At 63.2% G+C, this 46,434-nt stretch carries 39 protein-coding genes, 2 tRNA genes and 1 pseudogene; 31 read left to right on the top strand and 11 right to left on the bottom strand.

Annotated features, from left to right (window positions below):
• Nucleotides 1-29: 29 nt before the first annotated feature.
• Both Q1J79_RS16405 and Q1J79_RS16400 read right to left on the bottom strand, forming a co-directional pair.
• Nucleotides 30-911 (bottom strand): sulfurtransferase, encoded by an 882-nt coding sequence (locus Q1J79_RS16405; RefSeq protein WP_300302483.1) that lies wholly within the window; start codon nt 909-911, stop codon nt 30-32.
• A gap of 176 nt (nt 912-1,087) precedes the next feature.
• Entirely contained in the window at nt 1,088-1,453 is a 366-nt protein-coding gene (locus Q1J79_RS16400; RefSeq protein ID WP_300302481.1) for a DUF2147 domain-containing protein, read from the bottom strand.
• A gap of 182 nt (nt 1,454-1,635) precedes the next feature.
• Between Q1J79_RS16400 and Q1J79_RS16395 the strand changes: the two genes are divergently transcribed.
• On the top strand, nt 1,636-2,730 hold the full coding sequence (locus Q1J79_RS16395; RefSeq protein ID WP_300302479.1) for an FIST C-terminal domain-containing protein: 1,095 nt from the start codon (nt 1,636-1,638) through the stop codon (nt 2,728-2,730).
• A gap of 3 nt (nt 2,731-2,733) precedes the next feature.
• On the opposite strand, the gene Q1J79_RS16390 is transcribed toward Q1J79_RS16395, so the two are convergent.
• Complete coding sequence (locus Q1J79_RS16390) at nt 2,734-3,795, bottom strand: alcohol dehydrogenase (protein WP_300302477.1); 1,062 nt, start codon at nt 3,793-3,795, stop codon at nt 2,734-2,736.
• A gap of 95 nt (nt 3,796-3,890) precedes the next feature.
• Here Q1J79_RS16390 and Q1J79_RS16385 point away from each other — a divergent pair, with 95 nt between their 5' ends.
• Genes Q1J79_RS16385 through Q1J79_RS16370 form a run of 4 tightly spaced genes read left to right on the top strand, consistent with a single transcriptional unit; the run spans nt 3,891 to nt 8,936 of the window.
• Nucleotides 3,891-4,655 carry an SDR family oxidoreductase gene (locus Q1J79_RS16385; protein WP_300302476.1) on the top strand — a complete coding sequence of 255 codons (765 nt, stop codon included), beginning with the start codon at nt 3,891-3,893 and terminating at the stop codon, nt 4,653-4,655.
• Between the two features lie 9 nt (nt 4,656-4,664).
• A complete protein-coding gene (locus Q1J79_RS16380) occupies nt 4,665-6,050 on the top strand; it encodes a cytochrome P450 (protein ID WP_300302474.1) in 1,386 nt (461 codons plus the stop codon).
• Nucleotides 6,051-6,066: 16 nt separating this feature from the next.
• Entirely contained in the window at nt 6,067-7,467 is a 1,401-nt protein-coding gene (locus tag Q1J79_RS16375) for an amidase (RefSeq protein WP_300302472.1), read from the top strand.
• Nucleotides 7,467-8,936 (top strand): NAD(P)H-hydrate dehydratase, encoded by a 1,470-nt coding sequence (locus Q1J79_RS16370; protein WP_300302470.1) that lies wholly within the window; start codon nt 7,467-7,469, stop codon nt 8,934-8,936. Before Q1J79_RS16375 ends, Q1J79_RS16370 begins: the two co-directional genes overlap by 1 nt.
• Here the strand turns inward: Q1J79_RS16370 and Q1J79_RS16365 are convergent.
• Both Q1J79_RS16365 and Q1J79_RS16360 read right to left on the bottom strand, forming a co-directional pair.
• The gene (locus Q1J79_RS16365; RefSeq protein ID WP_300302468.1) at nt 8,896-10,632 is read right to left on the bottom strand and encodes a SulP family inorganic anion transporter; all 1,737 of its coding nucleotides are present in this window, start codon (nt 10,630-10,632) and stop codon (nt 8,896-8,898) included. The genes Q1J79_RS16370 and Q1J79_RS16365 overlap by 41 nt on opposite strands.
• Before the next feature lie 36 nt (nt 10,633-10,668).
• Complete coding sequence (locus Q1J79_RS16360; RefSeq protein ID WP_300302466.1) at nt 10,669-10,923, bottom strand: helix-turn-helix transcriptional regulator; 255 nt, start codon at nt 10,921-10,923, stop codon at nt 10,669-10,671.
• 200 nt (nt 10,924-11,123) lie between these two features.
• On the opposite strand from Q1J79_RS16360, the gene Q1J79_RS16355 reads away from it, so the two are divergent.
• From Q1J79_RS16355 to tig, 3 genes are all read left to right on the top strand, one after another.
• The gene (locus Q1J79_RS16355; protein ID WP_300302464.1) at nt 11,124-11,828 is read left to right on the top strand and encodes a glycosyltransferase; all 705 of its coding nucleotides are present in this window, start codon (nt 11,124-11,126) and stop codon (nt 11,826-11,828) included.
• 100 nt (nt 11,829-11,928) lie between these two features.
• A tRNA-Leu gene (locus tag Q1J79_RS16350) sits at nt 11,929-12,013 on the top strand.
• Nucleotides 12,014-12,114: 101 nt separating this feature from the next.
• Nucleotides 12,115-13,437 carry a trigger factor gene (tig, locus tag Q1J79_RS16345; protein WP_300302462.1) on the top strand — a complete coding sequence of 441 codons (1,323 nt, stop codon included), beginning with the start codon at nt 12,115-12,117 and terminating at the stop codon, nt 13,435-13,437.
• A 62-nt stretch (nt 13,438-13,499) separates the two neighbouring features.
• Here tig and Q1J79_RS16340 read toward each other — a convergent pair whose 3' ends face one another.
• A complete protein-coding gene (locus tag Q1J79_RS16340) occupies nt 13,500-14,051 on the bottom strand; it encodes a putative glycolipid-binding domain-containing protein (protein WP_300302460.1) in 552 nt (183 codons plus the stop codon).
• Nucleotides 14,052-14,181: 130 nt separating this feature from the next.
• Between Q1J79_RS16340 and clpP the strand changes: the two genes are divergently transcribed.
• Nucleotides 14,182-14,817, top strand: coding sequence for an ATP-dependent Clp endopeptidase proteolytic subunit ClpP (clpP, locus tag Q1J79_RS16335; RefSeq protein WP_300302458.1), 636 nt, complete (start codon nt 14,182-14,184; stop codon nt 14,815-14,817).
• A 253-nt stretch (nt 14,818-15,070) separates the two neighbouring features.
• Nucleotides 15,071-16,333, top strand: a complete 1,263-nt coding sequence (gene clpX, locus Q1J79_RS16330) for an ATP-dependent Clp protease ATP-binding subunit ClpX (protein ID WP_300302456.1) — start codon at nt 15,071-15,073, stop codon at nt 16,331-16,333.
• 44 nt (nt 16,334-16,377) lie between these two features.
• Here clpX and Q1J79_RS16325 read toward each other — a convergent pair whose 3' ends face one another.
• On the bottom strand, nt 16,378-16,695 hold the full coding sequence (locus tag Q1J79_RS16325; protein WP_300302454.1) for an antibiotic biosynthesis monooxygenase: 318 nt from the start codon (nt 16,693-16,695) through the stop codon (nt 16,378-16,380).
• A 129-nt stretch (nt 16,696-16,824) separates the two neighbouring features.
• Here Q1J79_RS16325 and lon point away from each other — a divergent pair, with 129 nt between their 5' ends.
• The 6 genes from lon to Q1J79_RS16295 all read left to right on the top strand — a co-directional run bounded on the left by lon (nt 16,825) and on the right by Q1J79_RS16295 (nt 24,185).
• Nucleotides 16,825-19,239, top strand: a complete 2,415-nt coding sequence (gene lon / locus Q1J79_RS16320) for an endopeptidase La (RefSeq protein ID WP_300302452.1) — start codon at nt 16,825-16,827, stop codon at nt 19,237-19,239.
• 25 nt (nt 19,240-19,264) lie between these two features.
• Nucleotides 19,265-19,537, top strand: coding sequence for an HU family DNA-binding protein (locus Q1J79_RS16315; RefSeq protein ID WP_300302560.1), 273 nt, complete (start codon nt 19,265-19,267; stop codon nt 19,535-19,537).
• Between the two features lie 102 nt (nt 19,538-19,639).
• Nucleotides 19,640-19,714 (top strand) — tRNA-Val (locus Q1J79_RS16310).
• Between the two features lie 634 nt (nt 19,715-20,348).
• A complete protein-coding gene (locus Q1J79_RS16305) occupies nt 20,349-20,576 on the top strand; it encodes a hypothetical protein (protein ID WP_300302450.1) in 228 nt (75 codons plus the stop codon).
• A 35-nt stretch (nt 20,577-20,611) separates the two neighbouring features.
• Nucleotides 20,612-22,771, top strand: coding sequence for a type I secretion system permease/ATPase (locus tag Q1J79_RS16300; RefSeq protein WP_300302448.1), 2,160 nt, complete (start codon nt 20,612-20,614; stop codon nt 22,769-22,771).
• Complete coding sequence (locus tag Q1J79_RS16295) at nt 22,761-24,185, top strand: HlyD family type I secretion periplasmic adaptor subunit (protein WP_300302447.1); 1,425 nt, start codon at nt 22,761-22,763, stop codon at nt 24,183-24,185. Before Q1J79_RS16300 ends, Q1J79_RS16295 begins: the two co-directional genes overlap by 11 nt.
• A 259-nt stretch (nt 24,186-24,444) precedes the next feature.
• Here the strand turns inward: Q1J79_RS16295 and hydA are convergent, their stop codons facing one another.
• Together hydA and Q1J79_RS16285 are read right to left on the bottom strand one after the other, a co-directional pair.
• Nucleotides 24,445-25,896: a dihydropyrimidinase gene (gene hydA, locus Q1J79_RS16290; protein ID WP_300302558.1), complete on the bottom strand. Its 1,452-nt coding sequence runs from the start codon at nt 25,894-25,896 to the stop codon at nt 24,445-24,447.
• Between the two features lie 138 nt (nt 25,897-26,034).
• On the bottom strand, nt 26,035-26,730 hold the full coding sequence (locus tag Q1J79_RS16285) for a TetR/AcrR family transcriptional regulator (protein ID WP_300302445.1): 696 nt from the start codon (nt 26,728-26,730) through the stop codon (nt 26,035-26,037).
• A gap of 283 nt (nt 26,731-27,013) precedes the next feature.
• Here Q1J79_RS16285 and Q1J79_RS16280 point away from each other — a divergent pair, with 283 nt between their 5' ends.
• Genes Q1J79_RS16280 through Q1J79_RS16250 form a run of 7 tightly spaced genes read left to right on the top strand, consistent with a single transcriptional unit; the run spans nt 27,014 to nt 34,926 of the window.
• Nucleotides 27,014-28,417: an NAD(P)-dependent oxidoreductase gene (locus Q1J79_RS16280; RefSeq protein WP_300302443.1), complete on the top strand. Its 1,404-nt coding sequence runs from the start codon at nt 27,014-27,016 to the stop codon at nt 28,415-28,417.
• Between the two features lie 14 nt (nt 28,418-28,431).
• Nucleotides 28,432-29,712 (top strand): NAD-dependent dihydropyrimidine dehydrogenase subunit PreA, encoded by a 1,281-nt coding sequence (gene preA / locus Q1J79_RS16275; RefSeq protein WP_300302441.1) that lies wholly within the window; start codon nt 28,432-28,434, stop codon nt 29,710-29,712.
• 32 nt (nt 29,713-29,744) lie between these two features.
• A complete protein-coding gene (locus Q1J79_RS16270; protein ID WP_300302439.1) occupies nt 29,745-30,980 on the top strand; it encodes a Zn-dependent hydrolase in 1,236 nt (411 codons plus the stop codon).
• Nucleotides 30,981-30,998: 18 nt separating this feature from the next.
• Complete coding sequence (locus Q1J79_RS16265; RefSeq protein WP_300302437.1) at nt 30,999-31,856, top strand: ABC transporter ATP-binding protein; 858 nt, start codon at nt 30,999-31,001, stop codon at nt 31,854-31,856.
• Nucleotides 31,837-32,760, top strand: a complete 924-nt coding sequence (locus Q1J79_RS16260; protein ID WP_367182995.1) for an ABC transporter permease — start codon at nt 31,837-31,839, stop codon at nt 32,758-32,760. The genes Q1J79_RS16265 and Q1J79_RS16260 overlap by 20 nt, the downstream gene beginning before the upstream one ends.
• Complete coding sequence (locus tag Q1J79_RS16255) at nt 32,757-33,872, top strand: ABC transporter permease (protein ID WP_300302435.1); 1,116 nt, start codon at nt 32,757-32,759, stop codon at nt 33,870-33,872. The genes Q1J79_RS16260 and Q1J79_RS16255 overlap by 4 nt, the downstream gene beginning before the upstream one ends.
• A gap of 40 nt (nt 33,873-33,912) precedes the next feature.
• Nucleotides 33,913-34,926, top strand: a complete 1,014-nt coding sequence (locus Q1J79_RS16250; RefSeq protein WP_300302434.1) for an ABC transporter substrate-binding protein — start codon at nt 33,913-33,915, stop codon at nt 34,924-34,926.
• 121 nt (nt 34,927-35,047) lie between these two features.
• Here the strand turns inward: Q1J79_RS16250 and Q1J79_RS16245 are convergent, their stop codons facing one another.
• Both Q1J79_RS16245 and Q1J79_RS16240 read right to left on the bottom strand, forming a co-directional pair.
• Nucleotides 35,048-36,211, bottom strand: a complete 1,164-nt coding sequence (locus Q1J79_RS16245) for an acyl-CoA dehydrogenase family protein (protein WP_300302433.1) — start codon at nt 36,209-36,211, stop codon at nt 35,048-35,050.
• A gap of 74 nt (nt 36,212-36,285) precedes the next feature.
• On the bottom strand, nt 36,286-37,083 hold the full coding sequence (locus Q1J79_RS16240; protein ID WP_300302432.1) for an IclR family transcriptional regulator: 798 nt from the start codon (nt 37,081-37,083) through the stop codon (nt 36,286-36,288).
• A gap of 240 nt (nt 37,084-37,323) precedes the next feature.
• Between Q1J79_RS16240 and Q1J79_RS16235 the strand changes: the two genes are divergently transcribed.
• From Q1J79_RS16235 to Q1J79_RS16200, 8 genes and pseudogenes are all read left to right on the top strand, one after another.
• The gene (locus Q1J79_RS16235) at nt 37,324-37,710 is read left to right on the top strand and encodes an OB-fold domain-containing protein (protein ID WP_300302430.1); all 387 of its coding nucleotides are present in this window, start codon (nt 37,324-37,326) and stop codon (nt 37,708-37,710) included.
• A complete protein-coding gene (locus Q1J79_RS16230) occupies nt 37,707-38,861 on the top strand; it encodes an acetyl-CoA acetyltransferase (RefSeq protein WP_300302428.1) in 1,155 nt (384 codons plus the stop codon). The genes Q1J79_RS16235 and Q1J79_RS16230 overlap by 4 nt, the downstream gene beginning before the upstream one ends.
• A complete protein-coding gene (locus Q1J79_RS16225) occupies nt 38,858-40,960 on the top strand; it encodes an acetate--CoA ligase family protein (RefSeq protein ID WP_300302426.1) in 2,103 nt (700 codons plus the stop codon). Before Q1J79_RS16230 ends, Q1J79_RS16225 begins: the two co-directional genes overlap by 4 nt.
• A complete protein-coding gene (locus Q1J79_RS16220; RefSeq protein ID WP_300302424.1) occupies nt 40,950-41,798 on the top strand; it encodes a MaoC/PaaZ C-terminal domain-containing protein in 849 nt (282 codons plus the stop codon). The genes Q1J79_RS16225 and Q1J79_RS16220 overlap by 11 nt, the downstream gene beginning before the upstream one ends.
• A 23-nt stretch (nt 41,799-41,821) precedes the next feature.
• Nucleotides 41,822-42,742, top strand: coding sequence for an SDR family NAD(P)-dependent oxidoreductase (locus Q1J79_RS16215; protein ID WP_300302422.1), 921 nt, complete (start codon nt 41,822-41,824; stop codon nt 42,740-42,742).
• Nucleotides 42,743-42,820: 78 nt separating this feature from the next.
• Nucleotides 42,821-43,981, top strand: a complete 1,161-nt coding sequence (locus Q1J79_RS16210; protein WP_300302420.1) for a TAXI family TRAP transporter solute-binding subunit — start codon at nt 42,821-42,823, stop codon at nt 43,979-43,981.
• A 79-nt stretch (nt 43,982-44,060) separates the two neighbouring features.
• The gene (locus tag Q1J79_RS16205; protein WP_300302417.1) at nt 44,061-46,010 is read left to right on the top strand and encodes a TRAP transporter fused permease subunit; all 1,950 of its coding nucleotides are present in this window, start codon (nt 44,061-44,063) and stop codon (nt 46,008-46,010) included.
• Nucleotides 46,007-46,434 (top strand): annotated as a pseudogene (locus Q1J79_RS16200) (DNA alkylation response protein); the annotation flags it as partial. The gene Q1J79_RS16205 and the pseudogene Q1J79_RS16200, both read left to right, overlap by 4 nt.

The following is a 46,434-nucleotide window of genomic DNA, read 5'->3' as shown; positions in this document are numbered from 1 at the left end:
CGGTTGAACCGGCCGATGCCGCAACGAATTTACTCAGCGGCCACAGCCATGGCGACGGGGCCGGGGAAACCCGTCTCGATAGGCAAGGCAGGGTCGCGCGACCATTCGTTCCATGAACCGAAATACAGCCGCACATTGTCGATGCCGGCGGCCTTCAGCGCCACCAGGGTGTTCGAGGCGCGCGCGCCCTTGAAGCAGTAGAGCACCACCGGAGTCTTGGCCGAGATGCCCACCGTGGCGCATTCGGCGAGGATTTCCTCCTTGCTCTTGAACATCGGGCCGGCGGCGGTCGGCTTCATCATGCGGTACCACTCGATCCACACCGCGCGCGGGATGCGGCCCTTGCGCGGGCAGAAATCCTTGCCATAGGGCGACGAGCTTTCGCCGATCCATTCATCCACGTCGCGGGTATCCAGGATCGCCACGTTCGGGTCGGCCAAGGCAGCCTTCATGCCCTCAAGATCAAGCAGGATGCCGGCGCCGGCCGCACTCAGCGGGAAGGTCTTCGGGGCCGGCAAGGCCGGATCGGTCGTCACCGGCAGGTCGGCAGCGACCCAGCCGGCATAACCGCCATGCAGGATCTTCACCTTCGGATAGCCCAGGTAGCTGAGCAGCACATAGCCGCGGCAGGACTGGCCGAAACCGCTGTTCATCGACTGCTCGTAGACCACGGCGGTCTCAGTGCCCGACAGGCCGGCGCTGCCGAACACGGTGGCGAATTTCTCGCGCATCGCCGCCACGCCCTCGGGAGTCGAGGTGGCGAGGTAGGTGAAGATGTCGTGGATGTTCACCGCGCCGGGCAGGTGGCCGGCGGCGTAGGCTTCGGGGCTGCGGGTATCGATCAGCACCACGCCGCCCAGGCTGGTGAGGGCAGAAAGCTCGTTAGGGGAAATCAGCACGCTACCGCTCATGGCACGCTCCTCTGGTGGATTGCCGCATAGACGGAACGGTCTATCCAATTCAAGGAGCGTGCCAGCGGGAATCCGACAATGATTCCAAGGCCGGCGCTTGTCGTCGGCTTCAGGCTTGCTCAGGATTCGGTCAGGATCGGCGGAAAGCCGGGCGAAAATAGCGCCAGTGCTGCGCGTTATTCGCGCAGCCAGACCTGCGTGCGGCCCAGCAGCGGCGTGCCGATATAGCCGCGTACCCGCAGCTTGCGACCATCCTCGGCGAGGCTGAGCTTGGCGTTATAGATCTTGCCATTCTTGGGATCGAGGATGGCGCCGCCGGCCCAGTTGCCACCATCGGGCTTCAGGCCCCACAGGAAGGTCATGCCAACCACCGGCTGGTTCTTGCGGTCGCCTTCGCAGGCCTCGCAGACCGGATCCGGTTTTTCATCGGGCCGGTAGAAGATCTGCAGCACGCGACCCTGCAATTCGCCACCGACCTCGCGGATTTCAACAATGCTGCGTTCGGCATTGGTCTCGTCGTCGATGGTTTTCCAGCGTCCCACGGGACCACCCGCCGGTTCGGCTGCCCAGGCGGATGCCACAGACAGCGATGCAGCCAGCAACATGGTGGTCAATATGGCCTTTTGCATTGCGTCCTCCCATCACAGATCATTTTTTCGCCTTTGACGCATTCCCGCCACGGCCCTGACTATTATAGTGTGAAGTCTGGGCAGAGGAGAAGCGCATGAGCGAGCAGACCACGGGTGCGCGATTCCGTCTCGGTGTCGGCGCAGCAGAGGACTGGCGCATGGCGGTCGATGGCTGCCTGCTGCAGCTCATGCCGCTCAGCGAATCCGCCAATGTCGGCTTCGTCTATGTCAGCGACCGCATGGCCGAGCGCCTGCCGCAGATTCTGAAACGCCTGAGCGAAGCGACCGGTATCGCCGACATGGTTGGCGCCTGCGGCTACAGCATTGCCGCCGGCGACACCGAATACTGCGACGAACCGGTGGTGGCCTGCCTGGTCGGCACCGTGCCGGACGGCAGCGCGAAACTGTTCCGCCGCCCCACCGAACGGCCGCAGGGCTGGCTCGGCGTGGTGCATGCAGACCCGCAGGTGCCGGCCCTGCCGGAACTGATCGAGGATTTCGCCGAAGCCTGCGGTGCCTATCTGGTCGGCGGGCTGATCGCCGCGCGTGGCCCGCGCCCGCAATGGGCCGGCAGCCTCACCGAGGGCGGCGTCTCCGGCATCGTTTTCTCGCAGGCCCAGCCGGTGCTGACGGCGCTGACCCAGGGCTGCGCCCAGCTTGGCGACGTGCATATGGTGACGGCTGCCGATGGCAACGTGGTCCTCGAACTCGACGGCCAGCCGGCCTACAACGTGTTGCGCGACAGTTTTGCCGTGCAGTCGCTGCAGGACCTGCGCCAGCTTTCCAATGGCCTGATGGTGGGGTTGCCGATCACTGGTGCCGACCGGCCGGATTATCTGGTGCGCAACATCATCGGTATCGATCCGCAGGCCGGCGGCATCGCCATCGGCGCGATGATCGAAGACGGCGACCAGTTGTTCTTCTGTCGCCGCGATGTCGAAAGCGCCGGACACGACATGGACCGCATGCTGGCCGACCTCAAACGCCGCTGCGGCGATCGCATGCCGCGCGGCGCTTTGTGGTTCTCCTGCATGGCGCGCTGCCAAGACCAGTTCGTGCAGGAGCCGGGTGAGCTGGCCCGCATCCAGGCGGTATTCCCCGATCTGCCGCTGATCGGCATGTATTGCGGCGGCGAGATCGCCCAGTCGCGGCTCTACGGCTATACCGGCGTGCTGGCGCTGTTCCTCTGAAGCTCAGGCTTCCAGCACGATGCGGCCGATCACCAGGCCGGCTTTCAGTTTTTCCAGCGATGCCGTGGCCTGATCCAGCGGAGCTGCCGTGATCGGCAGGGCGGGCAGGGCGGTCTGCTGCGCCAGCCGCAGCAATTCCTGCAATTCGATCAGGCTGCCCACGTAAGAGCCGCTCAGGCGCAGGCCCTTCATCACGTGCAGGCCGATGGAAATGGTGGCCTGGCCGCCCAGCAGGCCGACGGTGACCAGATGCCCACCCTTGCGCAAAGCGGCATAGGCGAAGGCGAAGCTGGCATCCGAGCCAGCGAAATCCACCGCCGCCATCACGCCGCCGGTGGTCTTGAACAGGGTCTTGCCCGCATCGGCCTCGCGCGGATCGATGGCGGCCTTGGCGCCAAGCTGCATGGCGGCGGTACGCTTCGCGGGATCGAGATCGGCCACGATGGGCGCCACGCCGGTCATGATCTTTGCCAAAGCCACGGCATTCAGACCGACGCCGCCGGCGCCGACGATCAGCAGGTCGTGGTCGGGCCGCAGCCGGCCGATTTTCTTCAGCGCGGAATAGGCGGTCAGGCCTGAGCAGGCATAGGTGGCGGCCAGCGCCGGATCAAGATTGCCGATATCGAGCAGATACTTTTCATCCGGCACCAGCACATGACTGGCATAGCCGCCATCGGCGAAGATGCCGATCGCCTGCTGGGCGCCAGCGCAGAGATGCTCGTTGCCGTCACGGCAGGGCGGGCAGCTGCCGCAGCCGATCCAGGGGAAGACCAGCCGGCGCTGGCCGGCCTTGGCCGATATCGCATCCGGGCCGGCGGCGGCGACGGTGCCGACGATCTCATGGCCGGGGGTAAGCGGCAGCAGCGCGCCATTGTTGGCGGCCACCACCTTCTTGCCGCCGCCCAGGTCGAAATAGCCGTCCCAGATATGCAGGTCGCTGTGACAGACCCCGCAGCGTTCCACCTTCACCAGCACCTGACGGCCGGTCGGCTCGGGCAGCGGCTTTTCCGCAACGGCAAGCGGTTTGCCGAATTCGGCGACCTGATAGCAGCGCAGCATGGCCATGGGATTCCTCCTGTTGCTGTCATGGTAGGGAGGCTTGCGGGCTGGAGTCCAGCGGCCAAACCGCTAAACTCAGGCCAACGACAAGGGAGCGGAACATGCTGCAGCGTCTGTTCGACCTCACCGGCCAGGTGGCACTGATCACCGGCGCCTCGCGCGGCTTCGGGCTGGAATTCGCCAAGCTGTTTGCCGAGGCCGGCGCGCTGATGGTGATCAACGGCCGACATCCCGAAACCCTGTCCACCGCCGCCGATGTGGTACGCAAACACGGGCTGGTGGAGACGGCGGTCTTCGATGTTTCGGATTCTGCGGCCGTCGAGGCAACCATTGCCGCCATCGAGAAAACCCATGGCAAGCTCGATATCCTGGTCAACAATGCGGGCATCAATATCCGCAAGCCGCTGGAAGACGTGACGCTGGATGACTGGCGCGCGGTGCTGGAGGTCGATCTCACCGCCGCTTTCGCCCTGTCGCGCGCGGCGGCTCTGGGCATGGCGAAACGCGGCTATGGCCGCATCATCAATATCGGCTCGGTGCTCTCGATCAAGGGGCGCGCCAGCATTCCGGCCTATACCGCGGCCAAGCATGGCCTGCTCGGCCTGACCAAATCGTTCGCGGCTGAACTTGGTCATGCTGGCGTCACCTGCAACGCCATCGCGCCCGGTTATTTCGAGACCGAGATCAACCGCGAGCTGCTCGACCGGCCTGAATTCGTGCAGTTCATCAACGAGCGCACGCCTTTGCGGCGCTGGGGCAAGCCGGAGGAGCTGGCCGGCGCGGCGCTGTTCCTGGCCTCGCCGGCGGCCTCCTATGTGAATGGTCATCTGCTTGTCGTCGATGGCGGCATGACAACGACGATCTGAGGGCACGATATGTCTGCGGCCAGCGACATCGCGGGATTCATTCCGGCCTATCCGACGCGGCACGAAGCGCGGCTGCCGCTGCTGCAGCTGGTCCGCACCCTGCGCGAGAACGCCATCGGTACCTATACAAAAGACACTTTCGAGCGCGACATCATCGTCTATCGGCTGCTGTTCAAGCCGATGATCATGGCCAATCATCCCGAGTTGATCCGCCATGTCATGCTCGACAATGCGGCGAATTACGAGCGCGATCCGGTCGGCAAGCGTATGCTGGAGCCCGGCCTGGGCAACGGCCTGCTGACCAGCGAGGGCGCGGACTGGAAACGCCAGCGCCGCATGATGGCGCCGATCTTCCAGCCGCGCCGGCTGGCCGGCTTTGCCGAGATCATGACCGAATATTCCGCTGCCCTGGCCGACAAGCTCGTCAGGCTGCCGGCCGGCCAGACCGTCGACATGGCCGAGCAGATGATGCTGCTGACGCTGGATATCATCGCGCGCACCATGTTCGGCGCCGATGCCAGTACCGATGTTTCGGCGGTGGGCACGGCGATGGACCGTTACCAGGTGACCGTGCGGCCCAATATTCCCGACCTGCTGGGCCTGCCGCGCTGGGTGCCGCGGCCCGACGCGGCCGAGGGCCAGCGCGCCCTGGCCGAGATGGACGCCATCATCAACACGCTGATCCAGCGGCGGCGCGACCGCGCCGCACAGGGCGGGGAATTGGGCAGCGACCTGCTCGGCCTGCTGCTGGCGGCGCGCGATGACGAAAGCGGCAGCACGCTGGATGACCGCGAAGTGCGCGACCAGATGGCGACCTTCTTCCTCGCCGGCCACGAGACCACGGCCACCGCGCTGGCCTGGACCTGGTATCTGCTGAGCCACGCGCCGGCTGTCGAAGCAAAGCTGCATGCCGAACTCGATGCCGTGCTGGGCGGCCGACCTGCGCAATACGCCGATTACGACAAGCTGGTCTATACCCGCATGGTGATCGAGGAGGCGCTGCGGCTCTATCCGCCGGCCCATACCACGGCACGTCAGGCGATCGCCGACGACAGATTCGAGCGCATCGATATTCCGGCCGGTACCATGATGATCATCTCGCCCTGGATCATGCATCGCCACCGCCTGTACTGGCAAAATCCCGATGCCTTCGATCCAGAGAATTTCGCACCCGGGAAAGCGGCGAGCCGCCGCCGCTATACCTATCTGCCGTTCGGCGCCGGGCCACGCATCTGCATCGGCCAGGGCTTTGCCATGATCGAGGCCGTCATTATCCTTGCCACGCTGGCGCAGAAATTGCGTGCCCGCCTAGTGCCGGGCGCGAAGGTGGCGCCGGTTGCCAAGATCACCCTGCGGCCATCGCCCGATCTGCCGATGACCATGCTGCCGCGTTGAACAAGGGGTTTCCGTAATGCGTGACGATCTGTGCTTTCTGCCGGCTGCCGACATGGCGGATGGCTACCGGTCCGGCCGGCTGTCGCCGGTGGAGGTGACGCAGGCTTTGCTGGCGCGCATCGAGACGATCAATCCCAAGGTCAATGCCTATAATCTGGTCGATCCCGACAGTGCGCTGCGTGATGCGAAGGCGTCGGAGGCGCGCTGGAAGGCGGGCAAGCCGCTCGGCCCCATCGACGGCGTGCCCGCCTCGATCAAGGACATCATCCTCACCAGAGGCTGGCCGACGCTGCGCGGTTCGAAGACGGTTGATCCGAACCAGGACTGGGCCGAAGACGCGCCTGTCACGGCGCGGTTGCGTGGTGCCGGCTGCGTGATTCTGGGCAAGACCACCTCGCCGGAATTCGGCTGGAAGGGTGTGACGGATTCGCCGCTCACCGGCATCACGCGCAATCCATGGAACCTCGACACCACGCCAGGCGGCTCGTCCGGCGGCGCCTCGGCGCAGGTTGCGGCTGGCCTTGGCCCGCTGGCGGTTGGCACCGATGGCGGCGGCTCAATCCGCATTCCGGCCGGCTTCACCGGCATCGTTGGCCTGAAGCCCAGTTTCGGCCGCGTGCCGGCGGCGCCGCTCAGCCCCTTCGGCACGGTGGCGCATCTCGGTCCGATGACCCGCACGGTGCGCGATGCGGCGCTGATGCTGAACGAAATGGCCAGGCCCGATGCACGCGACTGGTTCGTGCTGCCATACGACCACCTGGATTATGCCGCCGCCCTGACGGGCGGCGTGAAGGGCCTGAAGATCGCCTACAGCCCGACGCTGGGGTATGCCAGGGTCGATCCGGAAATCGCCGCCGCCGTGGGTGCGGCGGCGAAACAGATGGCGGCTCTGGGCGCCATCGTCGAACAGGTCGACCCGGGTTTTGCCGACCCGGTCGAGATCTTCCATACCCACTGGTTCGCCGGCGCTTATAACGCGATGCTGACCCTGCCGCCGGAGAAATTCGGTCTGCTCGATCCGGGCCTGAAAAAAACCTATGAGGCCGGCGCGGCGATCACCATGAAGCAGTATCTCGAGGCCGGTACGGCGCGCGCCAAACTTGGTGTGCAGATGAAGCTGTTCCATGAAAAATACGACCTGCTGCTGACGCCCAGCCTCGCCGTGCTGGCATTCACGGCCGGACGGCTGGCGCCGGAGAGCATGGGCGATGCCTATTGGACGGCCTGGACGCCGTTCAGCTATCCCTTCAACCTGACCCAGCAGCCGGCGATCTCGGTGCCTTGCGGCTTCTCGCAATCCGGCCTGCCGATCGGCCTGCAGCTGGTTGGCCCGATGCATCGCGACGATCTGGTGTTGCGTGCCGCTGCCGCTTATGAGGCGGCCACCGACTGGCACAGGAAGAGGCCCGCACTCTGATGAGCGACAATGCCGTCCTGCTGACCGTCGCCGAAATGGCCGAGGCCGACCACCGCGCCATCACCGGCGGTGTGGCCGGGCAGCAACTGATGGAAGCGGCGGGTGCTGCCGTGGCGCGCATGGTGCAGCGGCACCATCCGCATGGCAGCGTGCTGGTGCTCTGTGGCCCGGGCAACAATGGCGGCGACGGTTTCGTGGCGGCGCGTCTGCTGGCCGCCGCAGGCCGCAACGTGGCGGTGATGCTGCTGGGCGAGGTATCGGTTTTGCGTGGCGATGCCGCAGTGATGGCAAAGCAGTGGACCGGCCTTGTCGCCATGCCAGCCCCGGCGCTGGTTGCCGGTCATGACGTGATTGTCGACGCACTGTTCGGCGCGGGCCTCGGCAAACCCCTGAGCGGTGCGGCGCTGGCGCTGGTCGAGGCGGTGAATGCATCGGGGAAGCCCATCGTAGCCGTCGATCTGCCCAGCGGCCTGCATGGCGACGATGGGCAGCCACGCGGTGTCGCCATCCGCGCCACCCGCACGGTCACCTTCTTCCGGCCCAAGCCCGGCCATCTGCTGTTGCCCGGCCGCCAGCTCTGCGGCCATCTGCATGTCGCCGATATCGGCATCCCGGCCGATGTGCTGAACGCGATCAAGCCACGCCAGTGGCAGAACGATCCTGCCTTGTGGCGCGCGGCGCTGCCGGCATTGCGCGTCGACGGGCACAAATATGCCCGCGGCCATGTGCTAGTGCGCGGCGGCGCGCTGGCCGGCGCGGCACGGCTGGCAGGCCATGCCGCCCTGCGTATCGGCGCGGGGCTGGTGACGCTGGCGCAGCCGCGCGAGGCTTTGTTGCAGGGCGGCGGACCGGATGCGTTGATGCGTCAGGCCTGCGAGGGCATTCCCGATTGGCGCCATGCGATTGCCGATGCCCGGCGCAATGTGCTGCTGCTCGGGCCGGGTAACGGCGCCGGCGCGGCGACGGCTCAGGCCGTGCGCGATGCGCTGGCCAGAAAACGCGCCGTTGTACTGGATGCCGATGCGCTCACCTGTTTTGCCGATGATCCGAAAGCGCTGTTCAGGGCGATTGCCGGTTCCTGCATCCTGACGCCGCATGATGGCGAATTCGCCCGTCTGTTCCCCGATCTGGCGCCGCTGCCCAAGCTCGAGCGGGCGCGGCAGGCGGCAAAGCGCAGCAAGGCGGTAATCGTGCTGAAGGGTGCCGATACCGTGATCGCATCGCCTGATGGCCGGTTGGCGATCAATGCCAATGCGCCACCCGACCTGGCGACAGCCGGCGCCGGCGATGTGCTGGCCGGCTTCTGCGCCGGATTGCTTGCGCAGGCCATGCCGGTATTTGAAGCGGCTTGCGCCGCCGTCTGGTTGCATGGCGCGGCAGCAACGACTGCCGGCCCAGGCCTGATTGCCGATGATCTGCCGCTGGCGGTCAGGCTTCCGCTGGCACGGCTGCGCCATCGGGGTGCTTGAGGTCGGCCAGCGCGGCATCGATCGAGCGCTTGTACCGGACCAGCGGCGGATGCACACCATGGGTCCACAGTACATGGCGCACATGCTTGGGTACGCCGGTGAGGATCAGGGTCACGCCGCTGCGCTGCGCCTTGCGCGCCACGCCCTCGATGGTGTTGGCCGCGGTTGAGTCGAGGAACGGCACTGCCGAGAAATCGAGGATGAAGGTCTTCGGCCGGTCGGCGATGCGATCCAGCACCGCGCCAACGGTAGAGGCCGCACCGAAGAAGAAGGCGCCCGAGATGCGATAGATCAGCAGATCGGGATCGGTGGCCAGCGTGGGATCGTAGCGCCGCCGGCCGCCATTGTAGTGGTCGGCCTTGTCTTCGGGCACATAGGGCACGTGATTGTCGACCGTGGTGGCCTGCGCCATGCGGTTGAGGAACAGCAGGGTGCCCAGGCCGAAGCCGACCAGGATGCCCTCGGTGAGGTCGCGGAAGATGGTGAGCAGGAAGGTGGCCAGCAGCACCGCCGCATCGCCCCAGGACGAACGCAACAGCGTGGTGAAGGCATGTTTCTCCGCCATGTTCCAGGCCACCACGGCGAGTACGCCGGCCAAAGCCGCCAGCGGGATGTAACTGGCCAGCGGTGCGGCGATCAGCATGAACAGCAGCACGAACAGGGCATGCAGCATGCCGGCCACCGGACCGCGCGCGCCGGCACGCACATTGGTCGCCGTGCGCGCGATGGTGCCGGTGACGCAGATGCCGCCGAACAGGGCCGAGCCGATATTCGCCGCCCCCTGGGCCACCAGTTCGCAGTTCGAACGATGCCGCCGGCCGGTCATGCCGTCGGCCACGATGGCCGAGAGCAGGGATTCGATGGCTCCCAGCAATGCGAAAGCAATGGCATCGGGCAGTACGGCGCGGGCGAGATCGAGCGAGAAGACGGGCAGGGATGGCAGCGGCAAACTGCGCGGGATGCCGCCGAATTTGGTGCCGATGGTTTCCACCGGCAGATTGAAGATGCCGGTGATCGCCGCCGCCAGGCTGACGGCGATCAGCATGCCGGGCCAGTGTGGCTGCCAGCGCTTTAGTCCGGCGATTACGCCGATGGTGAGCAGCGCCAGCGCCACGGCCGGTGGCGTGAAGCTGGGCAGGGCATCGCCGATGGCAGCCAGCTTGGGCAGCAATTCGCCCGGCTCCTTGCCGGCGAAGGTGAGGCCGAGCAGGTCGCGAATCTGGCTGGCGAAGATGATGACCGCGATGCCGGCGGTGAAACCCACCGTCACCGGATAGGGAATGAATTTCACATAGGTGCCGAGCCGCAGGAAGCCGCCAACCAGAAGGAAGACGCCCGACATCATGGTGGCCAGCACCAGGCCGTCGACGCCATGCCGCTCTACGGTGGCCGCCACCAGCACGATGAAAGCGCCGGCGGGGCCGCCAATCTGGAAACGGCTGCCGCCCAGCGCCGAGATCAGGAAACCGCCGATGATCGCCGTGTAGAGGCCGCGGTCGGGCGTAACGCCGGAGGCGATGGCGATTGCCATGGAGAGCGGAATGGCGACGATCGCCACGGTCAGACCGGCCATCGCGTCGGCGCGCAGATCGCCCAGTCGATAACCCTCGCGCAGGATGGTCACCAGCTTTGGCGTGAACAGCTCGGCGAAGCTGGGGGTAGACTGAATAGAAGGCGTTCGAGAGGAGGAGGTCATGCTGGGCGTACTTTCTGTTAATGGCCCGGTTGCAGCTTACCCCAAAGTGACGCGGAGGCGGACGCCGCGTCCGCCGCCGCTGCTGGGGGTGTTGTCGCTGATCAGTTCGATGCCGGCGGATTCAAGGGCCGTGACCAGTTTCATCAGGGAATCGACATTGCCGCGCACGACGCCGTCGCTGGCTTCCATGCGCTGGATCGTGGGCAGCGACAGGCCACACAGTTCGGCCAGCTTGCGCTGGTCGATGCCGATCAGGGCGCGGGCGGCCCGCATCTGTGCGCCTGTGATCATGTTTCAGATGTCCTTTTAGATGTTTAGTATAATGGTAAAGCTATAATGGATAGTCAATATAATGTAAATTATATCAATATTTATATATAATAAATCATAGTCTGAATATGGCCCGCCTTTGCGCCGGATCAACGCGGAGCCCTTAACGCTCCGGTAGGGGAGATGCTGTAGTGCATATCCAGGCAATCGAGAGAATCCAGATGATCCGTGTCTTCATCGGTTACAGCCGCGCCGCCCCGGTGGTTTCCAGCGTCGCAGCCCTCAGCATCAACCGCCGCGCCTCCAAGCCGGTCGCCATCACCCATCTGGCGCTGAACCAGCTGGAAGGCATCTACACCCGGCCGCGCCACGAGCTGCAGTCGACCGACTTTTCCTTCTCGCGCTTCCTGACGCCTTACCTGGCCGGCTTCCAGGACTGGGCGATCTTCATGGACGACGACATGCTGGTGCTGGACGACATCGCCAAGCTGTGGGCGCTGCGCGACGACCGCTACGCCGTGCAGGTGGTCAAGCACCACCACGTGCCCAAGGAAGACGTGAAGTTCCTCGGCAAGGCGCAAACCAAATACGAGAAGAAGAACTGGTCCAGCGTGATGCTGTTCAACTGCGCCAAATGCACGGCGCTGACCCCCGATTACGTCAATTCCGCCACCGGGCTGGAACTGCACCAGTTCAAATGGCTGGGTAACGACAACCTGATCGGCGAGATCCCGCATCGCTGGAACCACCTGGCCGATTACGACCCCTTCGAAAAGGACGTCTCCATCGTGCATTACACGATCGGTGGGCCCTACTATGACGATTTCCGCGATTGCTCCTATGCCAAGGAATGGCTGGACGAGCGCCATCTGATGAACCACTGCGATCAGGCGGGGGCGAAAAAGCCAGCCAAAGCAGCAGGTTAATCGTCAGGGTGCGGGGTGCGGGAAAACCCCGCAAAAGCCTCGCATCCCCGGTTTTCACATGCTATAGACTGCGCCTTCGCGCCGGCCCCCGGTGCGGGAAGCGGGCGTGGTGGAACTGGTAGACACGCAGGATTTAGGTTCCTGTGCCGCAAGGCGTGTGGGTTCAAGTCCCTCCGCCCGCACCAGATCCCCCGGCGCCCCGCCGCCGGCCAGACCCGCGAGATGCCAAGTCCGCGAGACGGGCGGGCGGCGCAACGGAATTTAGCGAGAGACAGGTATTTCGGTCATGCAGATCACGGAAATCAGCGCCTCGGGCCTGAAGCGCGAATACAAGGTGGTGATCAACGCCGCCGCGCTGGAAGGCACCGTCAACGCCAAGCTTGAAACCCTGCGCGGGCAGGTCAACATGCCGGGCTTCCGCCCGGGCAAGGCGCCGGCGGCGCTGATCAAGAAGCAGTATGGCCGTGCCCTGCTGGGCGAGGCGATGGAAGAAAGCGTCAATTCTGCCCTGCAGAAGACGCTGGAAGACAACAAGCTGCGCCCCGCCATGCAGCCCAAGGTCGATATCCAGAATTTCGAAGAGGGCAAGGATTTCGAATGCACCATCGCCATCGAGGTGCTGCCTGATATCGAGACCGGCGATTTTAAGGCGATCAAGCTGGAACGTCTGGTGGTCGAACCGGCCGATGCCGAGGTTGACGAATTCCTGACCCGCCTCTCGGAACAGCAGAAGACCTACGAGAAGGTCGAGCGCGCCGCCGAGAAGGGTGACCAGATCGTGATCGACTTCGTCGGCAGCGTGAATGGCGAGAAGTTTGAAGGCGGCGCCGCCAATGATTATCCGCTGGTGCTGGGCTCCAACACCTTCATCCCGGGTTTCGAGGACCAGTTGGCTGGCCTGAAGGCCGGCGACCAGAAGACTGTGACGGTCACCTTCCCCGAGGCCTATGGCAATGCCGAACTGGCCGGCAAGCCGGCGGAATTCGCCTGCACGGTGAAGGAAGTGCGCGGCGGCCAGGCCGTGACGCTGGATGACGAATTCGCCAAGCGGTTTGGCCTCGCTTCGTTGCAGGAGCTGAAGGACAACATCAAGCGCGATCTGGGCCAGGAATACAAAAGCCTGTCGCGCATGAAGCTGAAGCGCGGCCTGCTCGACCAGCTGGCCGAACAGCACGGCTTCGCCGTGCCGGAAGGCATGGTTGATCTGGAGTTCAACCAGATCTGGGGCGAAGTGACGGCCGACAAGGCCCGCTTCGATGCCGAGCTGGCGGAAGAGAAGAAGACCGAGGACGAACTGAAGACCGAATACCGCAAGATCGCCGAGCGTCGCATCCGCCTCGGCCTGCTGCTGTCGGAAGTTGGCCGGGTCAACAATATCGAGGTCAAGCCGGACGAAATCACCCGTGCGATGATCGAGCAGGCCCGCCGCTTCCCTGGCCAGGAGCGCCAGGTGATGGAATACTTCCAGAAGAACCCGGAAGCCGCCCAGAGCCTGCGCGCCCCGATCTTCGAGGACAAGGTTGTGGATTTCATCATCGAGATGGCCACCGTGACCGACAAGCCGGTCTCGAAGGAAGAGCTGCAGAAGGAAGCCGAGCAGGTCGCCTGATCTGCCGATCGCCGCGCTGATCATGGAAACGCCGGGCCAGTCCTGGCGTTTTCTTTTTCAGCTTAAGGCGCCATCCGCCACAAATGCGGATAGGTTCTCACGAAGCCGTTCGGCGCGATTTCCAGAATCGCCTCATAGGAAGCCGCTGGTGACTCGTAGTGATAGGTCGCAGCGTCCCGGCAGGTGTAGCGTTGCGGCAGCTCGATCAGGCTTGTCATGCCCAGGTCGAACCATGCGGCTGGCAGATCGAGCGTATGGCCGGGCTGGAGCGCCGCGCGGCGCAATTGCTGCATGTTGGTGGCGGGGGTGAAGCCGTAATCGAGATCGACGAGATGATCCAGCCCCTCGACCCGCCGGCCATCGAGATGCCAGCCGCCAGGCTGACGCTCGATGACATGGTCGACGGGGCGGTCTGCCAGATACCCTCGCACGGTACCGCGTATCGTCCGCCATGCCCCATCCAGTTCGACGGTGTAATTGACACGGGCGGGTCCGGCCTCGTGACGGAACACGGCGGTGCCATGCAGAAGCCAGCCCTCCACGCCCTGGCGGATCAGGCAGGCGGCATCGTGCCCCGGTGTGTACAGGCATTCCCAGAATGCCAAATCTGCCATGGCAACCTCCCAGTCAGGTGCCACACCAACTGGCCGCTACCGGTGCAGGTTCCGTCCTGCCGGCCATTGAAGGAAGCACAGGTCTGCGCCACATTATGGCAGCAACATTCCTCGTATTTCAGGGCGCGTCATGGAAAAGATGGTCGATACTTACATGAACATGCTGGTTCCGATGGTGGTCGAACAGACCAATCGGGGTGAGCGCGCCTATGACATCTACTCCCGGCTGCTCAAGGAACGCATCATCTTCCTGGTCGGCCCGGTCAACGACCAGGTTGCGGCGCTGGTGACGGCCCAGCTGCTGTTCCTGGAAGCCGAGAACCCGAACAAGGAAATCTCGTTCTACATCAACAGCCCGGGCGGTCTGGTGACGGCCGGCATGGCGATCTACGACACCATGCAGTATGTCCGCCCCAAGATCGGCACCCTGTGCATCGGCCAGGCCGCCTCGATGGGCTCGCTGCTGCTGGCCGCCGGCGAAAAGGGCATGCGGTATTCCCTGCCCAACGCCCGGGTGATGATCCACCAGCCCTCCGGCGGGTTCCAGGGCCAGGCCGCCGATATCGAGATCCATGCCAGGGAAATCCTTGATATGCGGGCCCGCCTGAACGGCATCTATGCCCGCCATACCGGCCAGGATATCGCCGTGATCGAGGAGGCGATGGAACGCGACCGCTTCATGACCCCGTCCGAGGCCAAGGAATTCGGTCTGGTGGACGAGGTGGTCGATCGCCGGCCTGAAGCCGCGGCCGGCAAGAAGGCCTGATCCCCGGACTGAAGTCCCTGGCCAGGCGGGCGCTGCCCCGGGGCCCCCGTCGGACCGGCGGTCCGGGAGCCTCCGCCCTGGTTGTCTGACAGGCTAACTGCGTTAAATCATGGTAATGTGACGGTTCGCCGCCCGCCGGATGGCCCCTGTTTCCCCCTATGTCCGTTGTGCAGGGGACGCCGGTTCCTTATGATGACGATTCGATGGAATAGGGCCTGCGTCGCCCGGCGCCGGCCCGCTCAGTGGAGCAGGTATGACTAAATTGAGCGGCGGTGACTCCAAAAACACTCTGTACTGCTCGTTCTGTGGCAAGAGCCAGCACGAGGTGCGCAAGCTGATCGCCGGTCCGACGGTGTTCATCTGCGACGAGTGCGTGGAGCTCTGCATGGATATCATCCGTGAAGAGCACAAGTCGGCTCTGGTGAAGACCCGGGACGGAGTGCCGTCCCCGCAGGAAATCTGCCGGGTGCTGGACGATTACGTGATCGGCCAGAACCACGCCAAGAAGGTGCTCGCGGTCGCGGTCCACAACCACTACAAGCGCATCGGCCACAGCGGCAAGAACAACGACGTCGAACTGGCCAAGTCAAACATCCTGCTGGTTGGTCCGACCGGCTGCGGCAAGACCCTGCTGGCCCAGACGCTGGCCCGCATCCTGGAAGTGCCCTTCACCATGGCCGACGCCACCACGCTGACCGAGGCCGGTTACGTGGGCGAGGATGTCGAGAACATCATCCTCAAACTGCTGCAATCGGCCGACTACAATGTTGAGCGGGCGCAGCGCGGTATTGTCTATATCGACGAGGTCGACAAGATCAGCCGCAAGTCGGACAATCCCTCGATCACCCGTGACGTGTCGGGCGAGGGCGTGCAGCAGGCCCTGCTGAAGATCATGGAAGGCACCGTTGCCTCGGTGCCCCCGCAGGGCGGCCGCAAGCATCCGCAGCAGGAATTCCTGCAGGTCGACACCACCAATATCCTGTTCATCTGCGGCGGCGCCTTCGCCGGCCTGGAAAAGATCATCGCCGGCCGCGGCAAAGGCACCTCGATCGGCTTCGGCGCCGATGTGCGTGGCCCGGATGAACGCCGTTCGGGCGAGATCCTGGCCGAAGTCGAGCCGGACGATCTGCTCAAATTCGGCCTGATCCCGGAATTCATCGGCCGCCTGCCCGTGATCGCCACCTTGCACGATCTGGACGAGGCCGCGCTGGTCGACATCCTGAGCAAGCCGAAGAATGCCCTGATCAAGCAGTATCAGCGTCTGTTCGAGATGGAAGACGTCAAGCTGACCTTCTCGGACGAGGCGGTGGCCGCCGTCGCCCGCAAGGCGATTGCCCGCAAGACCGGCGCCCGTGGCCTGCGCTCGATCCTGGAGGCCATCCTGCTCGACCCGATGTTCGACCTGCCGAACATGAACGGCGTCGAGGAGGTGGTGATCTCCCCCGATGTGGTCGAGGGCCGCGCCAAGCCGCTGCTGATCTACGCCGACCGTAAGCAGGAAGACGTCAGCGCCTGAACGGCCTGGCGCCTGTTAACCCTCATCACAGCGGGCCGCTACCGTCAAAGGGGCGGCCCGAAATGTTCCACGGTCGGAAAAGGCTCGTAGAATCCGTGCAGTAGCGCCCGCCAGCGTTGGTAATCGGTACTGCGGCGAAACCCCTGTTCGTGGTCGGCCAATGTGGCCCAGTACACCAGCAGCAGGTAGCGCCGGGGGTTTTCCAGGCAGGGCCGGACTTCCGCCCGCTGGCAGCCGGGTTGGCGCCGGATCAGTGGCAGGGCCTGCTGCAGGGCGGATTCGAAAGCGGTTTCCTGGCCGTGGCGCACGTCGAGCAGGGCTGTTTCCAGGATGCCGGCGGCATTCGACTCGGGTTGTGTCATCTTCGTGTTCCTGTGTGGTGCCACCGTGCCTTGACGGACCTTGCGGGAGTTCCCATCTTAACCTCTGTCAGGCGGCAAAGGGATGCCCACAGCCGGGCTTCCGGCGCCGTCCTTCAGGATGAAAGCCGCATGTTTACATCGCCTCGCGCCCAAGTATTTCCAGTCCTGCCGCTGCGGGACATCGTCGTATTCCCACACATGATCGTGCCGCTCTTTGTCGGTCGCGAGAAGTCGGTGCGGGCGCTCGAGGATGTCATGAAGGACGATAAGCAGATCCTGCTCGTCGCCCAGAAGAATGCTGGCCAGGATAACCCCAACGCGGAAGACATCCACACCGTCGGCACCGTTGCCTCGGTGCTGCAGCTGCTGCGCCTGCCCGACGGCACCGTGAAGGTGCTGGTCGAGGGCAGCCAGCGCGCCCGGATCGTCAAGTTCAACGACAACCCCGATTTCTTCCAGGTGGAAGCCGAGTTCGTCACTGACGATTCCGGCGAGGGCCGCGAGACCGAAGCGCTGTCGCGTTCGGTGATCAACCAGTTCGAGCAGTATGTGAAGCTGAACCGGAAGATTCCGCCCGAGGTGCTGGTGTCGCTGAACCAGATCGACGATGCCTCCAAACTGGCGGATACCGTCGCCTCGCACCTGACCATCAAGATCAGCGACAAGCAGGAACTGCTGGAAATCGCCAACGTGGTGGAGCGCCTTGAGCGCGTCTACGCCATGATGGAAGGCGAGATCGGCGTGCTGCAGGTCGAGAAGAAGATCCGCTCACGCGTCAAGCGGCAGATGGAGAAGACCCAGCGCGAGTATTACCTGAACGAACAGCTCAAGGCGATCCAGAAGGAGCTGGGCGAGGGCGAGGAAGGCCGCGACGAGGTGGCCGAGATCGAACTGCGCATCAAGAAGACCAAGCTGTCCAAGGAGGCGCGCGAAAAGGCGCAAGCCGAGGTCAAGAAGCTGCGCTCGATGAGCCCGATGTCAGCCGAGGCGACCGTTATCCGCAACTATCTCGACTGGATGCTGTCGATCCCGTGGGGCAAGCGCAGCAAGATCAAGAAGGACATCAAGAACGCCGAAAAGGTGCTGAACGACGACCATTATGGCCTGGAGAAGGTCAAGGAGCGTATCCTTGAGTATCTCGCCGTGCAGCAGCGCTCCGGCAAGCTGAAGGGGCCGATCCTGTGCCTAGTCGGTCCGCCTGGCGTAGGCAAGACATCGCTCGGCAAGTCGATTGCGCGCTCCACCGGCCGCAATTTTGTGCGCGTGTCGCTTGGCGGCGTGCGCGACGAGGCCGAAATCCGTGGCCATCGCCGCACCTATATCGGCTCGATGCCCGGCAAGGTCGTGCAGTCGATGAAGAAGGCAAAGACCAACAACCCGCTCTTCCTGTTCGACGAAATCGACAAGATGGGGCAGGACTTCCGCGGCGATCCGTCCTCGGCGCTGCTGGAAGTGCTCGATCCCGAGCAGAACAGCACCTTCAGCGATCATTATCTTGAGGTCGACTACGACCTGTCTGACGTGATGTTCATCTGCACGGCCAACAGCCTGCGCATGCCGCAGCCGCTGCTGGATCGCATGGAGATCATTCGCATCCCCGGTTATACCGAGGACGAGAAGATCGAGATCTGCAAGCGCCACCTGCTGGACAAGCAGATCAAGGCGGCTGGCCTGAAGAAGGGCGAGTGGTCGATCACTGACGATGCCATGCGCGACCTGGTCCGGTACTACACCCGCGAGGCCGGCGTGCGTTCGCTAGAACGCGAACTGGCCAATCTGACCCGCAAGGCGGTGAAGGAAATCCTGTCGAAGGGCGTGAAGTCGATCAAGGTCACGTCAAAGAACCTCGACAAGTATGCCGGCGTGCGCCGCTTCCACTATGGCGAGGCGGAGCTGGAAGACCTGGTCGGCACCACCACCGGTCTGGCCTGGACCGAGGTGGGTGGCGAGTTGCTGTCCATCGAAGCCGTCATGCTGCCCGGCAAGGGGCGCATGACCATCACCGGCAAGCTGGGCGAGGTGATGCAGGAATCGGTACAGGCGGCCCGCTCCTATGTGCGGTCGCGTGCGGTTGCCTTCGGCGTCAAGCCGCCGATCTTCGACCGGCGTGACATCCATATCCATGTGCCCGAGGGCGCCACGCCCAAGGACGGTCCCTCGGCCGGCGTGGCGATGGTCACCTCGATCGTTTCGGTGCTGACCGGCATTCCGGTGCGCAAGGACGTGGCGATGACCGGCGAGGTCACGCTGCGCGGCCGCGTGCTGCCGATCGGCGGCCTGAAGGAAAAGCTGCTGGCCGCGCATCGCGGCGGCATCAAGATGGTGCTGATCCCGAAGGAGAATGAGAAGGATCTGGTCGAGATCCCTGACAATGTCAAAAAGGGCCTCGAGATCATACCGGTTTCGACCTGCGAGGAGGTGCTGAAACACGCCCTTGTCGCCGAATTGAAACCAATTGAGTGGAACGACGTTGACGATCTGAACAAGCCTGCCGTGGTCGAACCCGAAGCAGAGGGTGATCGCGAAGGCATGGTCAAGCACTGACCGCATTGTCCCGGAGGGCGGCAGCGTGAACAAACAGGATCTGATGGCCCAGGTGCGCGACACCGCTGGCCTCAGCAAGGAACAGGCCGAACGCGCCGTCGAGGCGGTGTTCGAACTCATCACCGAGGCCATGCGCCGCGGCGAGGAGGTGCGGATCGTCGGCTTTGGCAGCTTCTTCGTCGGCACACGCGCCGCCAGTCCGGGGCGCAACCCGCGCACCGGCGAGCGGATCGATCTGCCGCCGACCCGGCAGCCGAAATTCCGTGCCGGTAAAACCCTGAAAGAGGCGGTCGGCTGAACAGCCGGCTCCGCGTCGATTTGCATCGGGCCCGGTAGCGATACCAGGCCCGATCTGCTATAGAGCCCGGGTTTCGGCGCTGGATTCCAGCGGCGGCCCTGCGGGCGGTTAGCTCAGTGGTAGAGCGCCTCGTTTACACCGAGGATGTCGGGAGTTCGACCCTCTCACCGCCCACCATTTTTCAGGACTCCCCCACCGATTTGGCGACAAATGGATACTGTGTAGGCCTTTTCTGGCCTTGGCGGCCGATAACGGATTCGATTGCTCCCAAGGCGGGTCCGCCTCCGCAAAGAGGCATACCGCTGAAGCGAGAAATCCACGATCGGCTCATTCGGCAAATTCTTCAGCGTCTTCATGTTCTCCGCACCGATCGTGCACAAGACATCCTGCTATGGCTGTCAGCCTTTTCCTTCAGACACTTGAACACTGATTGGCCGTGATCGGTGGAATACACAATGCCGCCGGTGGTCGGCAGGATTCAGTGCGCGGTGGATCAGCCCGTGGCTCGGAGGCAAAGCTGGTTTATCTCCTCAGCAGGTTTTTCAGGATAGGCTTCGGCCGGCGTGGCGCCCGCAATCGGAGGCATGTCACACGCGACAGGCAATGCTTCAACCAGGCGCGTCCAAATTTCCGACCGCCCGGATTCGCCCTCGTTGCTGCAATGCGACAGGCGGAGAAATACCCGCGAAGAGGTATGAATTTAATGTTTCCACCACTATGGGAAGTTGACTCTCGGCAAAAGGTTGCAGAAAGGTTGGGGAATGCATCCTGAGCGATTCGTGCGAGTCGCAGCCATTGAGGGGGGACTGCCGTGGCGACGATTACCGGCGATGCAACCGATAATGCTCTCAGTGGCACCGCGGATGCGGATGAGTTACGCGGCCTGGCGGGCAATGACGCGCTGAATGGCGATGCGGGCAACGTGCTGGCGCCGGTGGATGCGATGGCTGCCTATGCCGCGCTGGCGGCCGGCCAGTTCGTGCTGGATCCGCAGGTTGCCAATGATCTGGCGCCGATCTTTACGACGACCTGGACATGACGGCCCCGCACGGGCAGGGCGCCGACGAATATTCGGTGGCGGCACCGGGCTCTATGCCGCTGGGGCCTGACAGCGGATTGTCGTGTCTCGCCCTGGTGATGCGGGTGCTCGGTCAGGCTGTCGACCTTGGCCAACTGGCTCATCGTTATGGCCATGCCGATCGCCTGATTGCTCCGGACGAACTCGTTCGCGCCGGTCGCCAGCTTGGCGTGAAAATCCGCCGCGTCAGCAGCCGGTGGGACAAGCTGCGGCACACGCCGTTACCAGCCATCGCATGCCGGAAAGATGGCAGCTTTGTCGTGCTGGCGGCTTTCCGCAACCAGGGAGGGCGGGACGAGGTCCTGCTCGCCGAAGGGCATGATGGCCGCCCGGTGTCGCGCGGGCGGGAAGACTTCGAGCGGGACTGGACCGGCGAACTGATCCTGATTACCACTCGCGCAGACTTGGCCGGTTCGCAGCGGCGCTTCGATATCTCCTGGTTCATTCCGGCGGTGGTGAAATACCGCAGGATGTTCGGCGAAGTCCTGCTGGCCTCCTTCATCATCCAGATCCTGGCTCTGGTCTCGCCGCTGATGTTCCAGGTGGTGATCGACAAGGTGATGGTGCATCGCTCCCTCTCCACCCTGGACGTGCTGGTTTTCGCCCTGCTGATGCTGGCCGTGTTCGAGACCGTGTTCGGCGTACTGAGAACGTATTTGTTCTCGCATACGACGAACCGTATCGACCTTGAGCTGGGCGCCCGGCTTTTTGGTCATCTGATGGCTCTGCCGCTGTCGTATTTCGAGGCGCGTCGGGTAGGCGACAGCGTGGCGCGGGTGCGTGAACTGGAAAATATCAGAACTTTTCTGACCGGTTCGACCCTGACGGCGGCGCTCGACCTGTTTTTCACCTTCGTCTTCGTCGCCGTCATGTTCCTGTACAGCCCGCTGCTGACATGGATATGCCTGGCCGCAGTGCCGTTCTATATTGTTATTTCAGTTCTGGTGACGCCGGTATTGAAGCGGCGCCTCGATGAGAAATTCGCACGCGGTTCGGAAAACCAGTCCTTCCTGGTAGAGCGCATCGGCGGCATCGAGACGGTAAAAGCCATGGCAATCGAGCCGCTGGTGCAGCGCCGCTGGGAGGAATTGCTGGCCGCCTATGTGCGGGCGGCGTTCCGCGTCGGCAACCTGGCCAACATAGCCAGCCAAACGGCGCAGATGATCAGCCGGATCGTCGTTGCTGCCACATTATGGGCCGGCGCGAAGCTCGTGATCGATGGTGATCTCACGGTTGGAGAACTGGTTGCGTTCAACATGCTGTCGGCCCGGGTCAGCGGGCCGATCCTGCGCATCGCCCAGCTCTGGCAGGATTTCCAGCAGGCCCGGCTTTCGATCGAGCGCTTGGGAGACATTCTCAACACCAGAACCGAAGGCGGATTGAGCGCAGGCCGGCAGTCCCTGCCAGGTCTGAAAGGCTGGATCGTGTTCGACCGCGTCATTTTCCGCTACCGCCCCGATGGGCCGGAGGTTCTTCGCAATCTGTCGCTGCAGATTCCCGCCGGGCAGGTGGTCGGTATCGTCGGTCCGTCGGGATCGGGCAAAAGCACGCTTGCCAAGCTGGTGCAGCGCCTGTACATGCCCGAGGCAGGCCGCATCGCCATGGACGGCCTGGATCTCGCGCAGGTAGATCCGAGCGCGTTGCGGCGGATGATCGGCGTCGTGCTTCAGGAAAGCACGCTGTTCACAGGCACCGTTCGCGACAATATCGCCCTGGCCGACCCCGGGCTGCCGCTTGATCGGGTGATCGCGGCCGCGCAATTGGCCGGCGCGCATGATTTCATCATGAGCCTGCCGCAGGGTTACGATACCGTGGTGGGCGAACGCGGCTCGACCCTTTCAGGTGGACAGCGTCAGCGCGTGGCCATTTCGCGCGCGTTGATCACCAATCCTCGCGTACTGATCTTCGATGAAGCGACCAGTGCCCTGGATGTAGAGTCTGAGGCGGCTATCCAGGCCAACATGGAGCGGATTTGCCAGGGCCGTACGGTCCTGATCATCGCCCATCGCCTGTCCGCCGTGCGGCAGGCCCATCGGATCATCACGGTCGAAAACGGGCAAGTGATAGAGGATGGCCCGCCCGAGCAACTGCTGCGCCAGGGCGGGCGATTTGCCGCCATGATGCGTCAGCAGGCTGGTGGGCTCCATGCTATATAGCCCGCGCCTCGCATCGATCTGGGCCGGCGTCAGGCATGCTGCCGTTGTTGCGAAAACGGCCTGGCAGCTTGAGCGGCAGAGACCGCCGCTGCCGCGGCGCCGGCGCGACGAAATCGACTTTTTGCCCGCCGCGCTTGAGGTTCTGGAGACGCCAGCCTCGCCAACGGCGCGAATCACGCTGCTGGCGCTGACTGCATTGCTTGTGATTGGTCTGGCCTGGTCGTTCATCGGCAGGCTCGATGTCGTTGCAATCGCTGATGGTCGGACGATCCCGGCGGGTAAAACCAAAGTGATACAGCCGCTGGAAACCGGCGTCGTACGGGCGATCCATGTGCGGGACGGACAGTCAGTGAAGACGGGCGATGTGCTGGTGGAACTCGATCCGACATCCGCCGGTGCCGACATGCGGCGCCTGATCGCCGACCTGGTCGCGGCGCGTGCGGATGCGGCGCGATTGGACGCGGCGCTTCATCCCGACGAGCCAATGCGGCATTTCAAGGCGCCGCCAGGCACGCCACGCGAGCTGGTTGAGTTGCAGCGGGCCTGGCTAGCCAATCAGGCAGACGAGCATATGGCGCGGCTGGCCGGACTGGATGCGGAGCGTGAACGCCGCGAGGCCGAATACAAATCGGTGGAAGTGGCAATTCACAGGCTGGAACAGGCCATACCTCTGCTGCGGCAACGCACGAATGCCCGGACCGAGCTGGCGGACAAGGGCTTTGGCTCCCGCCTGACAGCGCTGGAGCTGCAGCAGCAGCTCGTTGAAATGGAGCATGAACAGCGCGGATTACGGTTTAAGCGGGAAGAAGCCCAGGCGGCGCTGCAGGCCATACGCCGGCAGAGGCAGCAGGTCCAGTCCGAATATCTGCGGGATGTCCGCAGCCAGCGTAACGAGACGATGCGGAAGGTCTCGTCGCTTGAAGAAGAAGTTCTGAAAGCCGAACAGCGGCACGACCTGCAAACCCTTGCTGCCCCCCTGGATGGCGTAGTGCAGCAATTGGCGATCCACACCATCGGCGGCGTCGTCACGCCAGCCCAGCCCCTGCTCGCGATCGTGCCAGATGGCGATGGGCTGGAAGCAGAAATTATGCTGCAGAACCGCGATATCGGCTTTATCCAGCCCGGCCAGGGAGTCGAGATCAAGCTGGAAACATTCCTGTTCACGAAATACGGAACCATACCGGGGAGGGTGGCGTCGGTTTCACGCGACGCCGTACCGGATGAAAAACGCGGCCTGATCTATCCCGCGCGGATCTCCCTGGATCGGGCATGGATCGACGTCGATGGCCAGCGCTTCGTCCTTGGCGCCGGCATGGCTCTGACGGCTGAAATCAAAACGGACCAGCGCCGATTTATTGATTATTTGCTGTCGCCAATTATGCGGTACCGTGACGAGAGCATGCGGGAGCGTTGACGCAGCGTCAGTTGAGATGCTGACAAGCAGAAGACATTGTGCGCCTATATGAACGGCCGTTTGTCGGTGATGCGACGGGCCAATTTCGGCCATGATTGACCGAACCTGGCAGCCATGTGGCCGATATGCGTATTCTCAGGACAATATTCTCGATTTATTTACATTGAAAATGTCGGGGGCTCGATCCGCTCACCGCCCACCATTTCTCATTCCCTTGCGGTCGGTCTTTCCATTTCAGTCGCCAGCCAGTGCGGCAGGGCTATTCCGCGGCGCTGCGTAATACCGGTTTTGGCTGCTCCAGTTCAGCCTTGCGGTTCAGCGCGGCATAATAGGGCGCGAAGGCCGGCCGGTTGATATAACGGCCGGCGCCTTTCACGCTGCGCACATCGCCATCCTTGTAGACGACCTTGCCCTGTGAAATCGTCACGGTGTTGATGCCCTCGACCTCCATGCCCTCGAAAATGTTGAAATCGATCTTCTGATGATGCGTCTTGGCTGAAATGCGGCGGGTTTTCTTCGGGTCCCAGACCACCAGATCGGCATCGGCGCCGGCCTGGATCACGCCCTTGCGCGGATAGAGGTTGAAGATCTTGGCGGCATTGGCCGAGGTGATGGCGACGAACTCGTTCGGCGTCAGGCGGCCCTTGTTGACGCCATGATGCCACAGCACATGCATGCGGTCTTCGACGCCGCCGGTGCCATTCGGAATCTTGGTGAAATCGTCGCGGCCTGCCGCCTTCTGGTCCGCGCAGAAGCAACAATGATCGGTCGCCGTAGTCTGCAGATGGCCTGCCTGCAATGCGCGCCACAGAACATCCTGATGCTCCTTCGGCCGGAAGGGCGGGCTCATCACATAGGCCGCGGCGGTGGCGAAATCGGGATTACGGTAAACGCTGTCATCGACCAGCAGATGGCCGGCCAGGGCCTCGCCGAAAACACGCTGGCCCTCGTTGCGGGCGCGGATGATCGCCTCGACCGATTCCCTGCAGGAATTATGCACGATATAGAGCGGCACATTGAGCACCTGGGCGATGCGGATGGCGCGGTTCGCGGCTTCGCCCTCGACTTCGGGCGGACGCGACAGCGGATGCCCCTCCGGGCCGGTGATGCCCATTTTCAGAATCTCTTTCTGCAGATGAAACACCAGTTCGCCGTTTTCCGCGTGCACGGTGCACAGCGCACCGAGCTCACGGGCGCGCAGGAAGCTGTTCACCAGCACCTCGTCCTCGCACATGATGGCGTTCTTGTAGGCCATGAAATGCTTGAAACTGTTAACGCCGTGTTCCTGTACCAGCGTGCCCATGTCGCGATGCACGCTCTCGTCCCACCAGGTGACGGCGACGTGAAAGCTGTAATCCGAAGCCGCCTTTTCCGACCAGCCTCGCCATTTGCGGAAGGCCGACAGCAGGTTTTCCTGTGGATCGGGAATCACGAAATCGATGATCATGGTGGTGCCGCCGACCATGCCGGCCGTGGTACCGGAGAAGAAATCCTCCGACGCGGTCGTGCCCATGAAGGGCAACTCCATATGGGTATGCGGATCGATGCCGCCCGGCATCACATAGGCGCCGCCGGCATCAATGATTTCGCTACCGGACGGGGCTTCCAGGTTGGCGCCAACCGCCTTGATCATGCCGCCATCGACGAGCACATCCGCCCGCTGGCTGCAATCTGCATTCACCACCGTTCCGCCGCGCACCAGCAAAGCCATGTCAGCCCCCATTTTTCCCTGCGATGACGCAGTATTCATTCACGACCTGACCAAACGGTCAAGAAAATCGTGAGCCAGATACTGTTCCGCTATCCGGCTGCGCAAGGGGCCGGTGGCCTGCATGGTTTTTCGGCAAATTCAGAGCCGGATTTTCTGTCGGGCGCCCAGGCCGTTAAGAATCAGGCTGCGTATCGTTTCGCTGCCGGTCGCAAAAACCGCGTCATCCAGGCTTTTCTTGTCCAGCACCGCGGCAATCTGGGCGGCGAAATCGGCATAGGTCTGCGTCATTGCCCAGATCATGAAAAGCAGATGCGTTGGATTGACGGGTTTGAGCTTGCCGGCTGCAATCCAGCCTTCGATCACCGTGGTTTTCTCTTTTACCAGGCGGCGCAAGCGGTTGCGCAGGAATGGCTGGACGTGGCGGCCGCCGCCGATCACCTCGATGGCCCAGAGACGCGAGGGCTCAGGCGAACGCTGCGAAGCCGCCATTTTGCGCGCGATGTAGTTGCTCAGGGCGGTTGCCGGGTCGGCTTCGGGCTGGATTTCCTGGTCCAGCGCATCGAGCCAGACCTCTAAAATGGCATCCAGCACGCTGGCATAAAGCTCCTGCTTGGTGCGGAAATAATAGTGCAGGTTGGCCTTGGGCACGCCGGCCTTGCGGGCGATCTCGGCCGTGCTGGCACCGGCGAAGCCTTTCTTGGCAAAGACGGATTCGGCTGCTTTCAGAATCTTTTCCACATTGCGGCGCCGGATGGCGCCGGCCGGTCCATTGGCGTTGCCGTCGCTCGCCACTTGATTGCGGGCCGCAGGTTTTCGGGTCGGTTTGCCAAGCATTCACTCTTCCCGTGTCGTTTCTGCCCAAGTCGCGGGCAAGTGCATACGGCTCGTGCAGATTCTTTATGCGGATCACTTCGCCGCTATCAAAGCGAAACGCTGGTGCCGCAGCAACAGCAAATCCAGACTTGACCATTTGGTCAAGAAAATCCTAGCCTCGCTCCGCAATGCAGTGGATGCAGGGCGGCGATCAGGGCGCTGCGGCATCTTTCTTGCGAGGCATCATGCCGATGAGGGATTGGCATGATGCAGTCGTCGACGCAGGCCTACGGGGGAGCAGGTCATGGCGAATGGGCGTGATACCAGCGTGAAATCAGCCAGTGTGAAATCCACTGGACCGGATATCCGGCCCGGCCGGCTGCCCGCCGAGGGCTATGCGGCCGGGTTCGCGGCCGCGGTGCCGGCATTGGACCAGCAGGCGGCGCTGATCGAGTCGAACCGCTGCTATTTCTGCTATGACGCCCCCTGCATCGAGGCCTGCCCAACCGGCATCGATATTCCCGGCTTCATCCGCAAGATCGCCACTGGCAACACGGCCGGCGCGGCTTTGCGCATCTACGAGCAGAATATTTTCGGTGGGTCCTGTGCCCGGGTCTGCCCGACGGAAATCCTGTGCGAACGCTCCTGCGTGCGCATGGCGGAAGAGGGCAAGCCGATCCCGATTGGCCTGTTGCAGCGTTATGCCACGGATCACGGCACGCCGGCCAACCAGCATCCCTTTGCCCGTGCCGCCGCGACCGGCAAGCGTGTTGCCGTGGTGGGTGGTGGCCCGGCGGGCCTGGCCTGTGCCCATCGCCTGGCCATGCAGGGGCATGACGTCACGGTGTTCGAGGCCAGGGAGGCTTTGGGCGGCCTGAACAGTTATGGCGTGGCGGAATACAAGGTGCCACATGGCTATGCCGGACGCGAGGTCGACTTCATTCTCGATATCGGCGGCATCACCGCGAAAACCGGCATGCGACTCGGCCACGACATCCGCTTAAGCGATTTGCGGCGCGACTTCGATGCCGTTTTTCTCGGCCTCGGGCTTGGCGGCGTGAAGGCGCTGGATTGCGACGGCGAGCAACTGGACGGCGTGATGAATGCAGTCGACTATATCGCCGAACTGCGCCGCGCTGCGGATTTCGCCAATTTGCCAGTCGGTCGGCGGGTGGTGGTGATTGGCGGCGGCAATACCGCGATTGACATGGCCGTGCAGATCAAGCGGCTGGGCGCCGAGGACGTGACGCTGGTTTACCGGCGGGGCGCGGACGCGATGAGCGCCACCGACCATGAGCAGGCTTTCGCCAAGGAGAACGGCGTCATGATCCGGCTCTGGGCCCAGCCATTGCGGCTGGAGGGGGAGAATGGTCATGTGCGCCGTGCGGTATTCGAGCACACCGTGCTGGATCGGGCCGGCAAGCTGGTTGGCACCGGCGAGCAATTCGCGCTGGAGGCTGACATGGTGTTCAAGGCCATTGGTCAGGTCTTTGTCGCTGATCCGCTGCGCGAAGACGGGCGCGACCTGCTTATGCTCAAGCAGGGCCGGATCGCCGCCGATGCCGAGGGCCGTACCTCGCTGGACAAGGTCTGGGCCGGGGGCGATTGTGTCGCAGGCGGCCAGGACCTGACGGTTGCCGCGGTGCAGGCCGGCAAGGTGGCGGCGGAAGCCATCAACCGCGCGCTGACCCAGCGTGCGGCAGCCTGAGGGAGGGACGAAACATGGCCAGCCTGACCACGACATTCGCCGGCATCAAGGCGCCCAATCCATTCTGGCTTGCCTCGGCGCCACCCACCGACAAGGCCTATAACGTGGTGCGCGCCTTCCAGGCCGGCTGGGGCGGCGTGGTATGGAAAACGCTCGGCGAGGACGGGCCGCCGATCGTCAATGTCTCGTCGCGCTACGGCGCCTATTCCTACAAGGGCAATCGCGTCGCCGGTCTCAACAACATCGAGCTGATCACCGACCGGCCGCTGGAAATCAACCTGCAGGAAATCAAGCAGGTGAAACGCGACTGGCCGGATCGCGCCCTGATCGTCTCGCTGATGGTGCCCTGCGAGGAGGATGCCTGGAAGGCCATCCTCAGGCGGGTCGAGGAGACCGGCGCCGATGGCGTCGAGCTGAATTTTGGCTGCCCGCACGGCATGCCGGAACGCGGCATGGGCGCGGCGGTTGGCCAGGTGCCGGATTATGTCGAAATGGTCACGCGCTGGTGCAAGCAATACAGCCGCATGCCGGTCATCGTGAAGCTGACGCCCAATATCACCAACATCCTCGGCCCAGCCCGGGCAGCGGTGCGCGGCGGCGCCGACGCGGTCAGCCTGATCAATACCATCAATTCCATCGTCAGCGTCGACCTCGACCTGATGGCGCCGACGCCCACGGTGGATGGCAAGGGCACCTCGGGCGGCTATTGCGGCCCGGCGGTGAAACCCATTGCGCTCAACATGGTGGCGCAGATCGCCCGCGATCCGGAATGCAAGAACATTCCGATCTCGGGCATCGGCGGAATCGAGACCTGGCGCGATGCCGCCGAGTTCATGGCGTTGGGCGCCGGCAGCGTACAGGTCTGCACGGCGGCAATGCATTACGGCTTCCGTATCGTCGACGACATGGCCGATGGCCTGGCGCGCTGGATGGATGGCAAGGGCTACGCGGCGCTGGAGGCATTCCGAGGCCTGGCGACGCCGAATGTCACGGACTGGAAGAACCTCAATCTTTCGTACCAGATCGTCGCGCAGATCGATCAGGACAAATGCATCAAATGCGGGCTGTGCCATATTGCCTGCGAGGATACCTCGCATCAGGCGATCACGGCGGCGCGCATGGATGGTGGCGGCCGCAGATACGAGGTGGTCGATGAAGACTGCGTCGGCTGCAATCTCTGTCTGCATGTCTGCCCGGTCGAGGGCTGCATCACCATGAAGCGGGTCGATGACGGCAGCGTCTACCAGAACTGGACCCAGCACCCTAATAACCCGATGCGGGCCGCGGCCGAATAGATTGCGCGTGTGAAGCGTTGAAGGAGCTTGAGATGGCAAACGAGCATAATATTCAGATCAATCAGGACCGTCTGTGGAATAGCCTGATGGAAATGGCCAAGATCGGCGCGACGGCCAAGGGCGGCTGCGCCCGTCTGGCCCTGAGCGACCTGGACCGTGAAGGCCGGGACCTGTTCGTGCGCTGGTGCAAGGAAGCCGGTTGCACCGTGTCGGTTGACCGCATGGGCAATATTTTCGCTCGGCGGCCTGGCAAGAATAACGATCTGCCGCCGGTGGTGACCGGCAGCCATCTGGACACTCAGCCGACCGGTGGCAAGTTCGACGGCGTCTATGGCGTGCTGGCCGGCCTTGAGGTGATCCGTACTCTCAACGACTACAAGTTCGAGACTGAGGCGCCGGTCGAGGTGTCGGTCTGGACCAACGAGGAGGGCTCGCGCTTCGCTCCGGCCATGATCGCCTCGGGGGTGTTCGCGGGCGTCTTCACCGAAGAATATGGCCACAGCCGCGCTGATCTGGATGGCAAGACCATCGGCGAGGAGCTGGCGCGGATTGGCTATTTCGGCGACCTGCCGGTCGGAGGCCGCAAGTTCAAGGCCTTCTTCGAGGCGCATATCGAGCAGGGCCCGATCCTGGAGGCCGAGAAGAAGACCATCGGCGTGGTGCAGGGCATCCAGGGCATGCGCTGGTTTGAAGTGACCCTAACCGGCGCCGAAAGCCATGCCGGCACCACTCCGATGCCGCGTCGCAAGGACGCCATGCTGGGCTGCGCCCGCATCGTCGACCGCATTAACAAGATCGCGCTGGATCACAAGCCGGGCGTTTCCACGGTCGGCCTGGTCAAGGTCAGTCCCAATTCGCGCAACACCATTCCCGGCTCGGTGTTCTTCTCGGTCGACCTGCGACATCCGCAGGAAGAGGATCTCGCCAGGATGACCAAGGCTCTGCATGACGCCTGCGCCGAGATTTGCGGCGATCTCGGGCTGGCCTATGAATGCAAGGAAATCTGGAACTCGCCGGCGATCCACTACGACAAGGATTGCGTCGCTGCCGTGCGCAAGGCCGCCGAGGAATCCGGCTATGACTATCGCGACATCGTGTCGGGCGCCGGCCATGATGCCGGCTATATCAGCCGCGTGGCGCCAACCGGCATGGTCTTCGTGCCCTGCGCCGATGGCATCAGCCATAACGAAGTTGAATCGGCCACGGCCGAGGATCTGGCCGCCGGCTGCAACGTGCTGTTGCGCGCCATGCTGAAACACGCGGCCTGATCATGCGGGTAGACATTCATGGCCGTGGCATTGGAAGAGCGTAACGTGACAGTTCCGGCCGAAACCAGTTCCGCCGCCGCAAGCGGCGTCACCCCGGCGGTGGATATCACTGGCGTCAATCTGGTATTCCAGACCGCCGATACGCCGGTCTATGCCCTGGCGGATGTCAATCTTTCCATTAACCGCGGCGAGTTCGTGTCTTTCATCGGCCCCTCGGGCTGCGGCAAGACCACGCTGTTGCGTGTGATCGCTGATCTGCAGCAGGTCAGCAGCGGGCAGGTGCTGGTCAATGGCGTCAGCCCGCAGACCGCCCGGCTGGACCGCGCCTATGGCTATGTCTTCCAGGCGCCGGCTTTGTATCCCTGGCGCAGCGTGCAACGGAATATCACCCTGCCGCTGGAGATCATCGGACTGCCCAAGGCCGAGCGGCTGGCGCGCGCCAGACGGGTGCTGGAGCTGGTCAACCTGACCGGCTTCGAACAGAAATTCCCCTGGCAGCTGTCCGGTGGCATGCAGCAACGCGTTTCCATCGCGCGTGCCCTGTCGGTTGACCCTGAGCTGCTGCTGATGGATGAGCCCTTCGGCGCGCTGGACGAGATCATCCGCGACCATCTGAATGAGCAACTGCTCGACCTGTGGCGCCGCACCAGAAAGACCTTGTTGTTCGTCACCCATTCGATCCCCGAGGCGGTTTTCCTCTCGACCAAGATCGTGGTGATGAGCCCACGCCCCGGGCGGATCATCGACGTGATCGACAGCAACCTGCCACGCGATCGCAAGCTCGATATCCGCGAGACGCCGGAATTCGCCGCCATCGCCCATCGCGTGCGCGAGGGTCTGCGCGCCGGACACAGCTATGACGACCACCAGCTTTAGGGCATCGCCCATCCGGGCTGTTATGGCGCGATTGCGCGACGGCGCCGCCCTGCCGGTGCTCACCATCCTGCTGCTTATCCTGGTGATCTGGTATGCCGGCGCGGTGAAGCTGAATGCGCCGCTTATGCTTGACCAGTATGAACGCGCGGAGCGCAGCAGCTGGAGCTGGAGCGAACTGGTAGCCGATACCATGGCGATGGAGCGCCCGATTCTGCCGGCGCCGCATCAGGTGCTGCGGGAACTGGACCGCACGGTGCTGCAGACTGCGATCACTTCGCGGCGCAGCCTGGTCTACCACACCTGGGTGACGCTGGAATCCGCCTTGCTTGGTTTTGCCCTCGGCACGCTGCTTGGTATCGGCCTGGCGATCATGATCGTGCATGTCGCCAGCCTGCAGCGGGCCTTGATGCCCTGGATCATCGCCTCGCAGACCGTGCCGATCCTGGCCATCGCGCCGATGATCGTGGTGGTGCTGGGTTCGCTGGGCCTGGTCGGCCTGCTGCCCAAAGCGATCATTTCCGCCTATCTGTGTTTCTTTCCGGTCACCATCAGCATGGTCAAGGGACTGACCTCGCCCGAGCCGATCCAACTCGACCTGATGCGCACCTATTCGGCCTCGACTACCCAGACCCTGCGCTACCTGCGCCTGCCTGCCTCGCTGCCCTTCCTGTTCACCGGTCTGAAAGTCGCGATTTCGCTGGCCGTGGTTGGTGCCATTGTCGGCGAATTGCCGACCGGCGCCCAGGCCGGCCTGGGCGCCCGCCTGCTGGCTGGTTCGTATTATGGCCAGACGGTGCAGATCTGGTCCGCCCTGATCATGGCTTCGATCCTGGCTGGCTGTTGTGTTGGCTTGATCGGCGGCATCCAGCGCGGCCTCAACCGTCGTTTTGGCGGTGCCGCATGAAGGCGCGGCGCGATGGCGTGATAGTACTGGCACTGTTTTGCGGCCTGGCTGCGCTGTTTCTGCCCCTGGCGGAGGCCCGCTGGATGCTGCAGCCTGCGGCACTGCTCGCCTGGCTGGTGAGCCTGGCTGGCGGCGCGCTGCTGTTGAGGCGGCCGTTTGGTGCGCCGGCCGCCGCGCTGCTGCTGGTGGTGGGCTGCCTGCTTGGCGCGGTCGCGCTGCATATCGTCATGACGGCAGGCGCCAAGGGCCTGGATGCCGCCGGGCTCTGGCTGGGGTTGATCGGCCTCGGACTGCTGGTCTGGCGCATGCTTGACCGCGTCAGCGCCGTGGTCGCTGCCAGACCGGGCCTGGTTGGGGCCACCCTGGCGCCCCTATTGCTCGGCCTGTGGCTGCTGTATCTGTGGGAAATGGTGGTGGTCGGCTTTGCCGTGCCGGCCGTATTGCTGCCGCCGCCCAGCGCCATCGGCCATGCCATCCTGGCCAACCTGCCCACGCTGGGCATCGATTTCGTGCAGACCTTCGTCCGCGCCGTAATCCCCGGGTTTGCCATCGGCTCGGCGGCCGGTTTCCTGGTTGGCGTTCTGGTCGACCGCGTGCCGTTCCTGCAGCGTGGGCTGATGCCTGTCGGCAATCTGGTCAGCGCGCTGCCGATCATCGGTGTCGCCCCCATCATGGTGATGTGGTTCGGCTTCGACTGGCAGTCGAAAGCGGCGGTGGTTGTGATCATGACCTTCTTCCCGATGCTGGTGAACACCATCGCCGGGCTGAACGCGCTGGGTCGCATCGAGCGCGACCTGATGACCACCTATGCCGCCAGCTATGTTCAGACCCTGCTGGCGGCGCGGCTGCCCGCCGCCTTGCCGTTCGTGTTCAACGCACTGAAGGTCAATGCCACGCTGGCGCTGATCGGCGCCATCGTTGCCGAGTTCTTTGGAACGCCGATCGTGGGCATGGGATTCCGCATCTCTACCGAGGTCGGGCGCATGAACATTCCCACCGTCTGGGCCACGATCGCCGTCGCGGCGTTGGCCGGTTCGGCCAGTTATGGCCTGATCGCGCTGGTCGAGCGCTGGCTCACCTTCTGGCATCCCTCATTCCGTAAGACGTCGTAAGCGTAAAACCATCGTGTTTCCAACAGGAGAGGAGAATACAATGAAACAACGTGCAATTCTGGGCCTTGCCCTCGGGGCGGCCTTTCTGGCGGCGGCCGGTTCGGCGCAGGCCGCCGACAAGTTTACCATCCAGCTGAAATGGGTGACGCAGGCGCAGTTCGCCGGCTATTACGTCGCCAAAGACAAGGGCTTCTACAAGGAGGTCGATCTCGACGTCACGGTGAAGCCGGGTGGCCCGGATATCGCTCCGCCGCAGGTGATGGCGGCGGGTGGCGCCGATGCCATCATTGACTGGATGCCGTCTGCTCTCGCCAGCCGCGAGAAGGGCGTGCCGCTGGTGAACGTGTCCCAGACCTTCCAGAAATCCGGCATGATGCTGACCTGCTCGAAGGCCAGCGGCGTGACCTCGCCGGACAAGTTTCCGGGACAGACCCTCGGCGTCTGGTTCTATGGCAACGAGTATCCGTTCCTGACCTGGATGGCCAAACTGGGCGTGCCGACCGATGGCAGCGCCAAGGGCGTGAAGGTCCTCAAGCAAGGCTTCAACGTTGACCCGTTGATCCAGAAACAGGCCGCCTGTATCTCGACCATGACCTACAATGAATACTGGCAGGTCATTGATGCCGGATTCAAACCCGCCGACCTGGTCGTGTTCAAGTACAGCGATCAGGGCGTCGGTACGATGGAAGACGGCATCTATGCCAATGGCAGCAAGCTGGGTGATGCGGCCTACGCCAATCGTCTGGCGCGCTTTGTCGCGGCCTCGAACAAGGGTTGGGACTGGGCGGTCAAGAATCCGGATGCCGCTGCCAAAATCGTGCTGGATAACGACACCACCGGCGCGCAGACCGAAAAGCACCAGAAGCGCATGATGGGCGAGATCGCCAAGCTGGTCGAGGGCTCGAAGATGGGAACCGGTTATCTCGACCCGGCTGATTTCGACCGCACCGTCAATATCCTGCTGTCGGTGAAGTCGGATCCGGTGATCACCAAGAAGCCGGAAGGCGCCTGGACGCACGCCATCTTCGAGGCATCCAAGAAATACGCCAAATAACAGCCAGGCATAGAAACGCTTCAGTCAGAAAGAGCGACGACGCAGTATCTGCGTCGTCGCTTTTTTTGCGCGGATTCCGATTGAACGCGCCAACAGGCGCGGGCATGCGGTTCAGGAAGGCTTAACGGCCGCGCTGATTGAAGCGCCGCCCGACCAGGGCTGCCGCGATATTGGTTTTCTGAACATCGATAGCGCCGCCGGCGATGCCCCAGCCAAATGCATCGCGCAGTCTTTGCTCCATCCGGTATTCGGTGGAGTATCCGTAACCTCCCATCACCTGCATTCCCATTGCCGCAACGTCGCGGACCATTTCGTTGGCAAAGCATTTCGCGATGCTGGAATCGGCAATCGACGGCAGACCGTTGGCGGCATTCTGGGCGGCGCGCCAGATCAGCAGGCGTGCTGCTTCGACCTTGATTGCCATATCGGCGAGTTTGAGTTGAATGGCCTGGAACTCGACAATCGGCCGGCCGAATTGCTGGCGATCCTGAACGTAAGCGAGTGCCTCCTCAAGTGCCGCTGCGGCAATGCCAAGCGACATGGTGGCATTGCCGCAACGCTCCAGGTCGAAGGCTTCCATCAGGTGTTTGAACCCGCCGGCCGGAACAATCATGTTCTCGACCGGTACGCGCACGTCATCGAAGAATATGTCGCAGCTCGGGATGCCGCGGAAGCCCATCAGCAGCTCGGGCCGCCCGTACCGCAGGCCGGGGCGCTCTTGCTCGACCAGCACCGCGCCGATGCCGGCCGCCCCCGGTTCATCTGAGAGCCGGCAATATACGATATAGGCATCGGCATGGCCGCCGCCGCTGGTCCAGCGTTTCTGGCCATTGAGGGTGATCTGCCCACCCTCGATGCGTCCGCGGGTTGCCAGATCGGTCAGCGCGGTGCCGGCATTTGGCTCCGACATCGACACGGCGACGACCATGTCGCCACGAACAACGGCAGGAAGAATGCGCTGGCGCAGCGGCTCATTGGCGAAATGCAGCACCGTGCGAACTGGTCCCGTGGCGCTTTCGAAAACCGGGAAGGCGACGGCCGGCGATACCTGCGCGAACTGCTCCAGCACCAGCAGCGCATCAATATGGCCCAGGCCTAGGCCGCCATAAGCTGTGGGGATATTGATGCCGAGAAATCCCATCTCGGCATAGCGCCGGCGCAAGGCCAGCGATACCGGCTCGTTTTTCGTCTCCAGCTCCCGCGCGATATCGACAAGCTCGTTGCGGGCAAAGCGGCGCGCCGTTTCCTGCAGGGCGCGCTGGTCATCGGTAAGCTGAAAATCCATTGTGGTCTCCATCCCTTTGCGGCGCTGCATTTACTGGCGCACCGGTGTCGTTTTTTGTCATGCCCGGCGTGGGGTCAGGCATTGCGTTCCGGTGCCAGGCTGTCCGGCCGGGGAAACAATGCCCGGCCGATGGAGGCGGCAACCTCACGCAGTTCAAGGCCAAGCTGGTCGATGCGCTCGGGCGTATGCTGTCCCTGGATGGCGATGCCGCTGATGCCGAAACGGGGATGGCCGTTCTGGTCGGTGATGATGCTGGCGACAGTGGTGATGCCGCGATAGAGATGGCCGACATCCTTGGCCCAGCCATCGGTGCCGGCCTGGGCGACCTCGGCCTCATACGTCTCGAAACTCGGCGCGTTTTGCCATCTCAGTGTGGTGAAGCGTCGCCGCAATTCCGCAGTTGGCAGATGCAGGTGGGCGGCGATGCAGCGGCCGACGGCGCCGATCAGCGAGGGCAGGCGTGAGCCGACCCGCATGTCGACACGCACGACATGCTCACCATAGGCGCGGTCGATCACCACGATATGGCCGTCTCCCGTCACCCGCCAGAGCGCGATCAGCATATCGTGATTGAGCGCCAGACGCTCGATCTCCGGTCGGATCAGGTCAAGATAGCTGCTGCCGATCATCCCGGAAGCCAGTTCCGCCACCGCCAAGCCAAGGCTGTAGGTCTTGTCGGTTTCCCGGAAACTCACAAACCGCGCGCGAGTCATGGTGCGCAGGATGCTGAAGCAGGTGCTCGGGCTGATCCCGGTTTCGCGCGCCACGGCTGCCACGCCCTGCGGCGCCGGCATGCTGGCCAAATGCTGCAGGATGCGCAGGGCGTGGACCACGGCGCCCACATCACGTTGCTTTTCTGGTGCCGGGCTCATTCAATACTCCAATTGCAATTCGTAATGCAGAATGTACTATACTTTCAAACCGCCTCGCCAGAGGGGTGATTTGGTAGTGATTCGGCAGCTTTTTTTGTAACTAACATGCTGACATAAATGATAGATAGAGGTGAAGTCACATCATCGAGCAATAGTGAATCATAAAATTCTTTATATAGAATGATATTCTGTATCGAGAATTAAACAAAAAACTCAATCAAAACAGGATCAAGGAAACGCATGTTACCGAAGGCTACCCCCGGACCGGGCCCCGAAGCGCAGTACCACGCCTTTCTGCAGGAAGGGCGCTTCATGATCCAGCGCAGCCCTTCGACCGGTCAATATGTCTTTTATCCCCGTGTTGCCGCGCCGGGCAGCGGCGCGGCTGACCTGGAATGGGTCGCGGCATCGGGTCTGGGGCGGATCTATTCCATCACGGTCAATCGGGCCCGCACGGGTAACTACAATATCGCCTTGGTCGAACTCGATGAGGGCCCGCGGCTGATGACCCGTATCGAGGGTGTCGAAACGGCGCCGATCGGCACGCGCGTTAAGGCCCGCATCGCCGATCTGGGCGGCGAGCCGGCCCTTGTATTCGATATTGTCGAGCAAGGCGGTGCGGCATGAGCAGCACATCCCTGCGCGGTCGCACCGCCATTGCCGGTATCGGCGCCGCGGGCTGGGGCGAATCGCCCGGCCGCAGTGCCATCGAATTGCTTGGCGATGCCGCCCTGGCCGCCATTGCCGATGCCGGGCTGGAACTAAAGGATATCGACGGCCTGTGCGCCGCCACCAGCACGCATGCCTTTCCGACCCTGTCTGTGGCCGAGTATCTCGGCATCAAACCGACTTTCTTCGATGGCACCAATATCGGTGGATCATCCTTCGAGATGCATCTGCTGCAGGCGGCGCTGGCACTTGATGCGGGCATCTGCAACGCGGTGCTGATCTGCTACGGCTCAAACCAGCGAACCGCCGGTGGCCGGCTGGTGTCGATGAGTGAGCCGCAATGGCATGAGGCGCCCTACAAGCCGCGCCATCCGATCACCGCTTATGCCCTGGCGGCACAGCGGCACATGCATGAATTCGGCACCACGCGCGAGATGCTGGCCGATATTGCCGTCGCAGCGCGGCAATGGGCCAACCTCAATCCGGCGGCATTCGAACAGGGCCCGCTGACCCGCGAGGAGGTGCTGAATGCCCGCATGGTGAGTGACCCGCTTACCACCCGCGACTGCTGCCTGGTAACCGATGGCGGCGGCGCCTGCGTCATGGTGCGCGCCGACCAGGCGAAAAACCTGAAGCAAAATCCGGCCTATGTGCTGGGCGTCGGCGGCGCTCATTCGCACCGTTCCATTGCGCAAATGAAGGACCTGACCCGCACCGTGGCGGCGGAGAGCGGGCCGCGCGCCTTTGCCATGGCAGGGCTGAAGCAGTCCGATGTTGATCTGGTGATGTTGTACGATGCCTTCACGATCACCACGCTGCTGTTCCTCGAGGATCTGGGGTTCTGCCCGAAGGGCGAGGGTGGTCGTTTCGTGCAGGATGGCGCCATCGCGCCGGGCGGCCGGCTGGCCGTCAATACCAATGGCGGTGGCCTGTCCTGCGTTCATCCCGGCATGTACGGCATGTTCCTGATCATCGAGGCGGTGACGCAGATTCGCGGCGCCGCCGGCAGGCGCCAGCTCGCCACATGCGACATCGCGCTCTGCCATGGCAATGGCGGTACCCTGTCCAGCCAGGTGACGGCCCTGCTGGGCGGAGCGGCGGCGCTGTGAGCGATCGCCTGTCGCGACTGTTTGCGCCGCGCTCGGTCGCGGTTATCGGCGCGTCCGCCGATCCCAGGCGGATCGGCGGACGCCCGATCGCCTCCATGCAGGAACGGGGCTTCGCCGGCAGCATCTGGCCGGTCAATCCAAACCGCAACGAGGTTCTGGGCCTGAAGACCTATGCCTCGATCGGCGATCTGCCGGATGTGCCGGATGTGGCCATCGTCGCCGTACCGGCGGCCATGGTTGCCGATGCGGTTGCCGATCTGGCCGCTCGGAATGTTGCCGCCGCCGTGGTGTTCAGCTCGGGCTTTGCCGAAACCGGCGCCGCCGGCCGGCAGGAGCAGGACCGCATGCTGGCCGCCGCGCGCAAGGGCGGCATGCGGCTGGTCGGGCCAAACACGCTCGGCGTATTCAACGTGCATAACGGATTCTACGGCACTTTCATGTCAGCCTTCGAGGCCGGCTTTCCCGACAAGGGCCGCATCGGCATCGCCAGCCAGTCGGGCGCCTATTGCGGGCATCTGGTCAGCGTGATGCGTGAGCGCGGTCTCGGGCTGGCCGCCGGCGTGATGACTGGCAACGAGGCAGATATCACCATTGGCGATGTGATCGCCCGCATGGTCGAGGACCCCGATATCGACGTGATCGCTGCCTATGCCGAAGGCATCAAGCAGGGCGATACCTTTGTGCGGGCACTGGAAGCTGCCCGCAAGGCCGGCAAGCCGGTTGTGGTTATGAAGGTCGGCCGCAGCGCCCTCGGCGAGGCTGCGGCCCAATCACATACAGCATCCATCGCCGGCAACGATGCCGTGACCAGCGCAGTGCTGGCCGAGTTCGGCGCCGTGCAGGCGCGCACCACCGACGAGATGCTGGATATCGCCCAGTTGGCGACGCGACGGATCTATCCGGTGCGCAACACTCTGGGCGTGATTACCGTCAGCGGCGGCGCCGGCGTGCTGATTTCCGATGCAGCCGAGGAAGTCGGCCTCGCCATGCCGCAGATGCCCGAGCCAGTCCAGGCCCGGCTGAAGGAGATACTGCCCTTTGCCGCGCCGCGTAATCCGGTGGATTGCACCGCCCAGGTGCTGAATGACCTGTCGCTGCTTGGCCGTTTCACCGAGGCGCTGGTCGCCGAAGGCGGCTACAGCACCATTCTCGGCTTTCTCACCTATACCGGCGCGGCGGCCAGTCTTTCGCCGGGTCTGCGTGAGCAGTTCCGCATCGTGAAAGAACGCCACCCTGACCGGCTCTATGTGCTGTCCATTGTCGCCGGTCACGAGCGCGTCGCCGAATACGAGCATGACGGCTTTACCGTTTTCGAGGATCCCACCCGCGCCGTGGCGGCGATTGCTGCCATGGGCCGGTTCGGCACCGCTTTCGCGCGGCAACCGGGTTTGCCGCCGCCTGTCGTTCCGGCGCTTACCCTGCCGGCGACAACGCCGAGCGAGGCGGAGGCCAAGCGTCTGCTCGCTGCGGCCGGCATTGCCTGCGTGCCGGAGAAAGTCTGTGCCACGGCCGAAGACGCCGTGGCCGTCGCGACCGATTTTGGTTTTCCGGTGGTGATGAAGATCGTTTCGCCCGACATCCAGCACAAGACAGAGATCGGCGGCGTCCTGCTCAACGTGAATGATGCCGATTCCGTGCGGTTCGGGTTCATCACCTTGCTGGAACGTGTCAATGCCAATGCGCCGACAGCCCGCGTCGAGGGCGTGCTGGTCGCCCGTCAATTAAAAGGCGGGGTCGAATGCATCCTCGGCATCCATCGTGATCCGGTCTTCGGGCCGGTGGCCATGGTCGGATTGGGCGGCGTGTTCGTTGAGATCGTCAAGGATGTCGCATTCCGGCGCTGCCCGTTCGGAATCGATGCCGCTGAGGCGATGATCCATTCTCTGAAAGGGGCGCCGCTTTTGCAGGGCGTACGCGGACGTCCGGCAGCCGATATTGCGGCGCTGGCGACGATGCTGTCGCGGCTGTCGGTCATCGCGCACCAGGCGGGCAATGCGCTTGCATCGATTGATCTCAATCCGGTGATCGTGCTGCCAGCCGGGCAGGGCGCCTTCGCCGCCGACGCGGTAATCGAGATCGGAGGCGGCAATGGCGATTGAATATGAAAAGCTGCTGAACTTCGATATCCCGGAGGTGCGCCAGATTCTGACCCGTCAGGATACAGCTTTTTATGCGCTGTCGGTTGGCCTCGGACAGGACCCGCTGGATATGCGACAACTCGACTTCGTCGATCATCACCGCGATCTGCAGGCAATGCCATCGATGGCCGTTGTGCTGTGCCATCCGGGTTTCTGGCTGCGCGATCCGCGCACCGGCGTTGATGCGGTGCGTCTTGTCCATGGCGAGCAGGGGATCGAACTGCATCGCCCGCTGCCGATCGAAGGTGAACTGGTGGCCCGCACCCGGGTGACCGGCATTGTCGACAAGGGCACCGGCAAGGGCGCTCTGCTGTATTCGGAGAAACAGCTGCGCGACAGCGCGGGCGTGCTTTATGCCACCACACGTTCGACCACTTTCCTGCGCGGCGATGGTGGCTTCGGCGGACCATCCGAACCGATCAGGGCGCCACACCCGGAGCCGCATGGCGAGCCCGATTCCACCGTTGATCTCACAACCCGGCCGGAACAGGCGCTGTATTACCGCCTGAACGGCGATGACAATCCACTGCATGCGGATCCTGCCGTGGCAGCCAGGGCCGGTTTCCCGAGGCCGATCCTGCACGGGCTATGCACCCTGGGTGTTGTGACCCACGCAGTATTGCGGGTATTGGCGGATTACCGAGCCGCGGCTTTGCGCTCGCTCGATCTGCGTTTTTCCGCGCCGGTTTTCCCTGGCGAGACGATCCGCACCGAAATCTGGCGCAGCGGCGCCTTCCGCGCCCGCGTCGTCGAGCGCGATGCGATTGTCATCAATAACGGACATGCCGAGATAGGATGATGGGTGAAAATGAGATGGAGAACATGCGGAAATCCACAATCCTTGCCGGCAAGGTGGCCCTGGTAACCGGTGCCGGCGGCGGCATTGGCCGTGAGATCGCCGTGGCGATGGCGAATGCCGGGGCCGATATCCTGATCAACGACATCGGCGTATCTCTGACCGGCGAGGGCGGTTCCGGCAGTCCGGCCGAGTTGACCAAGCAGATCATCGAGCAGCAGGGTGGTCGCGCGGCGATCAGCACAGACAGCGTCGCCGACTGGGCATCGGCGAAACGGATCGTTGAAACCGCCGTCGATGCCTTTGGGCGAATCGACATCGTGGTCAATAATGCCGGTATCCTGCGCGACGCCATTTTCCACAAGATGACGCCGGAAGACTGGCTGTCGGTGATCAATGTGCATCTCAACGGCTCGTTCTTTGTCAGCCGGGCCGCAGCCGATCATTTTCGCAAGCAGATGAGCGGCGCCTATGTGCATATGACCAGTACATCGGGTCTGGTGGGCAATTTCGGTCAGGCCAATTATTCGGCCGCCAAGCTGGGCATCACGGCATTATCGAAATCCATCGCGCTCGACATGGCGCGCTACAATGTGCGCTCGAATTGCATTGCGCCTTTCGCCTGGAGCCGCATGACCAGCTCGATTCCGGCCGAGACCCCGGACCAGAAAGCCCGTGTCGCCCGGCTGCAGCAGATGACGCCGGATAAGAACGCGCCGCTGGCCGTGTTCCTGGCATCTGACAAGGCAGCGGCCGTTACCGGGCAGGTTTTCGCGGCACGCATGAACGAGATTTTCCTGATGAGCCAAAGCCGGCCGTTGCGTTCCGTGCATCGTGCCGAAGGCTGGACGCCGGAGTTGATCGCCGAGCACGCGGTTCCGGCCCTGAAGGCGGCGATGCTGCCGCTGGATCGCAGTCAGGACGTGTTTTCCTGGGATCCAATCTGAGGAGCAGCACCCCCGGTCCCTGAACTGAATAACAAGAACCGCGAAAAATCGTGGATAACCACCAAGGAGGAAACAAAGATGCGTATTACCCGCAGACAGTATATCCAGGGTGCAACCGGCCTGGTCGCGGCCGGCGTGATGGGCGGCCCGATCTCTGCCCTGGGCCAGTCCGGCAAGCTCAAGCTGCCCGAGACCATGATCTGGAGCAGCTATGATGTCGGCTCCACCGGTTATGTCGAGGCATCGGCGATTGCCGATGCCTTTGGCAAGAAATACGGCACGCGCGTTCGCCTGCTGCCATCAGGCAGCGCGATCGGCCGCGTCAAGCCGCTCAAGGATGGCCGCGTTTCGCATGCCTGGCTGGCCAACGAGCTGTTCTTCTCGGTAGAGGGCCTCTACGAATACTGCTCGCATGACTGGGGGCCGCAGGACCTGCGCACGCTGCTCGGCCGCGTGAATAGTTTCTCGGTGGTGGCGACCAAGGTCAGTGGCATTACCGAGCCCAAGCATATGAAGGGCAAGCGGTTTGCCATTGCCAAGGCCAACAGCTCGGTCAACATCAAGGTCGAGCCGATCCTGGCCTTTGCCGGCCTGACCTGGAAAGACGTCGAGCTGGTCGAATTCCCCAGCTATGGCGCCACCCTGAAGGGGTTGGTCGAAGGCAAGGCCGACTGCGCCGGCGTGGCGCCGGCTGCGGCCACCCTGCGCGAACTGGAGGCCAGTCCGCACGGCATCGGCTGGGTTGCGCTCGATCCAGCCAACAAGGAGGGCTGGGCCCGGGCGCAGAAAGCGGTGCCCTTCGTAGAGCCGTTCCAGGAAACCATCGGCGCCGGTCTGTCCGATGCCAATCCTGTCTGGATGATGGGTTATCGCTATCCGATGATTACGGTGACGGCCAATGCCAATGCCGACGAAGTCTATGCCGTGACCAAGGCGGTGGCAGAAAGCTATGACACCTTCAAGGATGCCAACCCGATCATGCCGCGCTGGCAGGCATCGAAAGCCGGCACCCCACCGATGGATGCCGCTTTCCACGAGGGCGCGATCCGTTATCTGAAGGAGGCCGGCATCTGGAAGCCGGAGCATCAGGCCTGGCAGGAGAAAGCCCTGAAGCGCCATGCGGCGCTGCAGGCGGCCTGGAAGGACATGATCGGAAAGGCGCCGGCCAAAACGGCGGAACTGCCCGAACTGCAGAAACTGTGGGATGCGCGCCGGGCCGAAGTACTGACGTCGCTCTGACCGTGATGCAGAGGGGGAGACCCCGGCATCGCCGGGTCTCCTTTTTCCGCTGTCGTATCCTGACGCCTGGACCAGTCAAATGACCATACCCATGGAAGCACCCGCCGACACCCGGGTGCAGGATGTCGAAGACCCCGAAGCCCGCTCCAAACGGCTGCGAGGACCGGCCTTCTGGGCCACCTTCTTGCTGACCGCGATCGGGATTCTGGTTTCGATCAACCAGATTTTTGGCCTGGGCATTGCGGGCTTCCGGCCGATCAGCACGGCTTATTATTACCTGATCATTGGCCTGTTCGGCGGCATCGGCTTTCTGGCCTTCCCGGCCCGCAAGAACCTGACGGATGTACGCTGGTATGACTGGCTGCTGGTGCTGCTGACGCTGGCGACATCGGTCTGGATGGCCAGCCGGGCGCAGTACATCATTGACCGCGGCTGGAACCTGGAGGCCCCCCTGGAGGGCACGCTGGTTGCCGGCCTTTATGTTTTGCTCGCCCTGGAAGGATTGCGCCGCACCGGTGAATTCATCCTGTTTGTTTTCGCCCTGGTTTTCGCAACATATCCTCTTTATGCCGGGTATATGCCGGGTTTCCTCTGGGGGGTTCAACTCGATCTCGGTCAGACCGTGCGCGAACATGTCTACGGTCTGGAAAGCGTGATTGGCATTCCGATGCAGGTGGTATCCGATACGCTGATCGGCTTCATTGTTTTCGGCGTGGTGCTGGCCAATACCGGTGGTGGCAGTTTCTTCATGGAATTTGCCGCATCGCTGATGGGCCGTGCCCGTGGCGGTCCGGCCAAGGTTGCCATCGTCTCTTCCGGCTTGTTCGGCATGCTGTCCGGCAGTCCGACCTCGAACGTACTGACCACCGGCACGCTGACCATTCCGGCCATGAAGCGTTGTGGGTATTCCCCGGTCTATGCCGGCGCCGTGGAAGCCTGCGCTTCCACAGGCGGCTGCCTGATGCCGCCGGTGATGGGCGCTGCGGCTTTCATCATGGCTAATTTCCTCAATGTGCCTTATGCCGAAGTGGTGACGGCGGCTTTCCTGCCAGCGCTCCTTTTTTATATTACCCTGCTGCTGCAGACCGATCTTTATGCGGCCCGCAACGGCCTGAAAGGATTGACGCGGGAGGAGGTGCCGTCGCTGGTCGGCACGCTGATATCCGGCTGGTATTATATCTTGGCGCTGATCGGCCTGACCGTCTTACTGCTGACCTGGCGGCTGGAAGGCGAGGCGCCATTCTGGGTCTCCCTGTTCCTGATCGGTGTTGCCGTGTTGCGTGGCAAAGCCATAGGCTTCAACAGCCATGCCTTCGCCCAGCTTGTGGTGGATGTGGGGCAGGCCATCGCGCAGCTGGTCAGCCTGATCGCCGGCATCGGCCTGATCGTTGGCGCCATGTCAGTGACCGGTGTCGCCAATTCCTTCTCGCGTGAGTTGGTGCAATATGCGGGCGGCAACCTAGGTCTTCTGCTGGCGGCAGGCGCGCTGACCAGCTTCATCCTCGGTATGGGGATGACGGCCTCGGCTTGCTACATCTTTCTGGCCATCGTTCTGGCGCCGGCGCTGGTGCAGACCGGGATCGACCCGATGGCCGCCCATATGTATATCTTCTACTGGGGCATCGTTTCCTTTATCACGCCGCCCGTGGCATTGGCTGCTATTGCCGCCGCTTCGATCGCCAAAGCGGATGCGATGGCGGTTGGCTTCAAAGCGTTGCGGGTCGGCAGTGTGCTGCTGCTGCTGCCTATCCTGTTCGTGCTGGAGCCGGCGCTGATCCTGAAGGGGCCGCTGGCCTTGGTGATCCAGGCAACTGCCACCGCCACCCTGGCCGTGGTCCTGCTGTCGGCGGCGGCTGAAGGCTATCTCTGGCGGGTCGGCCGGCTGCCGTTCTGGGCGCGCATCGGGATCGGCGCCAGCGGGTTGCTGCTGCTCGTGCCGGAAAGCTACACGGATCTGGCCGGCGGCCTGCTGGCGCTTGCGACTATCGTGATCGTGGTTTTCGCAAACCGGCGGAGGCTGGCAGGATGAAACCGCTGAACAGCACCGGCGCCATCGCGCCCGACACCACCGGCCTGAATTTCTATACGGCCGATCCTTCGCTGGCAGATCTGCTGGCGATTCACCTGCCGGAAGACATCAACCGGCACATCCAGCCGCATCTGGTTGAACTGGGCGCCCTGGCCGGCGGCAGGCTGGACGAATGCGCCCGCCTGGCTGACCGGCATCCGCCGGTGCTGCATCATCGGGACAGGTTCGGACGTGATGAGCAATGGATCGAATACCATTCCGCCTATCGCGAGCTTGAGGCGGCCGCCTTCGGCAGGTTCGGCATCCATGCCATGTCGCACCGTACCGGCATACTGGGCTGGCCAGGACGCTATCCGGCGGCGGCCAAACATGCCTTCACCTATCTGTTCAACCAGGCGGAATTCGGTCTCGGTTGCCCGATCAA

The sequence above is a fragment of the Ferrovibrio sp. genome (assembly GCF_029255545.1).
Classification (GTDB): domain Bacteria; phylum Pseudomonadota; class Alphaproteobacteria; order Ferrovibrionales; family Ferrovibrionaceae; genus Ferrovibrio.
Note: the sequence above shows the minus strand (reverse complement) of the source record. Positions and strands in the feature narration are given on the sequence as shown.

What these genes read in the sequence shown, in the direction of transcription:
- Q1J79_RS16240 (WP_300302432.1), bottom strand. Translation starts at nt 37,083, where the DNA reads ATGAGCCCGGCACCAGAAAAGCAACGTGATGTGGGCGCCGTGGTCCAC.
- Q1J79_RS16390 (WP_300302477.1), bottom strand. Translation starts at nt 3,795, where the DNA reads ATGGCCATGCTGCGCTGCTATCAGGTCGCCGAATTCGGCAAACCGCTT.
- Q1J79_RS16235 (WP_300302430.1), top strand. Translation starts at nt 37,324, where the DNA reads ATGTTACCGAAGGCTACCCCCGGACCGGGCCCCGAAGCGCAGTACCAC.
- Q1J79_RS16380 (WP_300302474.1), top strand. Translation starts at nt 4,665, where the DNA reads ATGTCTGCGGCCAGCGACATCGCGGGATTCATTCCGGCCTATCCGACG.
- Q1J79_RS16355 (WP_300302464.1), top strand. Translation starts at nt 11,124, where the DNA reads ATGATCCGTGTCTTCATCGGTTACAGCCGCGCCGCCCCGGTGGTTTCC.
- Q1J79_RS16375 (WP_300302472.1), top strand. Translation starts at nt 6,067, where the DNA reads ATGCGTGACGATCTGTGCTTTCTGCCGGCTGCCGACATGGCGGATGGC.
- Q1J79_RS16280 (WP_300302443.1), top strand. Translation starts at nt 27,014, where the DNA reads ATGGCGAATGGGCGTGATACCAGCGTGAAATCAGCCAGTGTGAAATCC.
- Q1J79_RS16295 (WP_300302447.1), top strand. Translation starts at nt 22,761, where the DNA reads ATGCTATATAGCCCGCGCCTCGCATCGATCTGGGCCGGCGTCAGGCAT.
- lon (WP_300302452.1), top strand. Translation starts at nt 16,825, where the DNA reads ATGTTTACATCGCCTCGCGCCCAAGTATTTCCAGTCCTGCCGCTGCGG.
- Q1J79_RS16365 (WP_300302468.1), bottom strand. Translation starts at nt 10,632, where the DNA reads ATGACCTCCTCCTCTCGAACGCCTTCTATTCAGTCTACCCCCAGCTTC.
- Q1J79_RS16260 (WP_367182995.1), top strand. Translation starts at nt 31,837, where the DNA reads ATGACGACCACCAGCTTTAGGGCATCGCCCATCCGGGCTGTTATGGCG.
- Q1J79_RS16245 (WP_300302433.1), bottom strand. Translation starts at nt 36,211, where the DNA reads ATGGATTTTCAGCTTACCGATGACCAGCGCGCCCTGCAGGAAACGGCG.
- Q1J79_RS16265 (WP_300302437.1), top strand. Translation starts at nt 30,999, where the DNA reads ATGGCCGTGGCATTGGAAGAGCGTAACGTGACAGTTCCGGCCGAAACC.
- Q1J79_RS16230 (WP_300302428.1), top strand. Translation starts at nt 37,707, where the DNA reads ATGAGCAGCACATCCCTGCGCGGTCGCACCGCCATTGCCGGTATCGGC.
- Q1J79_RS16220 (WP_300302424.1), top strand. Translation starts at nt 40,950, where the DNA reads ATGGCGATTGAATATGAAAAGCTGCTGAACTTCGATATCCCGGAGGTG.
- clpP (WP_300302458.1), top strand. Translation starts at nt 14,182, where the DNA reads ATGGAAAAGATGGTCGATACTTACATGAACATGCTGGTTCCGATGGTG.
- Q1J79_RS16360 (WP_300302466.1), bottom strand. Translation starts at nt 10,923, where the DNA reads ATGATCACAGGCGCACAGATGCGGGCCGCCCGCGCCCTGATCGGCATC.
- Q1J79_RS16395 (WP_300302479.1), top strand. Translation starts at nt 1,636, where the DNA reads ATGAGCGAGCAGACCACGGGTGCGCGATTCCGTCTCGGTGTCGGCGCA.
- Q1J79_RS16340 (WP_300302460.1), bottom strand. Translation starts at nt 14,051, where the DNA reads ATGGCAGATTTGGCATTCTGGGAATGCCTGTACACACCGGGGCACGAT.
- Q1J79_RS16405 (WP_300302483.1), bottom strand. Translation starts at nt 911, where the DNA reads ATGAGCGGTAGCGTGCTGATTTCCCCTAACGAGCTTTCTGCCCTCACC.
- Q1J79_RS16270 (WP_300302439.1), top strand. Translation starts at nt 29,745, where the DNA reads ATGGCAAACGAGCATAATATTCAGATCAATCAGGACCGTCTGTGGAAT.
- clpX (WP_300302456.1), top strand. Translation starts at nt 15,071, where the DNA reads ATGACTAAATTGAGCGGCGGTGACTCCAAAAACACTCTGTACTGCTCG.
- Q1J79_RS16210 (WP_300302420.1), top strand. Translation starts at nt 42,821, where the DNA reads ATGCGTATTACCCGCAGACAGTATATCCAGGGTGCAACCGGCCTGGTC.
- hydA (WP_300302558.1), bottom strand. Translation starts at nt 25,896, where the DNA reads ATGGCTTTGCTGGTGCGCGGCGGAACGGTGGTGAATGCAGATTGCAGC.
- tig (WP_300302462.1), top strand. Translation starts at nt 12,115, where the DNA reads ATGCAGATCACGGAAATCAGCGCCTCGGGCCTGAAGCGCGAATACAAG.
- Q1J79_RS16255 (WP_300302435.1), top strand. Translation starts at nt 32,757, where the DNA reads ATGAAGGCGCGGCGCGATGGCGTGATAGTACTGGCACTGTTTTGCGGC.
- Q1J79_RS16250 (WP_300302434.1), top strand. Translation starts at nt 33,913, where the DNA reads ATGAAACAACGTGCAATTCTGGGCCTTGCCCTCGGGGCGGCCTTTCTG.
- Q1J79_RS16205 (WP_300302417.1), top strand. Translation starts at nt 44,061, where the DNA reads ATGACCATACCCATGGAAGCACCCGCCGACACCCGGGTGCAGGATGTC.
- Q1J79_RS16385 (WP_300302476.1), top strand. Translation starts at nt 3,891, where the DNA reads ATGCTGCAGCGTCTGTTCGACCTCACCGGCCAGGTGGCACTGATCACC.
- Q1J79_RS16285 (WP_300302445.1), bottom strand. Translation starts at nt 26,730, where the DNA reads ATGCTTGGCAAACCGACCCGAAAACCTGCGGCCCGCAATCAAGTGGCG.
- Q1J79_RS16370 (WP_300302470.1), top strand. Translation starts at nt 7,467, where the DNA reads ATGAGCGACAATGCCGTCCTGCTGACCGTCGCCGAAATGGCCGAGGCC.
- Q1J79_RS16215 (WP_300302422.1), top strand. Translation starts at nt 41,822, where the DNA reads ATGCGGAAATCCACAATCCTTGCCGGCAAGGTGGCCCTGGTAACCGGT.
- Q1J79_RS16325 (WP_300302454.1), bottom strand. Translation starts at nt 16,695, where the DNA reads ATGACACAACCCGAGTCGAATGCCGCCGGCATCCTGGAAACAGCCCTG.
- preA (WP_300302441.1), top strand. Translation starts at nt 28,432, where the DNA reads ATGGCCAGCCTGACCACGACATTCGCCGGCATCAAGGCGCCCAATCCA.